Raw genomic sequence first — 55,569 nt, 5'->3', positions numbered from 1 at the left:
ACATCAGCACGAAAAAGGCTAAGGGAGTCGCCGACACCGAAAAGTGGATGTGGAAGCGGCTGGAGGCAAAGCAGATCGAGATCGCCAAGGATCAGGATGCCAGAAACTGGCAACCGCAACGGCCCCTCACGCAAGCGGAATTCCACCGCGAGGTGGGCGAGATCATCCTGTGGCATCAGAAGCAACTCGAATTGCTCGGGACAGCCATGATCTTCAACGCCATCGACGCGAAGGTATCGACTGGCAAGTCCAAGCGGGCGGTTCTGATCGCGACCGGACTAGCCGTGGCGGGTATCCTCTTTCAGATCGCGGCGCTGTTCATCGAGTCGGTCGCGCCGGCCGCGACCTGATCGCGAGGTCGAGCGCCGAACCTCTCGCGTGGCGCGATAAGTTGCCTCGGCGCATTCCGATCAGCGCCGGTCGCTGGCGGATCGCGGCCGGTAGCGCCCGGTAATTCCCGGTCATCGGGGCCGGTTTTTGGCGCGCAGGGCGGGCCGAAAAAGCGCACCCCCCCAAAATTCTTCTGTGCGGAATCTAACGTTTCCTTTGGGCGGCTGGTGTCCCCCGAATAGGCATTTTTTCCAGATAGCCCCCCCGGCTTCGATCCGATCCCCCAGGCGGCGACCTCGGGCAAGGCGCATGGTTTGCAGCCACCAAGCCCGCGCTCCGTCCGTTTGAATGCTTAGAACGGGTTGACGTAGTTCACAATTGCAGTCTGGCGAAGGACGACTTTTCGGATCACGTGGCTGGCTTTCACGTGCTCGGTGTAGATAGCCGCTAGGCCGGCGCTACCCGCAGGGAGGGTGGCTGCTATGCCGGCATCATCGAGCTTCAAGCGCACCACGAACGGTGCGGCGGCGACATTTCCCGGCGACACTGCCGTGCCGCCGACCTGTGTCTGTCCACTAGCCAATGCCTGAATTACCGTTTCGACTTTTCCCGCAAAGACCTGTCCCGGAAAGATCTTGAAGGTAACCTCGACCGGCTGTCCGGGTTCTATATAGCGCGCGTAGATCTGTGCGATCTCGGTACCGACGATGGTGTCGGCTGTGTCGATAAAGGCCATGACAGGACTTTGCGCCGTTACGCGCGCACCCTGTCGCAGCGCAAGGTTGGTCACGTAGCCATCGGCCGGTGCGCGGACCTCGGTGTTGGTCAAGTTATACTGCGCACCTTTTAGCTCTGCCCTTAACTGGTCAACCTCGGCTTGGCGCTGCTCGACATCGAACTCGCGACCGGTGCCGGTGCTGGCCAGCTTCTCCATCTGCGACAGCCGCAGCTCTGCCAGCTTCAATTGCGCATCAACGGCAGCAACCTGCGCCTCGTAGGTCGTCGGGTCGATCCGGAATAGCAGGTCGCCCTTTTTGATCGGCGTGTTTGCCGCGACTGGCACCTCCAGAACCTCGCCGGAGACTGCCGGAATAATTTGCACCGAATTTCGAATGACCGCCGTTGGACCAGAGGGCGCACCCCAACCCATGGGAATAAACAAACCCACGAGCAGGAGGAGCGCCACAACGACCGGCGATAACTTCCAGAAGGTGTTAAGCGGGATGAAGCGCAGCCAGACGAACAGGGCGAGCAGCGCGATATAGCTGTTGAGGAGAACAACGATCATTCCGGTCGCTCCCTCTTCGCCGGAAAGTCAACGTAGGCCCAGATCAAGACGAGCGGCCAGAGCACGAAGCCGAAGATCAAGGTTGCCCAGCCGCCGACCGTGACCGCCTCGGCCCAAGGGTGCCCTCGCTTCCGCGCGATATGTCCGGGCATCATGCCTAGCGCCACGAAGATCGCCACGGCTGTGGCGATCAAGACGATCAAGACGATCCATGCGAAAATGTCGATGAAGGACATTGGACGTGCCTCCAGATATTACTTCATCTCCTCGAAGTCGCCCGGCTTCCACGATCCATCAAACGCGCTCTGCTCTGGACCGTAGATGCGGAAATAGGTGAACCAGCCCTTGCCGGGGATCGTCTTGATCCAATGACTTTCCGATCCAGCCGGAGCGGAGGGACCAAAAAAGAGGTCAGCGGTTGATCCGCCAACATCTTTCAATTCGAATAGGGAGCGCAGGGCGGCGTGCCCTTGGCCGGAGTCGATCTCGGATCGGGTTTCCGCGTCGTAGACGGTGACCGACCAGAAAAGTTTTGCCGGGACCGGCTGCGGCACCGACAGCTTGTAGCTCTTGGCGCCGTCGAGATAAGCGCCTGTCTGATCGCGCGTGCCGAGCCAATAGAGCGACCCAGCGCCGGGTGAACGGCGAAACATCGCCGGCGATTCGACCTGAGCCTGATAGAACCATTTTTCGCGGGCGGTCAGGTCTTTGTAGGTCGGCGCATCGAACGTGCCATTTTCGGGACGCAGGGTCGCCCATTCCCACTGTCGATCTGGCCAAGCCATCCGATCCGCACGCCGATCAGCGAAGGACTGGACCCGCATTTGTCCATTAGCCAGAATAGGCGCCTTCTCCAGAATCCGTGTCATCCGTTCGTCGGGGGCGAATGGCTGACCTTTGATGATCCCGAGCGCCGCCAACTCGCGCGCCAGGGTTTCTTCCGATGCAGCGCAACAAGCCATTTCAAAGGCTTGGCAAGGATGGGCGGCGCCGAAAGAAACAAAATCGCAAAAAAGACTGAGAAACGATCCCCCTTCTCAGTGGTCGTCGCCTGCGGCCCTGCCGATCGTGTCGGCCATGACGGCGCCGCGTTCGCCGAGAGGCTGCGGTGCGCCCGTGGTGGAATCGCGCGCCGTCTGGTGTTCCATCTCGGCGTTGAGTTCGGCCCCGACCAACAGGATGACGACGGAAATCCATGTCCACATCATGAAACCGATGACCGCGCCCAGAGAACCGTAGGTGGCGTTATAGTTGGCGAAGTTCTGCAGGTAGAGGGAAAAGCCCCACGAGGCCACCAGCCAGACCACGGTGGCGATTGCCGCACCCGACGTGATCCACCGCCATTTGGCGCGCTCCCGGCTTGGCCCATACCTGAAGATGAGGCATATGCCGGCGCCGACCACAACCAGCAGGATCGGCCAGCGAAGCGCGCTGATCAGCAACTCGGTCCAATGGTCCAGCATCAGGAAGGCGAGGACCGCCGGCACGACGCCGACCGAGAAGATCAGCGCGATGCCGACGAACATCGCGCCGGCGGTGAACGTCAGCGAGATGAGATTGACGACGATGAACGAGCGCTTTTCACGCTCGCCATAGGCGACGTTCAGACCTTCGAACAGGCTTTTGATGCCGTTGTTGGCGCTCCAGATCGACACCGCCAGGCCGGCGACGAAACCCCAGCTCAGGGCCTCCTCGTTCTGCGCGGTCAGCGCCTTCAACTGATCGCGGATAAGCTCATAGCCGCCTGCAGGCAGCACGCCGCCCAGAAAGGCGATGTGATCGGCGATGGTTTTGGGGTCCGCCACGAAGCCATAGAGCGAGACGAAGGCGGTGAGTGCGGGAAAGAGGGCGAGCAGGAGGTAGAAGGTCGCTCCGGCCGCAATCAGGAAGATGCGGTCCTCCGATATCTCTGCGAACACCCGCCATGCGATGTCGCGCCATCCGCGCGCCGGGATTTCCAGCGGAGTCTCCGCGAGCCGACCTCGCCCCGGCTGGTGGGCCTCGATCTGCTGTTCCCGCCTGTCTTGGGCGCGCGGGTTATCGGCCATCCATCGCCTCTTTCTTTGCCGATGCGTTCGGGGCATGAGCTGCCATAGGCTTCGATCATTGCCTCACGGGCACTAGGGCTTCTGGGCACAACGTCGGACCAGCCGAGATCGATCCGTCGCCGGACTAGCGAAAATGCTTGGACAGCTTCAGGCCCTGCGCCTGGTAATTGGAGCCGAGGTCGGTGCCGTACAGCGCCCGCGGCGCGGCCAGCATGTGTTCGTAGATCAGCCGCCCGACCACCTGGCCGTGTTCGAGGATGAACGGAACTTCGTGGCTGCGCACTTCCAGCACGGCGCGGCTGCCCGTACCGCCGGCCGCGGAATGGCCGAAACCCGGATCGAAGAACCCTGCATAGTGGACGCGGAATTCGCCGACCAGCGGATCGAATGGCGTCATCTCGGCGGCGTAGAGCGGCGGGACGTGGACGGCCTCGCGGCTGACGAGGATGTAGAACTCGTCGGGATCGAGCACCAGTTCGCCGGGCTCGCCGCGACGGTAGAGCGGTTCCCAGAAATCGAACACGTCGTGGGCGGCGCGCTTGTCGACGTCGACGATGCCGGTGTGGTGTTTTCCGCGATAGCCGACCAGCCCGTTTGCGTCGCCCATCAGGTCGATCGACAGCGCGATGCCGCTGCCGGAAATGTTCGGCTCCTCCGAGGCGACCAGCGTCTCCGTATCGTGAAGCGCCTGCAGCGCGAACTCGCCGATGACGCCATTGCCGCTGCGGAAACGGATTTGCGAAAGCCGCGAGCCGGTGCGCACGACCACAGGGAACGTTCGCGGGCTGACTTCGAGGTAGAGCGGCCCCTCGTAGCCGGCGGGGATCTTGTCGAACTCCTGGCCGCGGTCGGTCATGACGCGGGTAAAAATGTCGAGCCGGCCCGTCGAACTCTTCGGATTGGCGGACGCGGCGACTTCGGCCGGAAGCTTCAGGCTTTCGAGAAGCGGCACGATATAGACACAGCCGGTCTCCAGCACAGCGCCGTGGGTGAGGTCGATCTCGTGCAGCCTCAGCCGGTCGAGCTTTTCGGAGACCAGATTTTTGCTGCCGGGCAGGAAGCTGGCGCGCACGCGGAATGCCTTGTCGCCGAGGCGCAGGTCGAGGCTGGCGGGCTGGATCTGGTCGCCGTCGAGCGGGCGCGCGGCGGCCAGCGCGCCGGACTGGAACAGGTCTGCGATCTGGTGATCCGGTAGGATGCCTTCGTTACGCACGCACGAACCCCGACTGAACAGCATTGCTTTAGCCAACCACATGATTGACGCAAGCGCACGACAGGTCTAATGGAAACTTATCCCGTGGTGATTTGGCCGGTCGGCTTGCAGCCACGTTAAACAAGTCGCTAAAGGACCGTTGGCTTGCCAAGGCCATATGGACCGGTTGCGACTTTCGCGGCCGGTTTTTTTGTTTTGGGGGTTACCCATGGCGCACGACCATCAACGCAACTGGAAGCCGGCGACCAGCCTCGTCCATGGAGGCACGCTACGCTCTGATCATGGCGAGACGTCGGAGGCGATCTATCTGACGCAGGGCTATGTCTACGAGACGGCCGAGGCGGCGGAAGCCCGCTTCAAGGGCGAGTCCCCCGGCTTCATCTATTCGCGCTACGCCAACCCCACCGTCGACATGTTCGAGAAGCGCATGTGCGCCCTGGAAGGCGCCGAGGACGCGCGGGCGACCGCCTCCGGCATGGCGGCGGTCACTTCGGCGATCCTGTGCGGCCTGCGCGCCGGCGACCATATCGTGGCGGCGCGCGCCCTGTTCGGCTCCTGCCGCTGGGTGGTCGAGACGCTGGCGCCGCGATACGGCATCGCGGCGACGCTGGTCGACGGCACGGACATCGCCAATTGGGAAAAGGCTGTACGGCCGAACACAAAACTGTTCTTCCTGGAAAGCCCGACCAATCCCACTCTGGAAGTGATCGACATCGCCGCGGTGGCAAAACTCGCCAATTCGATCGGCGCGCGGCTGGTGGTGGACAACGTCTTCGCCACGCCGCTGCAGCAGAAGCCCTTGCAACTCGGCGCCCATGTCGTCGTCTATTCGGCGACGAAACATATAGACGGGCAGGGCCGCTGTCTCGGCGGCGTCATCCTCTCCAACAAGAAGTGGATCGACGAGAATTTGCACGACTATTTCCGGCATACCGGCCCCAGCCTGTCGCCGTTCAATGCCTGGACGCTGCTGAAGGGACTTGAGACGCTGCCTATCCGCGTGCGCCAGCAGACCGAGAGCGCAGGGAAGATCGCCGATTTCCTGGCCGATCAGTCCGCAGTCGCCCGCGTCATCTATCCCGGCCGCGCCGATCATCCCCAGGCGGGCGTGGTGGCGAGGCAGATGAGCGGCGGCTCGACGCTGATCTGCCTCGAGCTCAAGGGCGGCAAGAAGGCAGCCTTCGCCTTCTCGAACGCGCTGGAGATCATCCTGATCTCCAACAATCTGGGCGACGCGAAAAGCCTGATCACCCATCCGGCCACGACCACGCACAAGAACCTGACCGACGAGGCACGCGCCGAACTGGGCATCGGGCCGGGCACAGTGCGGCTTTCGGTCGGGCTGGAGGATACGGGCGACCTGATCGAGGACATCGAGCGGGCGCTGAAGGCGGTCGCCTGACGCCAACTCGTGCCGGTGCAACGCATGGTTGGCATCGGCGGCCCTTGGGGCTAGGGTCAGTTTCGGAACCCAGCCCTTCCGACGGAGCGTCGCCTTGCGTGCCCTTCTGCCGATCCTGATCGTTGCTTTCGCCGCGCCCGCCGCCGCCCAGACCGTGGATGGTCCGGGCGCGGCGCAGTTGGGCGAGACATTGTCGCGTTATGTCGGCAAGACAGCCTTCGACAAGGGCATCGTAAAAGTTTCGGCAGACGGCGACGCCTACCGGATCGACTTTGATTTCAACCGTATCGCTAGCCTGTTTCCGCCGCAGGACATCGTCAACTATGAAGTGAAGCCTTACGGGCTGCGGGCAAAACCGCTGGCTGACGGGACATGGCAGATCGACGGCGCGCTGTCTCCCGAGGGCTGGGTCGAGATCAGCCAGCCGCCGGTGAAGCAGCGTTTCCAGTTGACGGTCAGCGACGGCAAGATGAGCGGCGTCTTCGATCCCGCGCTTGGCGCGTTCTCCAGCGCCACCGGTTCGCATTCCGGCCTCAAGCTGGTGACGGAAGCTCCGACCGGCCGCAGCGAAGCCAACTACGGCGCGGGCACCGTCACGGTGACCGGGACGAAGTCGGCAAATGGCGGCGTCGATTTCGCCTCGAAACAGGTCATGGCCGACTTCGTCCAGAGCCAGAACGTCGTCGACCCCGGCAGCAACACCAACTTCCCGATGGAAATGAAGGCCGCGTCCCTGTCGGTGGATGCAAACGGCACAGGTTATAAGTGGGGAAGCCTGCTCGACATTCTCGCCTTCGCGGTTGCCAACAATGACGAGGCAAAGGTCAAAGCCAATCAGGCCGAACTGAAATCGCTAATCCTGGCGGCGTTGCCGCTGTGGGAGCATATCGATGGAACCTATGGATTTTCCGATCTGTCGGTGACGACGCCGGTCGGCATCTTTCGGACCGGACAGGCCGGCGTTTCGGTGGCCATGGACGGCATCCGCCAGGACGGCCGGCTGGACTACGGCATAAAGCTGTCGGAGCTGGAAGTGGCCTCATTGTTTTTGCCCGCCTGGGCGCCGGCGTTGATCCCGACCGAGGTCGACCTGAATTTAAGCGGCACGAACCTGAATCTTGAAGAGCCGGCGCGAAAGATGATCGAGAACTTCGATCTCAGCCTGGATCCGCCCGTGCCGGTCGCGGTCACCGACGCGATCGAGGCGGAATTCATGGCCAATCCGCCCAGGATCGTGCTGGCGAAAAGCAAAGTCGCGAACGCCGACACCGAATTCGCCGTCGAGGGCGAGATGGTGTTTCCGGATGGCAAGCCGGTGATGAATGCGACAATCGAGGCTGCGGGTTTCGACAAGGCCGTGGCCGCGCTGCAGTCCGCCGCACCGACCGATCAGCAGGTCGCGGAACTGCTGCCGGCGCTCGCGATGGTCAAGGGTTTCGGCAAGGCGCTTCCAGACGGGCGCCTGCAATGGGCGGTCAATGTCAGGGCCGATGGCTCGGTCTTCGTCAATGACACGATGGTCAAACCGGCCGATCCGGTGCCGATGCCCGAGCCGTTGCAGACGCCGCAATGAAGGCGCCTTCCATGCCTGGCGGCAGGCCATCCGCCAGGACCGTCAAGGCGGGAGCCGGCATGTACAAAGCCATCACCCACGGCATCGAGGTCAGCGTCGAGCCGTTCTATCTCGCGGAGCGCTCCGACCCGGCCGAAAACCGCTATGTCTGGGGTTATCGCGTCACCATCGACAACCAGTCCGACGAGCATGTGAAACTTTTGTCGCGGTACTGGCACATCACCGACGGAAAAGGCCGCGTCGAGGAGGTGCGGGGACCGGGCGTGGTCGGCGAGCAGCCGGACCTCGATCCCGGCGACAGCTATCAGTACATGTCGGGCTGCCCGCTGCCGACGCCGTCCGGCATCATGGTCGGCCGCTATACGATGCAGAATGCCAGCGGTGACACCTTTGACGTCGACATACCGGCGTTCTCGCTGGATCTGCCGGACGGCCAGCGCACGGTGAATTGAGGGCGTAGTCCAAGGTCACCGTCGAACCCGCCTCGCGCCGATTGCGGCCCGCCTGCCGGCCGATCGTGCGCCTGCGGCAACTCTGAATATTTATCCAGTCGCCGGCAACTCAGTCATCGACTGCGCAAGAATATTGCCGTAGCGTAAGGGGCGATACTTCATACCTTTCATGCTTAAAGCTGCTTAAGTCAGGTAGGAGGAACCTATGCACGCAAAGATTTCAATCGGAATGACGATCGCGGTTCTAGCCGCGACGGCTGCGTTTGCACAGACGGCCACGAAATACGGCGAGGAAGCCGGGTGGGAAATCCTCGTCAAGGACGACATGGGACCAGGTTGCCTCGTCACCAAGTCAAACCCGGATGGCGCTACGCAGGTTCAGATGGGCATCGACGCACGCCAGGCCCCAAAGGGGTATATGGCGATCTATACCAAGTCGGATGCCAAGGTCAAAGCAGGGGATAAGCTGACGGTTACGTTCGAAGTCGACGGGCAGGAATTCAGCGGGCAGGCGACCGGCCAGCAGATCGGGGAGTATCGCGGAGCCTATGTCTGGGTGAACAATCCCGACTTCATCTACGACCTCGCCAAGAAGAAGTCGCTCAGGATCACGGTTCCGGGACGCGACCCGCTCGTCATGAACCTCACCGGCACTGACGCAGCCTTCAAGAAGCTGCGTGAGTGCCAGGCGGCTCAGTCGTAGCAGGCGGAATGGCATCAGTGGCGCACAGGACCCTCAAGCCTGAGTGAGGAACTCCTCAGGCTTGAACGCATAGGCCTTCGAGCAGAACTCGCAGTTCACGCGAATGATGCCGTCTTCCGTCGAATCCGTGATTTCCTCGGCAGTGAAACCGTCGAGGATGCCGCGAATGCGCTCCTCCGAGCAGGAGCAGCGGTCCTCGACCGGCGTGGCGTCGAAGACGCGCACGCCGTGCTCGTTGAACAGCCGGTAGAGCAGCCGCTCGGAGCCGACCTTCGGGTCCAGCAGTTCCTCATGCTCCACCGTCGCGACCAGCGCCAGCAGCTCCTGCCAGGCCGCGTCGGCCACTTCCTGCGGTGCGGCGAGCGGATCGTCGCCGCCAGGGAGGTCGGGCACGCGAGTGCGCTCCGTCGCCTTGGGCAGGAACTGCGCCATAAGCCCGCCGGCGCGCCAGTGCTCGTGGCTACCGCCGTTTCCCGGCAGCACGATCTTGCCCACCGACAGTTTCACGTCCGTCGGGATTTGCTCCGACTGGCGGAAATAGGTCTTCGCCGCTTCCTGCAGGTCGGTGCCGTCAAGCGGCACGATGCCCTGGTAGCGCTGCGTGTGCTCGCCCTGATCGATCGTCAGCGCCAGCACGCCATTGCCGAGCAGTTGGCCGGGCGCCGCCTCGCCGGCCGCAACCGCCTCGGCCAGCCGCTCTGCGTCGAAGCGCGCATAGGCACGCAGCGAGCGCGGCGTCGAGAAATCGGCCACCACCATGTCGACCGGCCCGTCGGTGCGGGTCTGTAGGATGAATTTCCCTTCGAACTTCAGCGACGTGCCGAGCAACACGGTGACCAGGCACGCCTCCGCCACCAGCCGCGCCACCGGCTCGGGATAGGCATGGCGGGCAAGAATCTGGTCGAGCATCGGCCCGAGTTGAACGATGCGCCCGCGCACATCCAGAGCGGCGACCTCGAAGGGCACCACGTCGTCGTCTCCGGCAAAGCCGATATCGCCAAGCCTGCGCTGCGTCTCGCTCATCGCACCAATCCTTCCGCCCCGCTTGCGGATGATTACCGCAGCGGATGTCCTAAATCACGCGTTCAGGGTGATGCGGCGGAAAATAGGGGCGAGGTGTCCCGTGTTCAAGCGCCCAGGCACCAGGCGAGCACGGCCTTCTGGGCGTGCAGCCGGTTCTCGGCCTCGTCGAACACCACCGAATGCGGCCCGTCTATGACCTCGTTGGTGACTTCCTCGCCGCGGTGCGCCGGCAGGCAGTGCATGAACAGCGCGTCCCGGTTCGCACACTTCATCAGCCGTTCGTTGACCTGGTAGGGCAGGAAAACATTGTGGCCGCGCGCGCGATGTTCCTGGCCCATCGACACCCAGCAATCAGTCACGATGCAGTCGGCGCCCTCGACCGCTTCCTCGGCATTCCTTATGAAGCTGACGCTGCCGCCATTGGCCTTGGCCCAGTCGACATATTTCTGCTGTGGTTCGCTGCCTTCGGGCACTGCGACGTTAACCTGGAAGGAAAACCGCGCCGAGGCCTCCAGCAGCGAATGCAGCACATTGTTGCCGTCGCCGACCCACGCGAAGGTCTTGCCGGCGACCGGACCGCGATGTTCCTCGAAGGTCATGATATCGGCCATGAGCTGGCAGGGATGCGTGTCGTCGGTGAGCCCGTTGATCACCGGCACGGTGGCGCTTTCGGTGAGTTCGATCAGCCGATCATGCGAGGTGGTGCGGATCATGATCGCGTCGACATAGCGCGACAGCACCTTTGCCGTGTCGGCGATGGTCTCGCTGCGGCCGAGCTGCATCTCGGTGCCGGTCAGCATGATCGTCTCGCCGCCGAGTTGCCGCATGCCGACGTCGAAGGAAACGCGGGTGCGCGTCGACGGCTTGTCGAAGATCATCGCAAGCACCTTGCCGTCCAGCGGCCGCGAGCGTTTGCCGGCCTTTATGTCGGCCTTGCGTGCGCCGGCATCGGTCAGCATGGCGCGCAGTTCGGCGGCCGGGACGGAAGACAGGTCGGTGAAATGCCTTGTGCCGTTCTGCATACCGCGGCGTCCTACTCCGCCGCGGCCGGCGTCGAAAGCCGCGAAGCCGCGGCGCGGAGGCGGCCGAGCGCATCGCGGATTTCCTCGTCGCTGACGGTAAGCGGCGGCAGCAACCGCACGACATTGTCGCCGGCGGTGACCGACAGCATCTTCTCGTCCCGCAAGGCTGCCTGCATTTTCGTATTCTGGACACGGCACTTGAAACCGAGCAGCAGGCCAGACCCGCGCACGTCCTCGATCACCCCGGGAAACTGGTCGGCGACGCTGGCTAGGCCCTGCTTCAGCAGCAGCGCCTTGCGCTTGACCTCGTCGAGGAAACCGTCCGCCAGAATGACGTCGAGCACAGCATTGCCGACAGCCATTGCCAGCGGGTTGCCGCCGAAGGTGGTCCCGTGCACGCCGGGAGTCATGCCTACGGCCGCTTCGTCGGTAGCCAGACAGGCGCCCACGGGGAAACCGCCACCGATGCCCTTGGCGATCGCCATCAGATCGGGCGCGACGCCGGACCACTCATAGGCGAAGAGTTTGCCGGTACGGCCGACGCCGCACTGGACCTCGTCGAAGATCAAAAGCAGGCCGTGTTCCTCGCAAAGTTCGCGCAGCCGGCGGAGGAAAGGCGCGGGCACCTCGCGGATGCCGCCTTCGCCCTGCAACGGCTCGATCAGGATCGCGGCCGTTTCCGGCGTAATCGCCTTCTCGACAGCTTCGATGTCGCCAAACGGCACTTGGTCGAAGCCATCGACCTTGGGGCCGAAGCCTTCCAGATATTTCGCCTGTCCGCCGGCCGCGATCGTTGCCAGCGTGCGTCCGTGGAACGCGCCTTCGAAGGTAATGGTGCGGAAGCGCTCGGGATGGCCCGAAACGTACTGATAGCGGCGTGCCGTCTTGATCGCGCATTCCAGCGCTTCGGCGCCCGAATTGGTGAAGAACACCTTGTCGGCGAAGGAATTGGCGACGAGCCGCTCGGCCAGCCGGCTCTGTCCCGGGATCTCGTAGAGATTGGAGACGTGCCAGAGTTTTCCGGCCTGTTCGGTCAGGGCGGAGACCAGCGCGGGATGGCTGTGGCCGAGCGAATTCACGGCAATGCCGCCGGCGAAATCGAGGTATCGCTCGCCTTTGCCGTCTATCAGCCAGGATCCTTCGCCACGCTCGAACGCCAGTGGCGCGCGGGAAAAGGTCTCGTAAAGCGCCGATCCGCTCATTACATGCGTCCCCGGAACCCAAGAAATCAAAAAGCCGCCCAAGCGGCGGCTCTTTCAGGGGCATATTGAGTTTTTCGGCCGCGAAGTCAACGAAAACGTCGTTGTGCCAGCGGCAAGCAAGCCAATCCCGGGCATACGCTATTGCAGCCTGCAAATCATCTGCTTGTCCGGCTTGCTTCCTGAGCGGAGGCAAGTTGGGGAAAACCCAATTTTCCGATTCGTGTTGCAAACGGGACTCTTGTCACGGAGTCAGCCGATACGGTACGAAGGGATCACGAGATAGCTAGATATCGTGCGGCGGCACTCAGTTCACCTGTATATGTGGTGTCAGCCCGGTTTTGTGTAACCGGGAGGGTGAAAGGATTCATACGTCCCGCACGCGGCGTCAGGAGACCGACCCATGCTGTGGACAGATGAACGTGTTGAAACCTTGCGTAGGCTTTGGTCGGAGGGACTCAGCGCCAGCCAGATTGCCGCCCAACTGGGCGGTGTCAGCCGCAACGCGGTGATCGGCAAGGTTCATCGCCTGAAGCTCTCCGGCCGCGGTCGTGCCAATCCGGCGCCCGCACGCCAAAAGAAGCCCGCCCAGCCCGTCGCCGCCAAGCCGGCGCCACGTCCTGTGCCGGCAGGGCGCACGGTGACGCCTTCGATCGGTGCGACGGCCTTGCAGACCCAGTTCGATGCGGTGCCGGTCATACGGACGACAGAGCGGACGGACGACAACGTGGTGGTGCCGATCTCGCGTCACCTGCAACTCATCCAGCTCAACGAGCGGACCTGCAAATGGCCGATCGGAGACCCGCTGGCGGAGGGATTTCATTTCTGCGGCAACGACTGCGCGGAAAATGGACCGTATTGCCGCTATCATGCGCGGATCGCCTTCCAGCCGGCTTCGGAGCGCCGGCGCGTCAGGTAGCTTTCGTAGCGCCGTTCAACACGCACCGGTTCGCCGGGCTACACACCCGGCTGTCGCCTATCGCTTCGGAAAAGACAGCGTCTCGCCGTCCGCCGGGATGACTAGCCGCGCGGCTGGAATGCCAATATCGTCGGCGGCCCGGCGAAGCTCCTGCCGCGACACCGTCGCATGATCAAGTGCCTCCATGTGGGTCGCCACGACGATCGACGTTGGCGCGGCCTCGCACACCGCGATGGTTTGCGACGCATTCATGACGATCAGGTCGCCATCCCAGCGCGCGCCGCACGAATGCGTGACGATAATGTCGCGGCGCGTCTCGGCGATCGTCTCCGCGACCGGTGGGTAGAACACGGTGTCGCCCGCCCAGTAGATGCTCGGCTCACCTTCCGCCTCCAGGCTGAAACCCATCACCGAGCCCATCTTCTCGACCACCGGCCCGAGGCCGTGGCTGCCTTCGCGCCGCGTCAGCAAAATGCCGTTCCAGTCGATGCTGTCAGTCAGCGGCGTCACGTCGGTGAATCCGAGGTCGCGGATGATCGTCTCGTCACCGGGCTGGCAGATCAGCGGCAGCGTCTTCGGCACGCTTAGCCGGGCGACCGTATCGAAATGGTCCTGGTGCAGATGCGACACGATGACCAGTTCGACGCCTTGCAGGATCGTTTCGACACTATCCGGAAGCTCGACCATGGGGTTCGGCGAGCGGCCGGTGAAGGAAGGCCGGCTATGCCTTGGTCCGAAATCCGGATCGATCAGCACGGTCCTGCCTGCATAATTGAGCTTGAGGGTCGCGTTACGCAGGAGTTGGAGAAGCATGTGGGTCCCCGGACGGAATTCTGGATGACGCTGTCAGGCGAGGGGGCCGGTGAAATGATGACGGACCAGCCGCAGCGGCGAAACCGCAGGATACCGTGGCCGCTTATCGGCTGCGTAGGGCCTCTGCGGCCGTCTTCTTGTTGCAGCGCGGCCAGGCCGCGCACGGACGCTGTGGCCGGAGAAGCCTCGGTCAGGTGCCTGCAACAGGAACCAATTTGACTTCCGGGCTCTTGTCTTCCTTGGGCCGGTTCGGCGGCATCTGCTCGCCGGTGACGATGTAATAAATCGCCTCCGCGATGTTGGTCGCATGGTCGCCGATGCGCTCGATATTCTTGGCGCAGAACAGCAGATGCGTGCAGGGCGTGATGTTGCGAGGATCTTCCATCATGTAGGTGAGCAGTTCGCGGAAGAGCGAGGTGTACATGGCGTCGATCTGGTCGTCGCGGTCGCGCATGGCGGCAAGCCGCTCGACCGAGCGCGAGGCGTAGACGTCGAGCACGTCCTTGAGTTGGGTGAGTGCGAGGTCGACCAGTGCCTGCAGGCCGCGAAACGGGCTGGCGGGATCGAGCCCGTCGCCGACTGCGACTGCGCGCTTGGCGACATTCTTACCGAGGTCGCCGACGCGCTCCAGGTCGGCCGAGATGCGAATGGCGCCGATGATCTCGCGCAGGTCGCCGGCCAACGGCTGGCGCCGGGCGATCATGGAAATGGTTCTGTCGTCGATCTCGCGCTGCGTCTCGTCGAGCACGGTGTCGTCGGCGATCACCTTGCGGGCAAGCGCCAGATCGGCGTGGATCAGCGCCGAGACGGCCTGATCGACCATGCGCTCGGCGTGGCCGCCCATCGCCGCGATCTTGCGGGTCAGGTATTTCAGTTCGTCGTCATAAGCGCTGACAATGTGGTGCGAAGGCATGGCGGTCATGATCTTGCGACTTTTCGGGCGCGTCAAACTAGTTTGGCCCGAATCAATAGACCAGCCATGTTACAGATTGAAGAAATCTGGCTACTTCACGGGCAGATGCACGGTAAATGCCGCCCCTTCGCCCAATTTCGAGGTGATCGCCAGCCTGCCTTTGTGCCTGGTGATGATGTGCTTGACGATGGAGAGGCCGAGCCCGGTGCCCTTGTGCAAGCGGCTGTTCTCGACGTCGGCGCGATAGAAACGCTCGGTGATGCGCGGAATATGCTCCTCGGCGATTCCGGGACCGAAATCGCGCACCTCGACGGCGACCTCGCCCTGAACTGGCCGCGTCGCCGAGACCACCACACGGCCGCCGGACTGGCCATATTTGCACGCGTTTTCAACGAGATTTTCGAAGACCTGGAAAAGCTCGTCGCGATCGCCCGGAACTTCGATCCGCTCGCCGCCCATACGGTTGTCGATGACCACGCCGCTCTCGGCGGCGAGCGGTTTCAGCGAATCCACCACGCTCTCGATGACCCGCCCGAGATCGACCTTGGCGCCGCCGACGGTCATCGCCTTCATCTCCAGCCGCGACAGCGACAGCAGATCGTCGATTAGCCGCGCCATGCGTGAAGTCTGGCTCTGCATAATCTGCAAAAATTGTTCGCGCGCCGCTGCGTCGTTCTTCGCCGGACCGCGCAGCGTCTCGACGAAACCGGCGATCGAGGCCAGCGGGGTGCGCAATTCGTGGCTGGCATTGGCTATGAAGTCGGCGCGCATGCGGTCGATGCGGCGCGACTCGCTCTGGTCCTTGACCACCATGACGAACAGGCCTGTGCCGTGGCCGACCGCCGTCGCGGTCACACGCAGAACGCGCTCGATGGGAACGCGCTCGGTGTATTCCACGGTCTTCGACGGAAAGCGTCCCGAGAGCATGCTTTCGAGAAGTTCCTGCATTTCCGGGGCCCGGAATTTCAACGGCATCGATATGCCGGCCTGGATATCACCGAACGCCGATGCCGCCGCGCTGTTGGAAAGCGTAACGACCCCCCTTGTGTCGAAGACGATGAGCGGGTCGGCAACGGCGGCGGCCAGGCTCTCGGCCGAAAGGTCTTCGGAAAGGGCAGGTCGGCTCGATGCAGGGATGCTCGCCGGGCGTTCCGGAAATATCCTGCGCGGCGACAACGCGGCCACGGCCAGCAGCGCCAGCACGGTGAGGGATACAGCGAGCGTCGATCCTCCCCCGCTTGCGTGCAAGCCAAGCAAGGCGGCGACGGCCGCCGCGAACAGCCAGCGCGCCTGCCACAGGCGGCCCCAGGCGAGCCGTGCCAGGCGCCGGCCATTGGTTGCTTGGGTGGTGTCCGTCATAGGTTCGGCCCACCGGACCTGCCAAACTCCCCCGTGGATTGCTTCTGGACCGGCGTCATGTCACCCAATAGCATGAATCGAAATGCGAAAGTGTCCGGCATGAAAAACCACAAGAGTAAAGCTGAGATGACGGCGGGCGGAATCAAGATCGATGTCGGCGGCACGGAACGCGTTTTTGACATCGACAACCCTGAGCTGCCGGAGTGGGTCGACAAGCACAAGCTGACCTCCGGCGGCTATCCCTACGACAAAAAGATGGATCAGGACGAATACGCGGAGACGATCGAGCGCCTGCAGATCGAACTGGTCAAGCTGCTGGCGTGGATGCAGTCCTCCGGCGAACGGGTGCTCTGCGTCTTCGAAGGCCGTGACGCCGCCGGCAAGGGCGGTACGATCGAGGTCCTGCGCCAATACATGAACCCGCGCACCGCCCGCAACGTGGCACTGACCAAGCCGACCGAGACCGAGCGCGGTCAATGGTACTATCAGCGCTACATCGCGCATTACCCGACGGCGGGAGAATTCGTGACCTTCGACCGCTCCTGGTACAACCGCGGCGGTGTCGAGCCGGTGATGGGCTTCTGCACGCCCGAACAGCATACGCGGTTCCTCGAGGAAACCCCGCAATACGAACTGGCGATCGTTCGGGAGGGCATCCGCTTCTTCAAGTTCTGGCTCGATCTGGGCCAGGAGATGCAGCTCAAACGTTTCCACGACCGCTTCCACAGCCCGCTGACCAATTGGAAGTTTTCCGACATGGACAGGGCCGGGCTGACGAAATGGGCCGAATATGGCGCGGCCCGCGACACGATGATCGAGGCGACGCATACCGACCATGCGCCGTGGGTGATCGTGCGTTCCAACGACAAGCGCCGGGAGCGCATCGAGGTCATGCGCCGCATCCTGAAGTCCATCCCCTACGCCAAGCGCGACGAGGCGGCGATCGGCAAGCCGGACAAGAAGATCATCGGCACGGGACCAGGGTTTATTCGGGATGATTGAGGTGTTTGCATCCAACCTAAACTGAGACCGTCACGGCGGATCTTTCCGGACGCTCCGGAAGTGCGGCGTCTTTTCCCAGTGGTGGGGACGCCGCCACAGATGCAGCAGCGAACGCCAGGCGGCGAGCGACATCATCATCCAGTAGAGAGGTGTGAACGTCACGACGCGCCAGAATTCCTTCCGGTCGCGTTTGCGAAGGCTGTACCAGCCGAGCAGGAAAAAGGAGAGGTAGCCGCAAACGATGTTCAGCACGTCGATGACCAACAGCGTGACTTTCCAGCCGAACGCAGGCTGGCCCAGTGCGATCTGCAGGCCCAGATAGAAGCCGAAGGCGATAAGCAGCGGGTGGAGCAGCGCCGAAATCACCAGGCCCGCATAAAGGATCTGCACCAGGAAAAAGGATCGTGCGCCGACGTCGCGCAACAACGCTGCCGGATCGCGCATATGGACGAGCCAGGTCTGGCACCAGCCCTTGAACCAGCGGGTGCGCTGCGGCAGCCAGATCGACAGCCTTTCCGGTGCGTCCTCCAGTGTCGGCAGGCTGATCGTCTCGGTGCGATAGCCGAAGCGCACAAGGCGCAGCCCGAGATCCGCATCCTCGGTGACATTGTAGGGGTCCCAACCCCCGACCTCGTCCAACGCGGCGACGCGAAAATGGTTGGAGGTGCCGCCCAGCGGCAACACCACGCGCCGGCTCGACAGCCATGGCAGCAGGCCCCGGAACAAGGCGGAATATTCGAAGGCGAAGAGCAGCGGTATCAGGCCGCGATTCCCGTTGGATATCTCCAAGGGGGCCTGGACGCAGGCGAGGGCCTCGCCGCCACGCTCGAAGCTGTGCCACGCCTCCAGCAGTTGCAGCGGATGCGGCCGGTCCTCGGCATCGTAGAGGACGACATAGTCGCCCTTGATCAGCGGCACGGCAAAACTCAACGCTTTGGGCTTGGTGCGAGGCAGGCTGGGAGGCACCTTGATCACCTCCACGTGGTACGGCAGCCTATGCGCGGCGATGGCGTCAAGCGTCTTGCGGTCGTCGGCCTCGCAGACCAGCTTGATCTCGATCTTGCTTCGCGGCCAGATCAGACGATCGAGCGCCGCCAGAAGTTGCGGTACGACTTCGGCCTCGCGGTGGAGTGCGACAAGCACCGAATAGAACGGCAGGTCTACCGCCGGCGTTCGCTCCAGACCGGCAGGCGGGACTGGTTGTGCACTCCTTGTCGCGGCGAAACGCAGCCCGATACAGCCAAGGAAGAACAGCGAAAAGAAGATGTGTATTGCCAGGAACGTCGCCGAGATGGCGAAGGTGAAGGCCAACGCGAGAAGCACCAGGATGGCCCCGAGGATCACGCCCTGCCATGCATTGGCGACGATGCGGGCCGAATAGTCGGGCATGCGCTCGTAAAGACCGCTGCGCGCTTCGGTGGCCAGTGATTTGCGGGAGTTTTCGAGCACGGCACGGCGTAGCGCCTGCGGCGTGGTGATACGCAGCATTGGCATCAGCTTCTTCTTGCGGTGCAGCAAGGTCTTGAGAGTGCGAAGGCTCATCCCGGAGGGGACAATCAGCGGATGTGCCCGGCCGTCCCGTTCGACGATCTTGGCATGCAGGTGTCTGCTGCGTGTGCGCAGGAAAAGCGCGCAATCCTCCGGCCGCATGACAAGGCGGTCAGCGTCGACCTCGTCAACGAAACCCACGCCGAATTCGGTTGCAATGGCCGAGAAAAGTTCGCGTTCGCTAACGAGGTTCGAGGCCAGCAGCTCCGATTGGAAGTCGGTACCGTTGCGGGCGGCGCGCGCCGCAAGCTTGATCACCACGTCCGAGGCGATGCGCAGCCTGGCGAGGATCGGACGCCAGGTGTCGAATTCTGATAAGAAGAACTCGATCAAGGCACGGGCGGCGGGAGGTTGCGCGGATGGGTCCGGCAACCGGACGAGGCCGGTAACCGAGGTCGATGAAAGGTATGGCTGCTCGGACCCGGCATCCAGAATCGCCATTCACACCGTCCCGCCGGTGTAGGAGTCTGTGTCCGACAACGGGGATGCCGACGCCGAGCGGTATGCAAAGACGCTATGTTGTATTGGCCACGAATGAGCCGTTTGAGATATACGACGAATCCAACAAACTGCGGCGCGCGCCAACGCACGCCCGCCATACACGGACACTACTACCGATATTCGCATGACAAGGCCCCCAATTGCCAATTTAGTCATATAAATACTGATCAGGCAATACGCACCGTTCCATACGGCGACAAATTTTTTGCCATGTTCTGGTCAAAACTGAATTAGGTGGGAGAGACGCAATGGTCGCAATGTATTCATTCCACTCTGTTCAGCCCGAATCCCAGCGGTATTTCAAACATATGACCATGACTGGTATGCTGCCGAGGGCATGGGGCACGGTCGCAAAGTATGTACCAGCCCTATCCGGAATGATGCTTTCGGCATTCCTGTTTTCAATGGCGGGCACGCAGCCGTCACGGTCCGACGGAGTGCGGCTGCCGGTCCTGTGGGACAGCGGTGAGCGCCTGGTGAAACCCGATCTGTCGGGGCTGACGCGCTTGCGCTTCCTGACGACCACCGATTTCCCACCATTCAACTATCTGGACGGAGAGGGCAGACTATCCGGCCTGCATGTCGATCTCGCTCGCGCAATCTGCGCCGAACTGACGATTGTCGAGAGATGCCAAATACAGGCGCTCCCGTGGGGTGAACTTGAAGCAGCACTTGCGAAGGGCGATGGGGAAGCGATCATCGCCGGCATCGCAGTCACCGCCGGAAACAGGGCGAAGTTCACGTTTTCCAGGCCGTATCTGCGTTTTCCGGCCCGCTTCGTGGCCGCGAAGGCCAATGATATAGCCGAGCCCCTTGCCAAAACGCTGGCCGGCAAGCGTATCGGCGTCGTTGCCGGATCCGCGCATGAGCAATTGCTGCGTAACTATTTCGCAGATGTGCAGGCGGTCGGCTACGAGCGGCAGGAGCCGTTGCTGTCCGACCTCAAGGCGGGCAAGATCGACGCCGCCTTCGGCGACGGCATGCGTTTCGGCCTCTGGCTGGCCGGCCCCGATGCCGCCGATTGCTGCCGCTTCGTGGGCGCCGCCTATTTCGCGCCAGAGTACCTCGGGACGGGGCTATCGATCGCGGTGACGCCCGGCAACGAAAATCTGGCAACGGCTTTCGACGCCGCGCTACAGCAGATTTCGGCGAAAGGCATCTTCACTGACCTCTATCTGCGCTATTTTCCGGTGAGTTTTTACTGACCGGCCGCCGGCAGCCGCGGGGTCTTGCAGCTCGACCGGGCCGTCTGTCGGAATGGTGTCTCAGGTAAGCGTCCGGTGCCGTGCCTTCGTTGCCCGTTCGATCGCAGCGACAGTCGCCTCGTCGACGCTCAGGTGCCGCCTCAGAAGCTGCAGCACCCGCCGCTCCTCCATGCGCATTTCGAGATCGGCACTGGCGACTTCGAAGGCGGCGGCATAGGCGGTATCATGGAGATGGGCGGGGATAGCGGATCGCGCCAGGGTCAGGACGCCTTCGAGGCCCGCTTCTTGCGCAAGCAGCCTCTGGCAGTCCTGCGCCACGTCGATCAACTGATGCTCGTCGAAATCCTCGAAGATCGGCCAGGAGCGGATGACCGCGCCGATGCGCGCCAGCTCGACATCGGTCATGTCGCGATCCGACGCGGAGGTAATCACCATCAGGTAGATCAGGGCTTCGTGGGTGGTCGGCCTGCTCATCATGTCTCTCCGCTCGAACGCGGCGGAAAGTAGGCATCCCGGCAGACCGCCACAAGCGAAATTTCCGGCGCGGCCTTTCCCTTCGGCACCTTGGCCGACTGGTCGTTGAGGGTCGTGAAGGACTGCGACCAGCCTGTCCCATCGGGAGATGGCGTGTTGACCTGGCATTGCGCCGATCGGGACATGTCGAACTGGATCGTGTTGAGGTCGACGTCGATGAAGGGGATGCCCGGCAAACATGATGACGACGATGGCGACGAAGGCGCGGCTCTCGATGCGTATCGAGGACAGCGCACCCTTGTTGCCCTCATCCGCACCCTCGCTCCGCGCTTTCAGCAGTCCTGGATAACGATCACCAGAAACGCGAGCGCGAACATACCCGAGGCAACCAGCACAGCCCAGACGCCATTGTGTACGGCCCACGCCACGAGCGTCAGGTAATAGTCCAGATAATCCGAGGCATAGAGCGTCATGTGATCCCCGGTGCCTTAACCTGCGCTGAGCAGCAGGCTGGCCACAAACGCGATGAATGCCGCCACGACCGCGATCGCGATCCGCATCAGGCGCCGATGCACGGAGCGACCCGGCTCCCGCGCCGTGATCCTGCGCCGCATCCACACCCACCCGGCCAGGGTTCCGGCGTAGAGGACGATGCGCGATGCCAGGAACCGGGCCGAATGCTCGGCGAGCCCGCTGGCGAAGGCGTGTCGCTCATCAGCGCAAACGAGCGGCCGACGGGAACTGAGAGGCGGCCGCCGTCGCAATGGCTTGCATGTTTCAGCTCACGCGCTACCGGCAAAGCGTGCAATTTCCGTAGCTTCTGTAGGCGTTTTCCCAGCCTCAGCTATTCGTATGCCCGGCATCCTCCACGAGACCATCGTGTGTCGGCTTTTCCGCGGTTTTGTACCGTCCTGTCAGTTTCATGACGAAGACATAGAAAATCGGCACGAAGAAGATCGCCAGAATCGTCGCCGAAATCATGCCGCCCATGACGCCCGTGCCGATCGCGCGCTGGCTGGCGGAGCCGGCGCCGCTTGCGATGACGAGCGGCACGACGCCCAGCGTGAAAGCCAGCGAGGTCATGAGGATCGGGCGGAAGCGAAGGTGCGCCGCCTCGACCGCGGCCTCGTGGATGGATTTGCCTGAGGCGCGCAGATCTTTGGCGAACTCGATGATCAGGATGGCGTTCTTGGCGGAAAGTCCGATGATCGTGATCAGGCCGACCTTAAAATACACGTCGTTCGGCATATCGCGCAGCATGACCGCGGCGAGCGAGCCGAGGATGCCGAGCGGGATCACTAGCACGACCGACAGCGGAATGGCCCAGCTTTCGTAAAGAGCCGCAAGGCACAGGAAGACCAGAAGGCACGACAGGCCGAGCAGCATCGGGACCTGGGCGCCGGACTGGATCTCCTGAAGCGACTGCCCCGTCCATTCGTAGCCGAAGCCGCCTGGAAGCAAAGCGGCGATGCGCTCGACCTCGGCGAGCGCGTCGCCCGAGGAATGGCCGGGAGCCGCCTGACCGCTGATGCGGATCGCGGGGAAGCCATTGTATCCGACGAGCTGCGTTGCCCCTTTCGACCAGTCGAAGCTGGCGAAGGCGGAAATGGGGACCATGCCGCCCTCGTTGTTGCGAACACTCATGTTCATGACGTCGAAGACGCTGCCGCGCTTGTCCGGTTCAGCCTGCACCGTCACCCTTTGCATGCGGCCAGCGTTCGGGAAATCGTTCACATAGGCCGAGCCGAGGCTTGTGCTGATGGTCTGGTTGATCTCGGCGAAGGTGACGCCGAAGGCATTCGCCTTCTCGCGATCAATCGTCAGGATCATCTGCGGGGCGTCGGCGAGGCCCTCCTCACGGACGCCCGCTAGGATCGGGCTGTTGCGTGCTTCCGACAGGAACTGGTCACGCGCTGCCGACAAGGCGGTGAAGCCGCGCTGTCCCCGGTCCTGGAGACGGAAGGAAAAGCCCGTGGTGGTTCCGAGGCCGGAGATTGCCGGCGGCGATGTCGCGAAGGCGACGGCGTCCTTGATGGTCTGGAAAGCGCCATTCAACCTCTGCGCCACCATCGAAGCGGCCTGATCGGCCAGCCGCTCGTCCCAATCCTTGAGCGTCATGAAGACGAGGGCTGCGTTCTCGCCGGCCCCGGCGAAGCTGAAGCCGTTGATCGCGACGACCCGCGTGACGGCCGATTCCTCGAGGATAATCTTCTCCATGGCGGCGATCGACTCGAGCGTCCTGGCCGCGGTGGCGTCGGCCGGGCCCTGAACCTGGGCCATCAGCGTGCCCTGGTCCTCGACCGGCAGGAAGTCGGTCGGAAGCCGCAGGAACATGTATCCCATCACACCGGCGATCACGAGATAGACGAACATCACCCGTCCGCTCTTGTGGATCAGCCTGCCCACCCAGTTGCTGTAACCCTGAGAGGACCGGTCGAAGGACCGGTTGAACCATCCGAAGAAGCCCTTGCGGGCATGGGTATGACCTTTGGCGACCGGTTTCAGGAAGGTGGCGCAAAGGGCTGGTGTCAACGAAAGCGCCAGAAAGGCCGAAAACAGGATGGAGGCGACCATCGTCAGAGAGAACTGCTTGTAGATGACGCCGACCGCGCCGGGAAAGAACGCCATCGGGACGAAGACCGAGGTCAGCACCAGCGTGATGCCGATCACCGCGCCGGTGATCTGGCCCATTGCCTTCCTGGTCGCTTCGCGTGGTGGTAGGCCTTCCTCCATCATGATGCGCTCGACGTTCTCGACGACGACGATCGCGTCGTCGACCAGAATGCCGATCGCCAGCACCATGCCGAACATGGTGAGCACGTTGAGGGAGAAGCCAAGCACCAGCATCACAGCGCAGGCGCCGAGAAGCGCTATTGGCACCACGATGGTCGGAATGACGGTATAGCGAAGGTTCTGCAGGAACAGGAACATGACCGCGAAGACCAGGACGATGGCCTCAAGCAGCGTATGCAGAACCTTTTCGATGGAAATTGAGACGAAAGGCGTCGTATCGTAGGGGATCGACCATTCGATGTCCCGCGGGAAGGACGGCGCGAGTTCTGCCATGCGGTCGCGGATGGCGGTCGCGGCCGCCAGCGCGTTCCCACCGGGTGCAAGTTCTATCGCCGCGCCAGCCGCCGGCATGCTGTTGATCCGCGTCGACGTGCCATAGCTTTCGGCCCCCACTTCTATCCGCGCGACATCGCGAAGCCGCACGGCGGAGCCGTCCGCCTGCGCGCGCAGCACGATCGCTCCGAATTCGTCGGGAGAGGTGAGCTGCCCCTTGATGAGCAAGGAGCCCGTCGTGCGGCGATCGGCGCTGACGGGGGCCGCGCCGATGCGGCCCGCTGCCACCTGCGCATTCTGTGAGCGAATCGCCTCGGTGACGTCGCCGGGCGACAGGCTGAAGCCTAGAAGCTTGTCCGGATCCACCCAGACGCGCATCGCCCGCTCACTGCCGAACAACTGGACGTTTCCGACGCCCGGGACGCGGCGCAACTCGCTGGCGACGTTCCGGCTCATGAAGTCGCCCAGCGAAAGCCCGTCCGTTTCGCCGCTTCTGGAGGTTAGCGCGACCAGAAGGAGCGTGCCGGAACTTGCGGCGTCGACGCTGATACCTTGCTGCACGATCGAGGATGGAAGCCGAGCCTCCACGCGCCTCACACGGTTCTGGACTTCCACGGCAGCCGTATCCGGATTGGTGCCGGGCTCGAACGTGACCGTGATGCCCACCGAGCCCGACGCATCGGAAGTCGACTCGTAATAGAGCAACCCCGGGATCCCGTTGAGTTCCTCCTCGATGAGCTGCGTCACGCCCTCGAACGTGTCTTCGGGAGAGGCGCCCGGATAGACAGCCGAAATCCTGATCTGCGGCGGCGCGACGTTGGGATATTGCGAAACCGGCAGCACGGTGAGTGAGATCGCGCCCGCCAGCATGATCGCGATCGCGAGAACCCAGGCGAAGACCGGCCTGTCGATGAAGAAGGACGCCATCGCGGATCAGTCCCCCTGTGCCGTGGCAAGCGACGGATTGGTCCAGGATTCGGCGGCCACCTTCGCCCCGGGAGCGATCCTCTGGAAACCTTCCACGACGACGCGATCACCCGCACTTATGCCGCTCATCACGACCCAGCGGCCGTCGAGGAGCCAGCCGAGCGAAACGTTGCGGAGCTCGACCGTATCGTCGCCGCCAACGACATACAGCTGCGGCCGGCCGGAGGTATCGCGCAAAACGGCCTGTTCCGGCACCGCCAGCGCTCCGTCCAGAGACGCCTGCTCGATGCGCGCCCTGACATACATGCCGGGCAGCAGGTTCATCTCGGGATTGGGAAACTCTCCGCGCAGGATCACCTGGCCGGTTGCGGCATTCACTGACGCTTCGGTGAACAGCAGGCGTCCGTCGTGAGGATAGGGCCGACTGCCAGCCGACGAGAGTTTCAGGAGGGCTGCTCCCGAAGCATCGGCCTCGAGCGATCCGTCGGTTACCGCGTTCTTGAGAGCGATCAGATTGTCGGCCGGTTGTGTGAAGTCGGCATAGACCGGGTCGATCTGCTGGATGATGGTCATGACGTCCGAGGTCGGGCCGACCAACGCGCCTTCAGTGACGAGCGCGCGCCCGATACTGCCGGAGATCGGCGCACGAATCTCGGTATATTGGAGGTCGAGCTCAGCTGACCTCAGATCCGCCCTGGCCCGTTCGACATCGGCGTTGCTCTGGGACAGCGCCGCAATGGCTGTGTCGGTATTCTCCGCACTTGTGACCCCCCGCTGAAGCAACTGGCTTTGCCTGTCTGCCCGTTGCTGCGCGAGGTTCTGAGCGGCAATGGCGGAATCGAGCGTCGCCTTGGCCGAAGCGACGCGCGCCTGAAACGGCTCGGGATCGATGACGTAGAGAAGGTCGCCTTCCTGCACCGTCGATCCCTGCTCGAACACACGCCTGAGAACGATGCCGGTGACCCGGGGGCGGACATCGGCGGTGATCATCGGCGCGACCCGGCCCGGCAGTTCGGCGACCACGGGCAGCTTCTCGGGCTTTATCTCCACGACGGCGACCTTGCTCTGTGGCGCCTGTGGCGCTGTCTGGGTCGCTTCCTGCCCGCACGCGGCAAGCGCGAGCGCTGCGCTGACGGCCAAGAGATGAAAGGGTCTGGTCAAAGTCATAGGTCATTCCGTGATTTGCGCCACGCCGGTTTGGGTGGCCGGCAGGAGGGAAAGCTGAAGCCTAGCGCGAGAGCAGGATCGGCAGGGGAGGGGTGGCCAGGAGCGTTTTGGTCGCACTTCCGAAGACGAACTCCGATATCCTGGCCTGACCGTAGGCGCCGACGACGATAAGGTCGGCGTCTAGCGCCGCCGCTCGTGACAGAATGAGGCTTCCCGCATCATGTCCCTCCAGCCGCTCAAGGGTTACGGCAACGCCGTGGCGGGCGAGATGCCAGGAAATGTCGGTCCCTGGGGCCGCGCCGTGCAGGCGCAGGATCTTCGGCTCCGGAACGACGATAAGATGGACGTCGTCGGCCGCGGCGAGAAACGGCATTGCGTCCCGGATCGCGCGTGCGGCTTCCCTGCTTGCGTTCCATCCTACGACGATCCTGCGGATTGGCCACTCGACGGGCCAGTCCCCGGGTACGAGGATCCAGGGTGTTCCCGACGCGAAGGTGAGGTCTTCGGAGAGGCTCAGCGCCGTTGTCGGTGCTTCCGGCCGACAAGAAGCGCCGAGCACGGCCAGGGCTGAATGCCTGGCGTGCAGCATCAGCGCCTCGCCGATCTCCCCGCCGCAGACACGCAATTCGACCGTAATCCCGAACTCTGCCTCTGTCTCGGCCAGCAGATTGCGAATGATGTCGACGCTTTCATTCTTGCGCTGGTCGCAGCCCTCAAGCATGGCGGTAGTGGCGTCGCCGCGGGCAAAGCCATCATGGCGATCGAGCGTCATGTTTTGTGGGGCAAGCGCGACCACGACATGGGCACCCCAGCCTTGAGCCAGCACAGCCGCATAGCGGATACGCGGCGCAGAGGTGCTGCTGTCCACGCTGTCCAGATAAACGACGCTGTCTTTTGGAACCTGCATTGGTTCTGTTTTCTTCTGTCCAGGGTGTGTTCGGAGGAAAGGTCTTGCCAAACAACCGGCGCTCGGCTTGCGAGACGGTTTTCATCCGCCATGGAGGACCTTCCTCAGCCGTCAGCTATAGGCGAGATGCACTGCCGGCGCGGGCCGTTGTTGGGTTGGAATGTGTTGTCGGAGGCACGATAGGAACCGATACCGGTCGTAACACCATAGCCATTCGCAGAGGACGGACGATCGTAGGAGCCGGCAGCGAGAGCATCAGGATCGGAGCACAGAATCCGATTGTCGCCTTGAACATTCGTCGCCTCTTCTACGATATATCAACAGCTGTTGACATATCGCCTCAAGATCATCCTGTCCATAGGTCGGATCAGCATCGAATCCGTGCTCGCGCTGCCAGGGGGGCAGGATGCCTAGGAAGTGTGGACTCTTGGGATTGAACGAAGCCGCTACCGCAGCGCGAGGAGCGAGCTTTGCGTGAGGCGTCTCCTGTCTGAGAAGATCGTCGGTGTTGCATCCACTCTTCAGACGGGAGATCACCCGTAAGCACAGGCTTTAAGTCAACTTCTGTTGACTTTCAAGTGAGCTTTACGCATTGATCCATCGAAAAGCAGGAGAAGAAGCATGCGGCGCAAGAGTGTCGTGCGAGGAGAGGGGGCGACCCGTCGGGAAATATTGACGGCTGCGATCGAGCGCTTCGCCTTGGCCTCCTATGACGACGTCGGCCTGCGGGACATTGCAACGGACGTGGATGTAGATGTTGCCTACGTCCATCGCAGCTTCGGATCGAAGGAGCAGCTGTTCCGGGAAGTGCTCGATACGCAGCGTGTGGATATCGGCCTCTCGGCGATCGGCGAGAAAGCGCTTGCGGGGCGTCTCGCCGAAATTCTGTTTGAGCGGGCGCATGCAAGGACCTCTCACGAGCACGATCCGCTTACGATCCTCGTGCGTTCCCTTGCGAGTCCGACTGCCGGGCGCCTCGTCGGCGAGCGGTTGCAGGACGAATATATCGAACCGATCCAGCAGAAGATCGGCGAGCGGACGCCGCTTCGGGCCTCGATGACCATGTCGCTGCTGATCGGGTTCAGCATTTTGCGGCATCATCTTCAGCTTCCGGCAGTTACGGAGATCGATCCTGCTCAGGCCGAGGCTCTGATCGCCAGCGCGATTGATGAAATCATGAAGTTCGGGAAAGTCGAAAACCCTGACCAGGCCTGACCCGATCGCTCCCGCACGATGGCGCGCGCGCTCCTTTACCGCGCAGCGTCTCCCCTGGGAGGGCCAACTAGCCGCTGACGCCAACATCGATGGCGTGCCAGTGCTTTTTGCCTGGCCGTCCCAGGCAGAGCTGTCCGGCTATGTCGCCGACAGGGAGGCAGTCACATACTCACGCGACAATCTGGTTGCCTTGCTCTCACGGCTCGCCAGGGAACGTAGCCCAGAGGAGATCACAGTGTTCGCGCACAGCATGGGCGGCTGGCTGGTGATCGAGGCCCTGCGCCGATTGAAGTTGCAGGGGCATGACGACGTGGTGTCGCGCATCAAGGTCGTGCTCGCCGCTCCGGATATAGACGAGAACGTGTTCCAGTCACAACTCACGGTTATCGGTCGGATGCGCAGGCCGATCACGATCTTCGTCTCGACAGACGACGTTGCGCTACGCTCTCCAGGATTATTGCGGGCGACAGTCACCGCATTGGTTCGCTCGACGTCAGCGATCCATTGGTCGCAGCGGCCGCCGCAGAGAAGGGGGGCAGATCATCGACGTCTCCGATGTCCATTCCGACAGGGCTGGACATGACCGTTATGCAATCTTGGCGACGGTTCTAATCAGAATAGAAAAGGAAGGTCCGGGCAGACAACCAACATTGAGAGAGGCCTGTGCATTCGTGTTCAGGAAGGCGCGAGCGACGATCGCCCGTCCGTTCCGACTTGCGGCCGGCGGCAACCAATGACGCGAAAGTCCTTCTCTCGAAGGGGGTTCTGAAAATGTCTCTTGTAGCCGCGGGGTTTTTGGAAACAAAACTTAACAAGACGGAATACTGCTTTACTCAGAAGCGACTATCCAGGGAGACCAAATCGCGACGAAACAGGAATATCGCAATGGGTACGGATCCTGCGAAAATTGAGTGCGGGCAGATTCTGCTCTGCATCCCGAATGGGCTGGCATTGATCGTACTGAATGGTGTGTTGACTGGCGGTGGCCTGTCGGTAACCAGCACACGCAATTTGCGAGAACTCCGGGATGCAATGCGCCTTGGCGGGCATTGTGCGATCGTGACCGTAGCCGAGTTGACGGGACCGATCCGCGAAATTTCCGAGCTTCCCCTTGTCGATATTCATTCGTTTGCCCGTGAATGGAACAGGCCCGGCTCTCTTCCGTGTCCTGAGCTTTTTGACACGGACAGGTTTCTGAGGCGCGTTCGAGTTTTCGCGCACAAACACAATCCATTGTTCGCGGGGGTACTTTAGTCGGCGTAGCGGATGGCGCGCTTCGTTTGGGCGCGCAGATGACGGCGTGACAGGCTCTGGAACTCGCAAATCAGAGAGTTGGTGAACAAGAAATGCAGGCCGCAATCGCAACACATCGGACAGCGTTATCAGCGCCGCGCCATATTCTGATCGTCGAGGATGACCGCGATATCGCGAACATGCTCATCGAACTGCTTTCGGAAGGAGGTTTCCAGGCCTCCGCCGTCATGTCCGGTGCGGAGATGGACCGTGCCTTGCGCCGCCGCAGCTTCGATCTGGTTGTGCTGGACGCCATGCTGCCGGGCGAAGACGGCTTCAACATCTGCCGGCGCTTAAGAGCGTCGACATTCACGCCGATCCTGATGCTGACGGCTCTCGGTGAGGATATCGATCGGATTCTGGGACTGGAACTCGGTGCCGATGACTATGTCACCAAGCCGTTCAATTCCCGCGAACTTCTTGCCCGCATCAAAAGTTTGCTGCGCAGGGCGTCCTATGGCGGAAAGGTTGATGAGCGTCCGTCGATCATGGCCTTCGCCGGCTGGCGGATCGATCCCTTGAGCCGCCAGTTGTATGACCCGGACGGCGTGGAGATCTCGATGACGACAGCCGAGTTCGACATTCTGCTCGCGTTCTGTGCCAATCCGGGGAAAGTAATGACGCGGGAGCAACTGCTTTCCTTGACCCATGCCGGGATTGCGGGACCGGTCGAACGTAGCATAGACGTCCATGTCAGTCGCGTGCGCCAGAAGATAGAGACAAATGTGCGGGAACCGTCCCTTATCAAGACGGTTCGCCTTGGCGGTTATCTGTTCACTCCCGCAGTCGAGAACGTCTGATGATGCGGCGCCTTGTCCTCGCGTCGATGCGCCGGCAGATATTTTTGCTCACCATTCTGCCGACTTTCCTGCTCGCGGGCGTCGCCGCCATTCGTGCGCCTCTCAGGGAAATCCACCACGAACGACTGGAATGGGCGGGGTTCACGGCGGGACGTATCACGGCAATCACAGAGCAACTCCAGTCGTCCTCCTCGCCCGAGCGGGAAGAGGCCATTCTCATGGCCGCGTCCCGCAACAATCTCCGGCTGGAACCAACGGTTGCCATACGGGGTGACGCGTTTGACCTCCGCGCGCCCGTTAGCCCCGATATCAAACGACAACGCCTCGTGGAGAAATTGACGGCCATGACTTTCGCTCCGACGGGGAGCGGGCGTTTCGAACAGGTTCCGACAGTGACATTTCGCCTGGACGACGCGCGTTCCTTCGCCTTTCATCCAGTCATTCCGGCATTTTCTTCTGTTGCCGAAAGCCTCTTCAGAAGCCTCACCATCATATCGTCGGTGGTCATGCCTGTGCTGTTGCTATCCTGGTATCTCAGCTACCGTCTGACGCTGCCGCTTGTGGAGTTCACTGCTGCGGCGAGGCGGATCAGTCGGGATAAGGACTCCGAGGAGCAGTTTTCGACCGAGGGGGCAGCGGAAATTCGTAGCCTCGGAGATTCACTGAATGTCATGAGGAGCAGGATCAATCGGATGATCAAGGAACGGACCAGTCTACTGAGGTCCCTTGGCCATGATCTTCGTACGCCTCTGACAAGGCTGCAAATGCGCGCCGAGCGATGCAGGGAACCGGAGTTGCAGCGGCTGATGTTGCAGGACATCACGACGCTCTCGTCGATGATCGATGAGAGCATGCGCTATCTGAGCGACAAATCGGCTGGTTCTGAACAATTGCGCAAGGTCGATCTTGCCAGCCTGTTACAGACGATCACTTCCGACTATGCCGACATGAACATTCCGGTTTCCTTTTCCGGTCCGCGACGACTGGTTTGCCAATGCCTGCCCCGTGCGCTGACAAGAGCGCTGTCCAATCTGGTCGACAATGCATCCAGCCAGGGGACCGAGGTCGTGCTACGGCTGAGCCAGGACCAGGACGGCAACGTAATCATCGATGTGCAGGATGACGGCCCCGGCATGTCCGAAGAGACCAAGAAGAGGGCGCTTGAGCCGTTCTTCAAGGGCGATACTGCTCGTACGCTTGGGCCGGGCACCCGCGGCGTCGGTCTCGGTCTTCCGATAGCAAGCGGAATCGCGAAAGCGCATGGCGGCACGCTGAGTCTTCTCGACCGGGAGCCGCACGGGCTTGTCGCCCGAATACTCCTGCCCGCCGAGCGAGCCCGGTTCGTGGCGGCTGCCGCTGTAACCGGCAATATTTCTTAACATCAATTCAGCCACCGCAACATTGCGCCCTCTAGTCTGGCCTGGCTCCGGTCCAACGGAGCCAAACCTAACTTGCCAGAAGCCGGAGAATCCGCCCTTGTCGGTGTGCACCAAGTCCCTCCCCATCTTTTTCTGTTTCCTCGGTCTTGCGGGGTGCCAGACGATTGAACCCGTTCGCTATACGGGATTGACGTCCTCATCATCATTGAAGCCCAACGCCGGCAGCAATGCCCGGCGTATGCCCTATAGCTACAAGGCGGATGTCGACTGGGCAGCCTATACCAGCGCCATTGTAGAGCCGGTGACGATCTACCGCGGTCCGGATCATCAGTTCGGCAAGCTCTTGGAAGCGGATAGGAAAACGCTCGCCGGCTATATGCAGACCCGCTTCAGGGAGAGCCTCGGACGAAAGTTCCGGCTGACGGATCGAGCAGCGCCCAACACGCTTCGCATAAAACCTGTCCTGACAGGTGCGACAACCAACACGCCCGTACTGAGCACGTTCTCCCGCTTCGACGTGGCCGGAGCCGTCTACAACGGTGTTCAAAGCGCGCGCGGAGGTGAAGGATCATTCACGGGGGCGGTCATGTATGCCGTCGAGATTTACGACGCCTCGACCGACCGGCTGCTGCACGCCTTCGTCGCCAAGCAGTACCCCAATGCATACGACATTTCCGCGAGCACTGGAGCCCTGGCGGCAGCGAAGGCGGGTATCGACAAGGGGGCCGAGGAACTCCTCACCCAGTTGCGATGACAATCCAACGGCGATTGGCCGAAGGAAGGGATCAGCCCCCACAAGTCGCCGCTGCGGTATATGTTGCCATCCAGTTCGTAGTCCGGACGCCTTCCCAAGAGCGACATGACGCTGTCAGGCAGGTCGTGCCGATAGTATCCAGCAGGAGAAAGACATGATTTCATCAATGAAACCAGCCGAAAAAAAGCCGATGCACCCGGGGAGAATTGCCCTGGAACTGGGCGCCGTTGTGTTGAGTGTATCGCTGATCTACCTCGCGACAGACGGCGGCAGCCCCGATGTCGACACGCCACGCACAAGCTTCATAGGTCCCGCTGCAGACTTGGCCGATGTTGAGACGGCGAATATCCGGCCAGCCGATCTCCCGAAGAAAGCAGAGCCAATTGAGCCAAAAGCCGAAAGGCAATTTATGCATGTAAAACTGCCGTCTCCCACGCAACTTCCCGGCACTCCTGACAAGCCAAAGAAATTTGCATCCAGATCGCATGGCGACGTCCAAAGGTTCGACGATTGTCTGCCCGCATGCGATACCCGCGATCCTCTGGTGGTCGGCGCGTTGCGAACTGTAGAGCTGTTACCTGTCGAGGGCCGGCAGCCTGAGATTGCGCCGGACCCGGCGCCCGATGCGTTCCCGCCAGCCAACCGTGTAATGCGGAGCGGCCGTGCGCTTGTCGAGCGCGTTGTAGAGTTGCCCGGAGATACGCTGGCCTCGGGAAAGCATGCTTTTCGCTGGGCTGTTGACGCTCTGCCTTGATGTCCAAACCCTGGGCGTATCCGTAGAATGCCGTGGAGTGTCGGAGGATGCAGGTTTCGTTCGAGGATTGGACAACAAAGGATATTCGGTCGACGGCAAGAGCGTCTACATGGCTGGGGCCGGCGGAGCCGGAGCCTCAATCGCAGTCAGTCTGCTCGACGCTGGCGTGAACAAAATTGCAATTTACGACCCTAAGCATGACGCATCGACTAATTTGATCAATATTTTGGGTGAGCACTATCCAGGAAGAGTCGTGGAGGGGCCTCATCCTGTCGCTGAATATGATTTGATAGTGAACGCAACATCACTCGGTCCGAGGCCGGGCGATCCTATTCTATTGATCTGTCTGACGTGAGGCCAGGCACGCTATTGGCGGACGTTATCACCAAGCCTGCTGGAACACCTTTTATGGAGGATGCCATGAGGAGAGGTGTGAGATTCACGTTGGCGTCGAGATGTTGAATGGGCAGATTCAGCTTCTCTTTGATTTCCTGCAGGGCCGATCGATGACGGATATTGAAGCGGGAAATGAACCAACGTCGCCACGAAAATAGCAAGTTAGCGAGATCGAGTTGGGCTTGCCGTAGCCACTCGGCCGCCCATGATACGATACCCGCTTCAATGTACGGGCTGGAGGCACAGCAGGATAGTGTTTGTGGTCAGCTAGCTCATCTCTATCGCGATAGCCGTCGCCTCTCCACCTCCTATACACAGCGACGCAATTCCCCTCTTCAAGCCTCGTGACCGCAAGGCAGATAACAACGTCACGATCACGCGTGTTCCCGAGCATCCGAGGGGGTGACCCAGGGCACATGCGCCACCGTTCACGTTCACCTTGTCGTGGGGTAGACTGAGATCGCGCATCGCGGCCATGGGAACCACCGCAAAGGCCTCGTTGATCTCGAACAGATCGACGTCCTCCACCTCCCAATCCAAACGCTGCATAAGCTTTTTGACGGCGTGGATCGGTGCGGTCGAGAACTGTGACGGCTCATGTGCGAAGCTGGCATGGCCACGGATTGAGGCAACTGATTCGAGACCGTGGAGATCGGCGGATGAGCGGCGCGAAACGACTATTGCCGCCGCTCCATCGGAAATCGAAGCTGAACTGGCGGCTGTAACCGTGCCGTTTTCACGAAACGCCGGGCGCAGCGTCGGTATACGCTCCGGGCGAGCCTTTCCCGGCTGTTCATCGATTGCCAGATCTCCGACAGGCACGATTTCGTGCCCGAAGGCACCGTCGCTAATGGCGCGGGTGGCCCTGGCGAGGCTCTCGATCGCATAGGCATCCTGTTCTGGGCGCGTGAATTGATATGCCTGCGCGGTGTCCTCGGCAAAAGTTCCCATCGATCGCCCGCGATCATAAGCGTCTTCCAGACCATCGAGGAACATATGGTCGATCACGCGGCCATGACCCATGCGGGCACCGTCCCGATGCTTGTCGAGCAGATAAGGCGCATTCGACATGCTCTCCATTCCCCCGGCGACAACGAAGGCGGCGGTGCCGGAAGATACCTCATCGTAGGCCATCATGGCTGTCTTCATGCCGGAGCCGCAGACCTTGTTGACGGTCGAACAAGGGACGGCACGCGGAAGACCCGCCGCGTGGGCAGCCTGTCTCGCGGGAGCCTGACCCAGTCCTGCCGGGAGCACGCAGCCTATCAGGACATCGTCAACGAGATCGGGAGACAAGCGCGCGCGCTCAAGCGCGGCTTTTATGGCGATGCCGCCCAGATCCGTGGCTGAATGCGACTTCAGTCCACCATGGAATGCGCCAAGTGGCGTGCGTGCGCCGGACAGGATTACCACGGGGTCACTAAGGTCACTCATGCTGCCATTGCCTTCTGCTCATACCTGATGGATTTCGACGTCGCGTCTCACCCACCATTCCGTCGGGACAGGAAACTGCCGACACCCTGCTGGAACTCGTCCGAATGCCAATGCGCCTCCAGCGTCACGATCTCTTCCTCGAGGGCAGCGCTCATTGGCTGTTCGCCAACGGTTGCAAGGAGGCGCTTTGCACGCCTCATCGTCTGCCGATCCCCACGGCAAAATGTGGATGCAAGATCGGAGGCCGAGGCAAGGAGCTTGGCATCGTCCACTACCTTGTGCACGAGCCCCCAGTCCAATGCCTGTCTGGCGTCGATGGCCTCGGCGCTGAGGATCATCCACTTGCCGCGCTGCCAGCCGATGGCGCGCGGAAGCCGCACGGTGGAGCCGCCACCTGGAAGAAGGCCTTTCGAAAGATGGGCGTCTCCGAAGGTGGCGGTGTTACCCGCCAGTATGACGTCGCAGGCAAGCGCAATCTCCAGGCCGCCGGCCCGCGCTGCGCCATGGACGGCTGCCAGGACGACCAGATGCGAGCGTTCCAGCCTGTGCGCCGCCTCGCGGAACAGCGACAGTAGGTTACGTACTCCGTCCGAGCCGCCGGACAGCAGTTCCGTAAGGTCAGCGCCGGCGCAGAAATTCGTGCCCTCACCGGAAATGACGGCTACTTCGGCTATCCCTTCCTTCTCCGCCAGATCGATCGCTTCGATCAGCAGGGAAAGAGTTTCAGAATTGAGCGCGTTCGCTTTCTGCGGACGGGAGAACGTGATCCACACGATCTTCCCCTGCCGCTCAGCTATGGCGTTCAATCGCACCCTATTGTCGGAGATACTGTTCTCCACCGCGTCAGCCTTGCCTATCGACGCCACATCTCCGTTCATCACAGTTTCCGATCAAGCTGGGAGGCGCGCGCCGCCGTCCAGGCGGAGCAGCGAGCCGTTGAGATAAGGGTTTTCGATAACGACCTTCACCAGCGAAGCGAACTCCTCGGGATGGCCCATTCTGCTGGGATAAAGGAGTGCTCGCTTGAGCGCTTCGGTTCCCTTCTCGCTGATCTGCTCGAAAAGTTCGGTCTTGAATAATCCCGGCGCTATCGCGACGCAGCGAACGGAATGCTCCGCAAGGTCTCTGGCAACAGGCAGGGTGAGGCCGACAATCCCGGCTTTGCTTGCGGCATAGGCCGCCTGTCCCTTCTGTCCGTCCTCAGCGGCGATCGAGGCGGTGTTGACGATCACACCTCGTTCTCCGGTTTCGGGATCGGGCTCGTTACCGATCATACGGGCTGCGGCAAGACGCATGACATTGAACGTACCCGACAGGTTGATGTCGAGAACACGCCGCCACAGTTCAAAGTCGTGCGCTGCGCCCCGCGAAACGATCTTTGCCGAAGACGAGATCCCGGCGCAATTGATTGCCGCCCGAATGAAGCCGAACCGGCCAATTGCCGTTTCAAGCCCCGCCTCGACCTGATCTGGATCGGTCACATTCGCGACCGCAATCGCTGTCGTTTCGACGCCGAGTTCTGACTGGACTTCGTGCAGTTTCTGCTGGTTGAGATCCATCAACAGCAGGTTTGCGCCTGCCTTGTGCAACGTCCTCGCCGTCGCTCGCCCGAGCCCTGAGCCGGCGCCGGTGACAACACAAAGCATGCCCTCAACCTGCATTGATCGCCTCCTTTCCAGGCAAAGTGACAAGCGTTCCTTCACGCAGTTCCTTGCGGACCACGAAACGCTGGATTTTTCCGGAGGGAGTTTTTGGCAGTGCCCCTGTGAAATGGACCCGGCGAGGATAGGCGTGGGCGGCGAACTTCGTCTTGACCCATGATTGAAGCTCCTTCACGAGAGCCTGGGAGGGATCGGAACCTGGATGCAGCACGATCACGGCCTCCAGTACCTCGCCACGAACCGTGTCTGGAACGGCAACCACCGCAACCTCGGCGACAGCCGGATGCGTGACCAGGACGGATTCGACCTCGAACGGCCCGATACGGTAGCCGGCCATGATGATGATATCGTCGTCGCGTGCGCTGAAGTAGATGTAGCCGTCCTCGTCCATTCGGGCGGTGTCTCCCGACAGATACCAACGGCCGGCGCCAGCGAACTTCTCGCGCGATTTGCCAGGTTCATCGATATAGCCCACGAACCAGGCGAAGGGGCTATCGGCCAGTTCGAACGCCAGGCGCCCGACGGACCCGACTGGCGCGATTTCGTCCGTGTCGATGTGCAGGATCAGTGGACTCCAGCCCGGCATGACATGGCCCATTGACCCTGTCTTCAAGGGTTTGCGCAGCGCTGGGTGATGATGGTTGTTCACCAGCATTCCGGCTTCCGTCTGTCCAAAATGATCGTGCACAAGGGTTCCTAGTGCCTCACCAGCCCACTCGTTGACCTCCGGCGTTAGCGGCTCGCCTGCACTGCTCGCGCAACGCAGAGACAGGTTCGGCTTGCCGTCACAGGCGAGGAGAGACCTGTAGACAGTAGGCGCGGCGGTCAGGTTCGTGACGCCGAACCTCGAAAGCACGCCATAGGTTAGGTCCGGTGAGAATCCGGCAGTCAGCATGATGGAAGGCACGCCGGTGGACAGCGTCACAAGAATCCCGAAGTAAAGACCATATGCCCATCCCGGGTCGGCCGCGTTCCAGAACACATCATCCGGGCGCACGTCCAGCGCGAACTCACCATAGGCCTGGAAGCTGGCCAGCGCCTTTGCGGGCACTGCCACGCCCTTGGGATTACCGGTGGTTCCGGAGGTATAAATCTGGATAAAAGGGGAGGAGCCGCCGATCGCGACGCTGCCGAACCCAGGCTTTCCCTCCGAAAGCAACGTGTCGAATGACAGTTCTCCTTCGTCCCGGGTTCCCGTCGTCAGGATCTTCCAAGACGGATGGAAATCCTTCTCCACGCTGAAATCCAGCTTCTTCTTCTGGGCCTCGTCGCAGATGACGAGTTTCGCGCCGGAGGCTTCGAGGCGCAACAGGATTGCGGGCGGCGCGAAGGCGGTGAAGAGGGGGACATGAACCGCGCCCATGCGCCAGATCGCGAGGATCGCTACCAGGTATGCGCGGCTCTTGCCCATCAGCGTCGCGATGCGGTCGCCCTGTTTGAAGCCTTGCCTGGTCAACGCGTCGGCAAGCCTCTCGGACTCTTCCCGCAAAGCGCCATAGGTGAGCGCGGTCGACGACAGGTCGTCAGCGACGATCGTGTACGCGATCGCCGCCGGTTCATGACGATCGCACAGATGTTTCGCGACGTCGAACTTCGCGTGGTCGTAGAGCGCGATAAGCTCCGCAACCCGAGCGCCGGGATCCAATTGGCTGGTCATCTCTTTCCTCCCTGGCAGCGACGATCCTGCGACCGCCATCACTGAACATGTGTTCAGGAAGGCTATGGCTCGACTGAACACTTGTCAAGCGCGCTTGCCCTCCGGTCGTCAGAACCGGTTTCCAAATGCACTTGACAAGTGTTCAGGGCCTCAATAGCGTTCGCTGAACATCTGTTCAGGAATGAGGAGGCCAAGTGGTTTGGCAACCTGGACCGATCTTATCTCGCCGGCTTGGCGGTGGCTCACAAAGGGAGGATTCGTGCAATGCACTACCAGGGCATGACCATTTTCGCGTCCGTTCTCGCGGGATTGACGCTCGCGTCGCCGGCGCTCAGCAGTGAACGGGCGATCAAGGTCGCCGGCTTCGGAGCGAAATCAGGCGTTGTTCGCATCTTCGGCGTCAATAGCGAAGCGGCCCTGAAGGCCGCGGCCGAGGAAATCAATGCCAGCGGCGGCGTCAAGCTCGGCGACGGCACTGTCGGCAAGTTTGAGATCACCTACTATGACGACCGGTGCAATGCCGAGGAAGGTATATCGGTCGTCCGCAGAATTGCGACAACCGACGCCATCATCGGTGTCGGCCCGAGTTGTTCGGGTGTGGCGGAATCGCTGTTCGGCATTCTCCAGAAGAAGGTCGGCGATGCGAGCGACACCGGCCTGCAATTCCCTATCCTGACCGACGTCGCCGCCAAGATTGGCCTGGCCAGCATTTCCGACTGGTCGTTCCGCAATGTGCCGAACGAACTCGCGATGTATGATTCGCTTTTTGGTTGGGTGAAGCAACAATATCCCGACCTCAAGACGGTCTATGGCGGGGTCGAGAGTGATTTCGCCCACTCCAACTCCACTTTCGGAATCATGAAGGCGCAGGCCGAAGCTCACGGCTTCGAACTGATGGGCCAGGGCGACTGGCTCCTGAACGACACGACATTCTCTAACCAGGTGCGTGAGATGCGCCGCGCGCAACCGGATATCGTGGCGATCTCGGCCCATTCGTTCACCACCTGCGGAGCGCTGCGCGAAATGGAGCGGCAGGGCGTAAAGCCCAAGCTCCTGATCGGCCTTACCAGCGCTTCGACCATCGAGACGATCCAGGGGTGCGCCCCGCAGGCGGAAGGCATGCTTATCCCCACAGGCTTTGCGCCGATCAACGATGAGGCCCGAAAGGCCGCGGAGCAGATCGCCGCGCAGGGCGGAAGCGCCGACATCCATAGCGCCGCCGCCTATGAGATCCTGTTCATTCTGAAGGACGTCATCGAGACGCAAGGGGTGATGGCACAGGCCGATACCGTTACCACGGATCGCGAAAAGATGCGCGAAGGCCTCGCCAATGTGAAGGAAACGACCGGTCTGCTGGGTCCGGTCACCCGCACGGATGACCGTGAGGCGATCAAGCCTTTTGTCTTCGTGCAGGTAAAGAACGGAAACTGGGAAATGGCCCACGACCCGAGCGCGCAATAAGCGCGGTCGCTCGACCCAACTTCATCCAGGGAGTGAGACGTGGACCCCTTCTTTGTTATCGATTCGTTCCAGTCGCTGGCGGACGGCGTGCTCTACGGCGCGACCTATGCCCTGATCGGCCTGGGGTTCACGCTCATCTTCGGAGTGATGCACAAGATCAACCTGTCCTACGCTGCGGCCTCGATCGGCGGCGCCTACGCCTCCGTCATGGTGCTGCAATCTGTGTCGGCGCCTGTCTTCGTAGTCTTCCTTCTGGCCGCGCTGGCAGGCGGGCTGATCGGGCTGCTCGTCTATTTCGCGTGCTTCCATTTCATCTCCCCGATGCACCCCCTCGCCATGCTCATGGCGACTCTCGGCATGTTGCTATTCATCGACGAGGTGATCGTCCATTCGACGAATGGCATTCCGCTGTCGTTTCCGGCACTTACCAATGAGTCGATCCTGATCGGAGAGTTCTATTTCCGCGGCGACCTGATCGCCGTGTTCCTGACCGCCTGCGCCTGCATGGCGGGACTGCTTTGGCTTCTGCACCGCACGAAACTCGGCCTTGCGACAAGAGCTGTTGCGCAGCAGCCGACGGCGGCACGTCTCTGCGGCATTAAGGTTACGACCGTCAACGCCCAGCTCTTCATCATCACCGGGCTTCTCGGCGGTATTGCCGGCGCGATGATCGGCGCGGCCGTCGGTGTGCTTTCGCCGCTTCTGGCGTTGCCGCTGACAGTGAAGGGTCTGATCGTCACGGTCATTGGCGGATTGGGCAGCGTACCGGGCGCGATCATCGCGGGGCTGGTCGTTGGCGGTCTCGAAAACCTATTCCAGTTCCTTCGCGGAGTGGGGGAGCGGGATATCTATGTGATGTTCCTGCTGTTCATCTTCCTCATTCTTCGCCCGAACGGCCTGTTCGGCTCGTTCTCGGCACGAGACTGAGGGCGACACGATGGATTTCTATTACGGCCTCATCCAGGTCATCGGCATCCATACCCTTCTTGGTCTGTCGGCCTACTGGATTCTTTTGACCGGGCAGGTCAGTCTCGCTCAGGCGGCCTTCTTCGGTATTGGCGCCTATGTCGCCGGCATGCTGACGACGCTTTGGGGCTGGCCCCTCATCCCGGCCCTGCTTGCAGCCGCACTTGTCTCGGGCTTCATCGCGTTACTCGTCGGCTTCCCAGCACTGAGGGTCAAGGGGCTGATGCTCGTCGTTGCCACGATCGCGTTCAGCGAGATGGTCCGGCTTTTCTTCTTCAATCTCAGCTTCCGCGTCAATGTCGGCGACATCCAGCTCGGACCCTCGGGCGGTGAAGGTTTCAGGCAGATCCGGTACTTCCCGGTCAACGGCTGGAGTGTTTTCGATGTGATGACCTTCATATGGGTTTTCGTGCTGCTGGCGCTCGCCTTGCTGTGGTGACTGGACCGGTCCCGGATCGGAGCCGTGCTTCGCGCGGTCGGTGAGGACGAGCTTGCAGCGCAGGCTACGGGCATCAACGTAACCGCGGTCAAGGTTCTGGCCATGACCGTCGGCGGCGTCATTGCGGGACTCGGCGGGGGGCTTTTCGCGCACTACACCACCCATATCGAACACACACAGTTCGGAATCGTGCTCGCGGCCTTTGCCCTCTCCTATCCGATCCTCGGGGGGCTGTCCGGCGTCTTCGGGACTGTGCTCGCGGTCATCTTCGTCCAGGGCTTCCTCGTGGAAGGCTTGCGCTTCATGGGTGATTGGCGAAGCCTCGTCTTTGGCCTGTTCATCGTCCTCGTCATGAACCTGCGGCCAGAAGGATTGCTGAATGGCCGATTCATCCAGGCGCGACGTGCCGCCAAGACCAGGAATGGGGAGGGCGAGAATGCTCAAGGTCAGCTCGCTCAGTAAGAATTTTGGAGGCATCAAGGCGCTCGACAACCTGACGCTCGAAGTCGAGGACGGCGAGATTCATGGCCTCATCGGCCCAAACGGCTCTGGCAAGAGCACGACGGTGAACCTTATATCCGGGCTATACGCGCCATCGTCCGGTACGGTCGAGTTCCTCGGATCCGACATCACCGCGCTTCCCCTGCATCGCCGTACCGGCGTTGGGATCAGCAGGACGTTCCAGAACATCCGTCTGTTCGGCAAGCTGAGCGTCTGGAAGAATCTTTGGGTTGCCCAGCAGGGGGAAGCTGGCGCGGGTATGGGCGGTTTCCTGCGCCGGTGGGCCGGCGGGGAAGGCAAGGCGCGCGAGACCATCGACGAAATCCTCGAGTTCTCGTCTCTCCAGCACAAGCGCGACGTCGCTGCCGCCAATCTGTCGTTCGGCGAGCAGCGCCGGCTCGAACTGGCGCGGGCAATCGCAGCGAAGCCGCGGCTGATCCTCATGGACGAGCCTGCCGCCGGCATGAACCAGGAGGAAATCGCCGACCTCGAGGCGAGGATCCGCGACCTGAAGCGTCGTGGCGCGACGGTCCTTCTGATCGAACATCATATGGATCTGGTCATGTCCGTCAGCGACCGGATTACCGTGCTGAACTTCGGCCGCAAGATCGCGGAGGGGACGGCTGAGGCCGTGCAGTCCGATCCGGCCGTTCAGGAAGCTTATCTTGGAGTCGCAGCATGACCGCGCTTCTCACCGTATCGGACGTCGTGACTTCCTACGGGAAGATCATGGCGCTGAGGGGCGTTTCGCTTCGCGCCCAGAAGGGGCAGGTCACCTGCCTGCTCGGTCCGAACGGTGCTGGAAAGACAACTCTGATGATGACGATCTCCGGTCTGATCAAGCCGCAGGCAGGCAGCATCCGATTCCTCGACAGGAACATCGCCGGCGCTTCCGCAAGCTCGATCGTGAAAGCGGGCATGGCGCTCGTTCCGGAAAACCGGCTGGTGTTCAGGGACATGAGCGTCATGGAGAACATGGACGCGGGCGCGATCACGCGCAGGGATCGCGATAAGGTGGCCGAAGACCGCGAAAGGCTCCTGCAGCGGTTCCCGCGCTTGCGGGAGCGTTCGAAACAGCAGGCCGGAACGCTGTCGGGCGGCGAACAGCAGATGCTCGCCATCGCGCGGGCGCTGATGTCGAATCCCACCCTGCTGATGATGGACGAACCGTCTGTCGGGCTTGCCCCGCTGGTCGTACAGGAAATCTTTGAAGTGATCGCAGAATTGAAGAAGGACGGTGTGTCGATCTTCCTCGTGGAGCAGAACGTCCACATGGCGCTGAAGGTCGCGGATCACTTTTACCTGATGGATCACGGCCGCATCGCCTTCGATGGCGCACCCGACGCCATCGCAGAGGACGAGGTGATCAGCCGGGCCTATCTCGGAGAGCGCCGCGAGGCGCATTAGCGGAATGCTGGTCGACCTGGTCCAGAACACGATCGAGGGTCTGGCCAACGGCTCCGCCTATGCGCTGATTGCGCTGGGCTTCACGCTGATCTTCGGCGTCGTGGGAAGGCTCAACCTTGCCTACGGCGCCACGATCATGATCGGCCTCTATGCCGGCATCTTCGTCCATGCCGAGTGGCAGGCGGGCTGGATGGTGGTCGCCGCCACCACCCTTCTCGGCTCTGTCGCCGCCGGCATCTATGTCGAACGACTATGCTTCGCGCCGATGCGTCAAGGGGCCGCGATCACCGCCATGGTCGCGAGCTTCGCGATCTGGATGCAACTCGAGGAAGTGGCCACGCTCGGCCTGCCCAGGCATTCCTATCCGTTCCCGCCCCTTGTCACAGGCCCTGCGATCGAGATCGGACCGTTCCTGCTCCGCCGCGAGCATCTATTCATGCTCGTCGTCGCGCTCGTCGTCATGGTGGCGCTGGAATGGCTAGTAAGGGCGAGCCGCTTCGGTCTCGCGCTGCGGGCAATTGCGGAAAATCCGCGCGCGGCGCGTTTCGTGGGACACAATGTCGAACGCTCGTTGTTCCTCGCCTTCATGCTCGCTTCAGCCGTCGGCGGTGTCGCCGGATGGCTGATCGCGTCCACCGACCAGCAGGTCACGGCGATGTTCGGCATGTGGGCCACCTTCAAGGGCCTTGTGGCAGCCATGCTGGGTGGACTCGGCTCGCTCTCGGGGGCGGTTATCGGCGGACTCCTCTTGGGTGTGGTCGAGGCATATGCACTTTGGACCTTTGGGCCACAGGTTCGCGACCTGTCAGCCTACCTGATTCTCTTCCTCCTCCTAGTCCTGCGGCCGGGCGGGTTGCTCGGCCAGGTGCATGCCCTGCGGGACGCCGACACGCGAAGGAGGCTATGATGGACTCCTTCACCATCGGCGTCGTCTCCAACATCGGGATGATGTCGCTGCTGGCGCTCTCTGCCTATCTGCTGCTGCTTGTCGGCGAGGTTTCGTTCGGCCAGCAGGCATTCTTCGGTATTGGCGCCTACGCGGCAGGCATCGCCACCGTACTTTGGGGCTGGCCCTTGATGGCGGCTCTCCTCTTCGCCGCCTTCTGCGGCTCGGCCACCCAGCTCGGCGTCGCGCTCCCAACCCTGCGTCTGCGCGGGTTCTACTTCTCGGTCGCGACGCTCGCCTTCGCGGAAGCCGTTCGCATCGTGTTCGAGCTGTTCCGCTATCGCCGTGAGGTAGATGGCGGGCTTGCCGGCCCCGACGGCGAGCACGGTTTCCGGGATATCCGTTACATCTACGACAACGGGATCGGAACGCAGGACTTCTTGGTGTTGATCTGGACGCTGCTCGTCCTCGCTCTGATCGCCTTCATCGTCCTCGAGCGCAGCCGCATCGGCCCGCGGCTGCGGATGATCGGCGAGGACGATGTCATGGCCGCCCTCAACGGCATCGACGTGGTCCGCTGCAAGTTGGCAGCATCGGCCGGAGCCGGGGCGCTGGCCGGCCTCGCCGGCGGCTTCTACGCGCATTCCGTCACATATATCGAGCCGGGCGTGTTCAACGTCATGCTTGGCGTCCATACGCTTGCCTATGGCCTCATCGGCGGGCTCGGAACGGCGTTCGGACCGCTGCTAGGCGTGCTGATCGATATAGGCTTCCTGGAATCCTTCCGCGGTCTGTCGCAGTACCGCATGATCGTCTTCGGCGGTCTGGTGGTCCTGCTCCTGATCCTGCGACCGCGCGGACTGCTCGACGAGATTGCGGTCAACCGGCTGGCCGGACTTTTCCGGAGGGCGCAGTGATGCTCTCTCTCGACCGCGCCACGTTGCGCTTCGGCGGCGTCACCGTGCTCGACGCCATCGACCTGCATGTCGGTCACGGAGAGGTGCTCGGCCTCCTAGGGCCGAACGGCTCCGGAAAAACGAGCCTGATCAACGTCGTGACAGGGATCTATCCGCTTAGCGAAGGGCGCGTCCTGATCGACGGCGAGGATGCGACCTTCCTGCCGCTGCACGAGATCGTGGCGCGTGGGGTGGCTCGCACCGTGCAGGCAACGCGGCTCTTCGACAGGCTCACGGTCCTCGAAAACGTCCGGCCGGCGCAGGGCTGCCCGCGCGTTGCGGTCGAAGCGCTGCTCGAGAAAGTCGGGCTCGCCGACCGGAGGCACGCCATGGCCTCGACGCTGGGCTTCGCGGACCGGCGGCGGCTGGACCTCGCACGCGCGTTGGCCTTGCAACCCAAGCTGCTGTTGCTGGACGAGCCCGCGAGCGCGCTGACCGCTGCTGAGACGAATGCAATGGCAGAACTGCTTGCGCGTATCGCTTTGCCGGGACGCGCCGTCATCGTGGTCGAGCACAAGATCGACCTGATCGCAACACTCTGCCCGCGCGCCGCCGTCCTGCATATGGGTCGCAAGGTAGCTGAAGGATTGCCGGCAGAGATCCGTGACGACGATTTTTTGCGCGAAGTCTACTTCGGCGATCGGGAGACCGCCGATGCTTGAGGTGCGCGATGTTACGGTACGCCAAGGCGCGATAGCTGCCGTCCGCGGCGCGTCGCTCGATGTCGGGGCGGGCACGATCGTCGCCCTGATCGGCGCCAACGGTGCGGGAAAATCCTCTTTGCTCGAAGCGATCTCCGGGATGAAGCGGCCTATCGAGGGGCGCATAAACTTTCACGGCGAACGCATCGACAAGATGCCGTCGCATGAGGTGCTGGCGCGAGGCATGGCTCATGTGCCTGAGAATCGTCTGATCTTCACGCGATTGACAGTTGGTGAAAACCTGGCTGTAGCCGCGACCGCGCATATGAGCTCGGCGCTCGCGAGGAGAAGGCGCGAGGCCGTTCTGGAACGATTTCCGGAACTCGCTTTGCGGCTCGATGAACCCGCATCCGTCCTGTCCGGAGGGCAGCAGCAGCTTCTCGCTGTGGCGCGCGGACTCATGACCAAACCGAAGCTGCTAATCCTGGACGAACCCACGCTCGGGCTTTCTCCGATTGCCACAGCGTCGATGTTTTCTCTGATCGCGGACCTTCGAGTGGACGGCTCGGCGATCCTGCTGGTCGATCAAAATATCAATCGCACGCTCGCCATCGCCGATACGGCTTACCTGATCGACAACGGCGAAATCGCGCTATCCGGGCCGGCAAGAGCCTTGCCTGACAATCCCAGGCTTGCCGAGGCCCTCCTCGGGACTGCCCGAAACAGTTAATGGAGGAGAATATCATGAAATGTAAGACGGCTTTCGCGATCTCCATGCTGGCGCTGGCCGTCGTGCCCGCCGCATCGCACTCCAGGCTTGAGGCTGCCCTTGCCTGCACTGCGACACAGGACTATCTCCACTATGAGTGCACGGTGCGTATTGCCGACACCGCTTCGAACGAGGCGGTTGAAGGACTGACTGTCGAGGTCAAGGCCGACATGCCGTCGATGCCCATGGCCCACAACATCCCCCCGGTCACGGCCCAGCCGACCGGTGAGCCGGGCGTCTATGCCTTCCCGATCAACCTGGATATGTTCGGTAACTGGGCCTTTTCGATGCAGTTGTCGGGCACACGCGAAGACATGATCGTGGAAGTGCTGGGCCTTCGGGCCGGCGAGGCTCAAGCCGGGCAGGCCTTGACGGAGAAGTCGGGCGATCGCTCGGACGAACCCGGGTCCGATCGCGAGGGCCATCACAAGTCGCATTGACTTGAGCCTGGGCCATTCTCGCTGGGGCGCATAGGGATGCTGGGAGTATCGTGTCAGGGCGATGGACGGCTGAACAGGCGGACAGTACTGTCTAGCCGGAAGGTCAAACAGGAATGATTGCATGCAGAACGCGCTCACGCTCGAAACGAAATGGTTCTCGGAGCATGAGATCAAGATCATCCGAGGCACTTACGCCGCGATGGCAAGGATCGGGACACAGCAATTGTCCTTGCGTCGTATCGCCAAGGAGCTGGATGTCAGCCCGGCCCTGCTGGCCTACCATTTCGGCACAAGAGACGAGCTTCTTATCGCCACCATGCATTGGGCGCTTGCCGGAACGGTCCGCCGCATCAAACGCCATGTCGACGGTATCACCGACCCGCTGGCAGCCCTTTCGGCGCTGATGGATGCCGTCTTCGTAAACCCGCAGAAGAACCGTGACTTCCATCTCATCTACATGGACCTCGTCCAGTATTCGGTCAGGCAGGAGTCCTACCAGCACCTTGCGGATTTGCTGCGCGAGCATATCGACGGGTCTTACGCTGCGGTCATTTGCCAAGGCGTCGATGTCGGCGTGTTCGAGGTCGACGATGTCGATCTGGCGGCGCGGCGAGCTCGCTCCCTCGTCGAAGGCGGTTTCTTCCAATGGCTGCAGGACGACGATTGGCAGCGCACGCACCGTATGCTCCGGGACGACTGCCACCTGTCCCTTTTACGGCTATTTGAGACGAGGTCCCGAGAGGTAAAACCGGCGTTCGAGACTGTGAAAACTCAAAAAAGTCAAGCGGAGTGACTGGAGGAATGTCTATCCGACGAGCCAACTCAAAGCTGCCAGGCTCGATCCAGCCCGCGTTGTCGGTGCTGATCGTCACCCACCAGCATAAGCCGGTGGGTGAATGCTCCACTGCCTGAAGGCGGCGGCTCGGGCTACGACTCTAAGGCGGATTGGTCCACCTGAAGCGCAGAGGGTGCCCCAGTGATGATAGCGTGTTTACGGCCGCCGCTTACCGCAAGGTTCGTAGACACTCTTCAACATCATGGCATCGGGCGGTGCGGCACCCCTCAAATCTCAGGTAATCAACTCACCACAAAAAAGAAATCATATTTCTGCTAATTGTTCCATTCTCTAGCTCAACAAATAAATCGTTGATATCGCTCAGTTTTATAAAGTGGACTATGGAGTCAAGGTCAAGACTGACTTCTGTATTATACTCGATCATTATCACGAAGCTATCGATTGAGTTCTCAGATCTGCAGTGCATGCCTTTGAGGAGTTGTTCGCGGCGGACGATAGTTGCAGTCGGACTTTCAATATTAATATTGTCCTTAGGCATCCCGATCGTAATCGCAATCCCATCACGGGCATGAATGTCTGCAGACAATTTGATGGTTTTTGGGATGCCGACTGCTTCGAAGGCGTGATCAACTCCTTCAGGTGCAATCCGTTCCAACGCCCCCATGGGATCCTGCTTTTGGGCATTGATAGAGTAGGTAGCACCCAAACGTGTGGCAAGATCCAGCGATTCCTCGGTCGTATCGATCGCGATGATCTGCCCAGATCGACGGATTCGGGCACCTTGAACCGCGCTTAGCCCGAACCCTCCGCAACGCCAGAAACATTTCTTAACGCAACAAAAAACTGCGCAACCTGGAAAGGAGCGATTGTGCATCCGTCGCAGCTGGCCCGATGCACAAAGCGCACCGGTCTGCTGCCCTTTTTGTCAATGTTGGGACATCCAGATGCGTCAGAAACTGATCGCCTTCATCGCCACGGCCGCGTTCGCGGCCTCGCCTGCTTTCGCCGCCGACGCTATCGTGGTCGAGCCAACCTATGAACCTCAGGCAATCTACAGTGCCTACGATTGGACCGGCGTCTATATCGGCGTGCAGGGAGGCTATGCCTGGACAACGCTGACTGCGCCGGGCGGCCGGGAGGAAGACCGGGATGGAGGATCCGCAGGTTTGCACGGTGGCTACAACTTCCAGCATGGAAATTTTGTCTTCGGCATCGAGAATGACATTAACTACAATTGGGGTGACGATGCCGACAATGGTCAGGTTGGCTTGGAGCTGGACGGTTCCCTGAGGGGCCGGCTCGGTTACGCCTTGGATCGCACTCTCTTCTACGGAACCGCCGGCATAGCCGCAGCACAGGCCGAGCTTGAGCTTGGCAGAGTTAAGGAAGACGACCTCTTGATCGGCTGGACCGCCGGCGCAGGCGTGGAGCACGCCTTCACCGATAACATCACTGTACGTGCCGAGTACCGCTACACCGATTTTGGCAGTGCCGATTTCGGCCCGATTCTGGGCGAGCACGATGTCAGCCGGAACAAGGTCGGTTTTGGCGCGAGCTACAAGTTCTGAGTCCAGTAGTGGCTCGCTCGATCGCACGCCGCGGCTGCCGGAGGACGATTTGCGGATCCAACATCCGGAAAGAGAGAGACTGCCGGTTACCGCCGGCAGTCCGAACCGGCGGATCAGGAAGACCTTGGGGTCAGGACCTATGCTGCTTGCCTGCGGTTCCGAGAGGAACCGACTGCTGGAATGGCGTCTTTTGTCGTCTCCCTTGATGGCCGGTAAGCGGATCGACAGCCAACTCGCTTCGCAGTGGCATTTGAGCGCGCAGGAAAGCGTCGAGCCAACCGTGGCTCGTTGCCGGCGCATCTGCCTCGCATCGAAACGATCATCGACATCGACGATCACGTCTGTCAGTGCTGTTGCAATGGACTGCACCGGATCGGCGAGGATGTGAGCGAGCGGCTCGACATCGTTCCCGCGCAACTGCGGGTGATCGTTGTGCGCCGGCCTAAATACGCCTGTCGCGCCTGCGAGGGTGTTGTCGCGCCGGCTCCCGGCCGGCATCGCAGGCGGCCTGCCGACCGATGCGACGGTTGCCCAAGGGCTGGTCTCCAAATATGCCGATTACCTGCCGCTCTATCGCCAGGCGCAGATCTACGCCCGGCAGGGCATCAATCTCGATCGCTCCACGCTCGCAGACTGGGTCGGCCGTGCCGCCTGGCATCTGCGTCCGGTGCACGCCCGGCTGCTGGAGAAACTGAAGGCCTCGCCCAAGCTCTTTGCCGACGAGACCACCGCCCCGGTGCTCGACCCCGGCCGCGGCAAGATCAAGACCGGGCAGCTATGGGCCTACGCCCGCGATGACCGGCCATGGCAGGGAGCCGACCCGCCGGGCGTTGCCTATGTCTATGCGCCGGACCGGAAGGCTGAGCGACCGATTGCCCATCTTGTGGGCTTCACCGGTATCCTCCAGGTCGACGGTTATGGCGGCTATCGCGTGCTCGCCGACAAGAGCGGCGTCATGCTCGCGTTCTGCTGGGCGCACGTGCGCCGGCGCTTCTACGAACTCGCTACGGCCGGTCCCGCGCAGATCGCGAGCGAGATGCTCCGGCGGATTGCGGAACTCTACAGAATAGAGGACGACATCTGAGGACGGACGGCCGATCAGCGGCGTGCCACGCGCGTCGGGAAAAAGAGCCGGCCGATCATCGCCGACCTCGAACCCTGGCTGCACGAGAAACTCGGGCTGATCAGCCAAAAGACAAAGCTCGCCGAAGCCATCCGCTACACGCTCTCGCGCTGGGAAGGTCTCACGCGCTTCCTCGACGACGGCCGCATCAAGATCGACTCCAATACCGTCGACGCTCGATCCACCCGGTCACGCTCAATCGCAAGAACGCACTCTTCGCCGGTTCGGATGGCGGCGCCGAGCATTGGGCGGTCGTCGCCTCGCTGATCGAAACCTGCAAACTCAACGGCGTCGAGCCACTTGGCTACCTCGCCGACGTTCTCACCAGGATCGTCAGCGGCCACCCCAACAGCCAGATCGACGATCTCCTGCCCTGGGCCTACATTCAGGCGCCCGAGCTCAGGGCCGTGGCCTGAGAACAGCGCTCTGATGTCCGCTGTCAAGGTTTGGAGCGCGAGACTGTCCGATCCGGGGGAACGGCTGCTCATTCGGATAATCGCACCTGGGTGGAAGCGGAACTGAAGGACGTCGGTGATCAAGCTCTGATGCGCGGGTTGGCTACCGCATTCCCGATTGTGCGTCCGGGGCTGTTCCTATCTTACTGCGGGCGTCGGCGAGGTTGCCGGCCACAAAGCGTCTGACGGGCGTTCCCCTGCCATGGTCCCGCCTCCGCCCATGTGCGAAAGATGTATATCGCCGCGGCGGCGGCCGATCAGGCTGGTTGCGCCTCCCTTGCAACGGCCCACATGAAGCCGGCCAGCTCACGGGCGATCGCTGTGCGGACCACATTTGTCTTCTTGCCTCGTCCGCTCAACATTCGATAGCGGGCCGTCAGCCGGGTCTGCGCCTTCCAGGCAATCTCTCGCACCTTTGGCGATGCTTGTTCCAGACGGTAGAGCTCTTTCGCACCGACCCTCGGCGGATGCCTGTAGGTCCAGCGCTCTCGACCAGCATGTGGCGAACCCGGCCGTTCCCCGCCTTGGTGATGCCGCCCCGTTTGACTGCCGATTTCGGTGGCGAATGTTACGGCAACGATCAGTTCTACGCCGCACAATGTCTGCAGCGCGCGCACGACCGGCGCCAGCGACCAGGCAGGAACGAACTCCTCGATCACATGCGCCAGCCGCTCGACCCGCTCTTTCGAGATGCGGACCGCTTCGACCATTTCCTGGAGCGCGATCTGGTGCGCGGGGTGATCGAACGGTTGCTCTTGCAACCAGGGCAGATAGCGCATCGTCCAGCCCTTTTTGCGAGGATAGATACGTCCGTGATTGAGCATGAAGGCGCTCACATGCTGCCAGTGGGCGCGAAGTGTCTCGACCGCGGCCGCCCGACAGCGGACGAGATCCCGCATGGCTTCGTGACCTTCATCGGGAACCCATACCGCCGTCAGTTCGCCGGCGCGCAGCAGGCGTGCCAACCACCATGCATTCATGGCCGAGTGATCGGATCAGCCGATACAGACCATAGCCGGTCGGGCCGGCCTCGTAGCAGAAATGGATACGATAGAACTTGCCGGCGATCCGCTGGATAACTCGGCGCATGCTCGTATTCGATGCGTCGACCTCGCCGAAGAAGCGAACTTCTCCCTTCCGGCCGGAACCGGCAATCGCGATTGCGTTCCTCAGCTTCGCGACATCGATTCCGACAAATGCCTCACTATAATCTGCCACGGCTCGTCCTCCTGTGATGAGGATCGGCTCGGCCCGTCCGAGCAACCCTCGGACGCGCAGTCTAGGGCGAGCCACCTCACCTACAGAGGCGGACATACGGTCTTACGCTATACCAACGACGGCCGGCTCGAGATGACCAACAACGCCGCCGAACGCGCCATCCACCCACACGCCGTCGGGCGCAAGAACTGGCTCTTCGCAGGCTCCGACACCGGCGGCGAGCGCGCGGCGCTCATGTACACCATCATCGAGACCGCCAAGCTCACCGGCGTAAACGTCGAGGCCTACCTCGCCGATGTCATCGAGCGCATCGGCGACCATCCGGCCCGCCGCATCGACAAGCTGCTGCCCTGGAATTGGAAGGCCGCCATCTGAGCAAGGGCCGTCATCCGACGCATACCAAACACTGGGTTACGCCGCAAAACCAGAAAGCCCTCCGCGCCACTCCAAAGTACGCGCCCGGTGATGGCCGCCTTCCGGGGTGGGGTTCGGATCGGATAGGGGTCGGTCTCTGGACGCTGAAGATAGTGTCCGCGAGCGGAGCTTAATGGACACGATCGCGACGGATGGAGTGGCTGGCCAGGATACTCGTGGCGAGACAACGCGGGCTCGCCGGCGCAAGTCATATACGCTCGAAGAGAAGCAGCGGCTGGTGGCTGAGAGCTGTGAGCCCGGGGCGTCGGTGTCGCTGGTGGCGCGGCGGCACGACATCAATGCGAACCTGTTGTTCACGTGGCGCCGGCAGATGCGCCCGCCGGCGTCGGTGGCTTCGCCGCTGGAGTTGATCCCGGTCGAGGTCATCAGCAGCGTGCCGGCTGCTGCACCAACCGCGGCGGGTGGGGCGGAACAGCGCGGTGTGATCGAAATCGTCCTAGTCGGCGGCGTGCGCGTGCGGGTGGATGCCGCGGTCAGCGAGGCAGCGCTGCGGCGGGTGCTGTCGGCTCTGAAGGCGGCGGCATGATCGCGCCCGGGTCTGGGGTGAGGGTCTATCTGGCAACGCAGCCATGCGACATGCGCAAAGGGATGGATGGCTTGGCCGCCCAGGTCCAGAACGTGCTGGCCACCGATCCCTTCTCCGGGGCGCTGTTTGTGTTCCGGGGCAAGCGCGGCGACATGTTGAAGATCCTGGCTTGGGACGGAAGCGGGCTGTGCCTGTTCGCCAAGCGCTTGGAGCAAGGAAAGTTCGTCTGGCCGCCGATCGTGGCGGGTCGGCTTCAGCTGACACCGGCCCAGTTGGCCTTGCTCGTTGAAGGAATTGATTGGCGGCGGACGGTCGCACCGGAACCGGTCACGCGCCCCGAAGCCATCTAAATAAGTTCCTGATTCCAAGGATTTATTCTCGCTCGCGAGTCATGACTTTGCTATAAGCCGGCATGTCTCTCGCCACAGCGGAATTGCCGTCGGATCCGGACGCGCTGCGCGCGTTCGCAGCGGCTTTGCAGGCCGAGCTCTACGCCAAGACGCTGTATATCGAGAAGCTGAAAGCCCAGTTGGCGACGCTGCGGCGCGCGCGCTTCGGCCAGTCGTCCGAGAAGCTCGATCGCCAGATCGATCTGCTCGAGCTAATCATCGGCGATCTGGAGGAGGCCGAGGCCGCTAGCGAAGCCCGTCAGGATGCGACTGCGGCGATGCCGGGCGCAATGCCGGCGCCGACCAGGCCGCAGCGCGTGGGCAATCGCCGGCCGCTGCCCGATCACCTGCCGCGTGAGGTCATCACACACGCCGGGGTCTGTGCCTGCCCGGCCTGCGGTTCCGAGCGGCTGCGCAGGATCGGCGACGATGAACGCGAGGTGCTGGAATATGTGCCGTCACACTTCAAGGTCGTCGTGCATGTGCGGCCGAAGCTGAGCTGCCGGGACCGCGAGGCCATCACCCAGCCGTCGATGCCGAGCCTGCCGATCGAGCGCGGCAGACCCGGCCACGGGCTAATCGCCCATGTGCTGGTCTCCAAATATTGCGACCACCTGCCCTTGAACTGACAGTCCGGCATTTACGCCCGCGAGGGCGTCGACCTGGATCGATCGACCCTGGCCGACTGGATCGGACGGGCCGCCTGGCTGGTGGCGCCGGTGGCCGAGCGCATCGGCGACTACGTTCGCGCCGGCCCGGCCATCCATGCCGACGACACGCCGATCCCGGTTCAGGATCCCGGACGCGGGCGCACCAAGAGCGGCCGGCTATGGGTCGTTGTGCGCGACGAAGGCACCTGGGGCTCGCCCAATCCGCCGGCGGCTTTCTATCGCTACTCGCCTGACCGCAAGGGCGAGCACGCCCAAGTCCTGCTGGCGCCGGCATCCGGCTTCCTGCGTGCCGACGCCTATGCCGGCTTCGACAAGCTCTACGAACCGGATCCGATCACCGGTCGCCCGCGCCTGGAGCCGGTCGCGTGTTGGGCCCATGCCAGGCGCGAACTGTTCGACGAGCACGCCAAGACCAAATCGCCGATCGCGCGTCAGGCACTGGACAAGATCGGCGCGATCTTCGCCGTCGAGCGCGAGATCAACGGCCGCAGCGCCGCGGTTCGACTGGCTGTGCGTCAGGCTCAATGCGTGCCACTGCTGGCCGACCTCTGGGCAGGATCAGCCGCAAAGGCGACCTCGCCAAGGCCATCCGCTACAGCCTCAACCGCTGGGAGGCGCTCTGCCGCTTCACCGAAGATGGCCGTCTCGATATGACCAACAATGCCGCCGAACGGGCGATCCGCCCCCTGACGCTAGGACGACGCAACTGGACCTGCCTCGGCTCGGATTCCGGCGGCGAGCGCGCCGCGGTCGTCTACACCCTGATCCAGACCTGTAAGCTGAACGGCATCAATCCGGAGGCCTATCTCGCCGACCTGATCGGCCGCGTCAGCGACCATCCGGCCAATCGCATCGACGAACTTCTCCCCTGGAACTGGCGCACCCGATCCGACACCAGACTGGCGGCCTAACACCATGGCTGCGATCACCCGGGTCTACACCCTCCCACTCGCCGCCGAAATGCTCGGCGAGGATGCCGACCTACTGTGGGAGGTCTATGTCGACATGGAACCCGAGGACGGTTGCCTCTGGGTCTACGGACCCGGCGATCAGCAGATCCCCCCTTCACAGACTTCGGCCCCGAAAGCCTGACCGACTTCATCCGCGAGCACAAAGCCAATCGCGGCAGCGGTCAAAACTATGGCCGGTAACAGCCCCGGGTCATGACCGGGCGCTTACTCCGTCGACCGTGAAGAATGAAGCGGATCAGGCTGGGCGAGTTTTTGTCTGGCAGTTGATGGCTGCGATGAGCAGGCACAAAAGGTTCCCGAACCACCTGAGCAGGAGCGAGAAGTTGTAGCCTGCGGCGGCGAGGATGGCGTTGATGGCGTCGTCGTGCTGGCCGGCGAGATGGTTGCGGTCCATGCGGTGCTCGTTCTTGATGTGGCCGATCACCGGCTCGACCGCGGATCGCCGCCGCATCAGGCGCTTGATGGTCGATGTGACACGCCGTTTCTGGCCGGCGGTGAAGACCCTGAACTTGTGGGTGTCGGGTGCGTTGTGGCCGCGATATCCGGCATCGGCG

At 62.0% G+C, this 55,569-nt stretch carries 56 protein-coding genes, 6 pseudogenes and 1 riboswitch (1 of these 63 only partly in view); of the genes and pseudogenes, 36 read left to right on the top strand and 26 right to left on the bottom strand.

The window, feature by feature from the left end; all coding sequences use genetic code 11:
- On the top strand, positions 1–350 hold the 3' portion of the coding sequence (locus tag ABMA59_RS10425) for a hypothetical protein (protein WP_349005280.1). Its footprint begins 151 nt before the window's first position; only the last 350 of its 501 coding nucleotides appear in the window; its start codon lies off the left edge, out of view; the stop codon is at positions 348–350.
- A gap of 332 nt (positions 351–682) precedes the next feature.
- On the opposite strand, the gene ABMA59_RS10420 is transcribed toward ABMA59_RS10425, so the two are convergent.
- The 5 genes from ABMA59_RS10420 to ABMA59_RS10400 all read right to left on the bottom strand — a co-directional run bounded on the left by ABMA59_RS10420 (position 683) and on the right by ABMA59_RS10400 (position 4,903).
- Positions 683–1,618: an HlyD family secretion protein gene (locus ABMA59_RS10420; protein WP_349005279.1), complete on the bottom strand. Its 936-nt coding sequence runs from the start codon at positions 1,616–1,618 to the stop codon at positions 683–685.
- Entirely contained in the window at positions 1,615–1,854 is a 240-nt protein-coding gene (locus tag ABMA59_RS10415; RefSeq protein ID WP_349005278.1) for a DUF3302 domain-containing protein, read from the bottom strand. The genes ABMA59_RS10420 and ABMA59_RS10415 overlap by 4 nt, the downstream gene beginning before the upstream one ends.
- Positions 1,855–1,872: 18 nt before the next feature.
- Entirely contained in the window at positions 1,873–2,538 is a 666-nt protein-coding gene (locus tag ABMA59_RS10410; protein WP_349005277.1) for a DUF1214 domain-containing protein, read from the bottom strand.
- A gap of 117 nt (positions 2,539–2,655) precedes the next feature.
- Positions 2,656–3,666, bottom strand: a complete 1,011-nt coding sequence (locus tag ABMA59_RS10405) for a YihY/virulence factor BrkB family protein (protein ID WP_349005276.1) — start codon at positions 3,664–3,666, stop codon at positions 2,656–2,658.
- 124 nt (positions 3,667–3,790) lie between these two features.
- On the bottom strand, positions 3,791–4,903 hold the full coding sequence (locus tag ABMA59_RS10400; RefSeq protein WP_349005275.1) for a 2'-deoxycytidine 5'-triphosphate deaminase: 1,113 nt from the start codon (positions 4,901–4,903) through the stop codon (positions 3,791–3,793).
- 50 nt (positions 4,904–4,953) lie between these two features.
- Positions 4,954–5,031, top strand: a riboswitch (SAM riboswitch).
- A gap of 56 nt (positions 5,032–5,087) precedes the next feature.
- On the opposite strand from ABMA59_RS10400, the gene ABMA59_RS10395 reads away from it, so the two are divergent.
- The 4 genes from ABMA59_RS10395 (at position 5,088) to ABMA59_RS10380 (ending at position 9,009) form a co-directional block, all read left to right on the top strand.
- Positions 5,088–6,281, top strand: a complete 1,194-nt coding sequence (locus tag ABMA59_RS10395) for an O-succinylhomoserine sulfhydrylase (RefSeq protein ID WP_349005274.1) — start codon at positions 5,088–5,090, stop codon at positions 6,279–6,281.
- Positions 6,282–6,375: 94 nt separating this feature from the next.
- On the top strand, positions 6,376–7,854 hold the full coding sequence (locus ABMA59_RS10390; protein WP_349005273.1) for a hypothetical protein: 1,479 nt from the start codon (positions 6,376–6,378) through the stop codon (positions 7,852–7,854).
- A 59-nt stretch (positions 7,855–7,913) separates the two neighbouring features.
- Positions 7,914–8,306, top strand: a complete 393-nt coding sequence (gene apaG / locus ABMA59_RS10385; protein ID WP_349005272.1) for a Co2+/Mg2+ efflux protein ApaG — start codon at positions 7,914–7,916, stop codon at positions 8,304–8,306.
- A gap of 205 nt (positions 8,307–8,511) precedes the next feature.
- Positions 8,512–9,009, top strand: coding sequence for a hypothetical protein (locus ABMA59_RS10380; RefSeq protein ID WP_349005271.1), 498 nt, complete (start codon positions 8,512–8,514; stop codon positions 9,007–9,009).
- 33 nt (positions 9,010–9,042) lie between these two features.
- On the opposite strand, the gene ABMA59_RS10375 is transcribed toward ABMA59_RS10380, so the two are convergent.
- From ABMA59_RS10375 to ABMA59_RS10365, 3 genes are all read right to left on the bottom strand, one after another.
- The gene (locus tag ABMA59_RS10375) at positions 9,043–10,032 is read right to left on the bottom strand and encodes an Hsp33 family molecular chaperone (protein WP_349005270.1); all 990 of its coding nucleotides are present in this window, start codon (positions 10,030–10,032) and stop codon (positions 9,043–9,045) included.
- Positions 10,033–10,136: 104 nt separating this feature from the next.
- On the bottom strand, positions 10,137–11,054 hold the full coding sequence (argF, locus tag ABMA59_RS10370; RefSeq protein WP_349005269.1) for an ornithine carbamoyltransferase: 918 nt from the start codon (positions 11,052–11,054) through the stop codon (positions 10,137–10,139).
- Between the two features lie 11 nt (positions 11,055–11,065).
- Positions 11,066–12,256 (bottom strand): aspartate aminotransferase family protein, encoded by a 1,191-nt coding sequence (locus ABMA59_RS10365; protein WP_349005268.1) that lies wholly within the window; start codon positions 12,254–12,256, stop codon positions 11,066–11,068.
- Between the two features lie 400 nt (positions 12,257–12,656).
- On the opposite strand from ABMA59_RS10365, the gene ABMA59_RS10360 reads away from it, so the two are divergent.
- The gene (locus ABMA59_RS10360) at positions 12,657–13,172 is read left to right on the top strand and encodes a GcrA family cell cycle regulator (RefSeq protein ID WP_349005267.1); all 516 of its coding nucleotides are present in this window, start codon (positions 12,657–12,659) and stop codon (positions 13,170–13,172) included.
- Positions 13,173–13,229: 57 nt separating this feature from the next.
- On the opposite strand, the gene ABMA59_RS10355 is transcribed toward ABMA59_RS10360, so the two are convergent.
- The 3 genes from ABMA59_RS10355 to ABMA59_RS10345 all read right to left on the bottom strand — a co-directional run bounded on the left by ABMA59_RS10355 (position 13,230) and on the right by ABMA59_RS10345 (position 16,257).
- Entirely contained in the window at positions 13,230–13,985 is a 756-nt protein-coding gene (locus ABMA59_RS10355; RefSeq protein ID WP_349005266.1) for an MBL fold metallo-hydrolase, read from the bottom strand.
- Between the two features lie 190 nt (positions 13,986–14,175).
- Complete coding sequence (gene phoU, locus ABMA59_RS10350; protein WP_349005554.1) at positions 14,176–14,898, bottom strand: phosphate signaling complex protein PhoU; 723 nt, start codon at positions 14,896–14,898, stop codon at positions 14,176–14,178.
- A 90-nt stretch (positions 14,899–14,988) separates the two neighbouring features.
- Positions 14,989–16,257, bottom strand: coding sequence for an ATP-binding protein (locus tag ABMA59_RS10345; protein WP_349005265.1), 1,269 nt, complete (start codon positions 16,255–16,257; stop codon positions 14,989–14,991).
- A gap of 72 nt (positions 16,258–16,329) precedes the next feature.
- Here ABMA59_RS10345 and ppk2 point away from each other — a divergent pair, with 72 nt between their 5' ends.
- A complete protein-coding gene (gene ppk2, locus ABMA59_RS10340) occupies positions 16,330–17,259 on the top strand; it encodes a polyphosphate kinase 2 (protein WP_425475902.1) in 930 nt (309 codons plus the stop codon).
- Between the two features lie 30 nt (positions 17,260–17,289).
- Here ppk2 and ABMA59_RS10335 read toward each other — a convergent pair whose 3' ends face one another.
- Positions 17,290–19,248: a glycosyltransferase family 2 protein gene (locus tag ABMA59_RS10335; RefSeq protein ID WP_349005263.1), complete on the bottom strand. Its 1,959-nt coding sequence runs from the start codon at positions 19,246–19,248 to the stop codon at positions 17,290–17,292.
- A 464-nt stretch (positions 19,249–19,712) separates the two neighbouring features.
- Here ABMA59_RS10335 and ABMA59_RS10330 point away from each other — a divergent pair, with 464 nt between their 5' ends.
- Positions 19,713–20,513, top strand: a complete 801-nt coding sequence (locus ABMA59_RS10330) for a transporter substrate-binding domain-containing protein (RefSeq protein WP_349005553.1) — start codon at positions 19,713–19,715, stop codon at positions 20,511–20,513.
- Positions 20,514–20,573: 60 nt separating this feature from the next.
- On the opposite strand, the gene ABMA59_RS10325 is transcribed toward ABMA59_RS10330, so the two are convergent.
- From ABMA59_RS10325 to ABMA59_RS10300, 7 genes and pseudogenes are all read right to left on the bottom strand, one after another.
- Positions 20,574–20,987: a tellurite resistance TerB family protein gene (locus tag ABMA59_RS10325; RefSeq protein ID WP_349005262.1), complete on the bottom strand. Its 414-nt coding sequence runs from the start codon at positions 20,985–20,987 to the stop codon at positions 20,574–20,576.
- Positions 20,987–21,223 carry a hypothetical protein gene (locus ABMA59_RS37170; protein WP_425475894.1) on the bottom strand — a complete coding sequence of 79 codons (237 nt, stop codon included), beginning with the start codon at positions 21,221–21,223 and terminating at the stop codon, positions 20,987–20,989. The genes ABMA59_RS10325 and ABMA59_RS37170 overlap by 1 nt, the downstream gene beginning before the upstream one ends.
- A gap of 96 nt (positions 21,224–21,319) precedes the next feature.
- A complete protein-coding gene (locus ABMA59_RS37165) occupies positions 21,320–21,460 on the bottom strand; it encodes a hypothetical protein (RefSeq protein WP_425475893.1) in 141 nt (46 codons plus the stop codon).
- A 367-nt stretch (positions 21,461–21,827) separates the two neighbouring features.
- Positions 21,828–24,980: a multidrug efflux RND transporter permease subunit gene (locus ABMA59_RS10315; RefSeq protein ID WP_349005261.1), complete on the bottom strand. Its 3,153-nt coding sequence runs from the start codon at positions 24,978–24,980 to the stop codon at positions 21,828–21,830.
- A 6-nt stretch (positions 24,981–24,986) separates the two neighbouring features.
- Positions 24,987–26,147 carry an efflux RND transporter periplasmic adaptor subunit gene (locus tag ABMA59_RS10310; protein ID WP_349005260.1) on the bottom strand — a complete coding sequence of 387 codons (1,161 nt, stop codon included), beginning with the start codon at positions 26,145–26,147 and terminating at the stop codon, positions 24,987–24,989.
- A 61-nt stretch (positions 26,148–26,208) separates the two neighbouring features.
- Positions 26,209–27,054, bottom strand: coding sequence for a universal stress protein (locus ABMA59_RS10305; RefSeq protein WP_349005259.1), 846 nt, complete (start codon positions 27,052–27,054; stop codon positions 26,209–26,211).
- Positions 27,055–27,158: 104 nt separating this feature from the next.
- A pseudogene (locus ABMA59_RS10300) lies at positions 27,159–27,261 on the bottom strand (BA14K family protein); the annotation flags it as partial.
- Positions 27,262–27,675: 414 nt separating this feature from the next.
- Between ABMA59_RS10300 and ABMA59_RS10295 the strand changes: the two are divergent.
- The 8 genes from ABMA59_RS10295 (at position 27,676) to ABMA59_RS10260 (ending at position 33,604) form a co-directional block, all read left to right on the top strand.
- Positions 27,676–28,269 carry a TetR/AcrR family transcriptional regulator gene (locus ABMA59_RS10295; protein WP_349005258.1) on the top strand — a complete coding sequence of 198 codons (594 nt, stop codon included), beginning with the start codon at positions 27,676–27,678 and terminating at the stop codon, positions 28,267–28,269.
- A complete protein-coding gene (locus tag ABMA59_RS10290) occupies positions 28,256–28,852 on the top strand; it encodes an alpha/beta hydrolase (protein WP_349005551.1) in 597 nt (198 codons plus the stop codon). The genes ABMA59_RS10295 and ABMA59_RS10290 overlap by 14 nt, the downstream gene beginning before the upstream one ends.
- A 302-nt stretch (positions 28,853–29,154) precedes the next feature.
- Positions 29,155–29,523 (top strand): hypothetical protein, encoded by a 369-nt coding sequence (locus ABMA59_RS10285; protein ID WP_349005257.1) that lies wholly within the window; start codon positions 29,155–29,157, stop codon positions 29,521–29,523.
- 92 nt (positions 29,524–29,615) lie between these two features.
- Positions 29,616–30,362, top strand: a complete 747-nt coding sequence (locus tag ABMA59_RS10280; protein WP_349005256.1) for a response regulator — start codon at positions 29,616–29,618, stop codon at positions 30,360–30,362.
- A complete protein-coding gene (locus ABMA59_RS10275; protein WP_349005255.1) occupies positions 30,362–31,741 on the top strand; it encodes a sensor histidine kinase in 1,380 nt (459 codons plus the stop codon). Before ABMA59_RS10280 ends, ABMA59_RS10275 begins: the two co-directional genes overlap by 1 nt.
- A 103-nt stretch (positions 31,742–31,844) precedes the next feature.
- Entirely contained in the window at positions 31,845–32,495 is a 651-nt protein-coding gene (locus tag ABMA59_RS10270; protein ID WP_349005550.1) for a DUF3313 domain-containing protein, read from the top strand.
- A gap of 154 nt (positions 32,496–32,649) precedes the next feature.
- Positions 32,650–33,249, top strand: a complete 600-nt coding sequence (locus ABMA59_RS10265; RefSeq protein ID WP_349005254.1) for a hypothetical protein — start codon at positions 32,650–32,652, stop codon at positions 33,247–33,249.
- A gap of 37 nt (positions 33,250–33,286) precedes the next feature.
- Positions 33,287–33,604, top strand: coding sequence for a Rossmann-fold NAD(P)-binding domain-containing protein (locus ABMA59_RS10260; protein WP_349005253.1), 318 nt, complete (start codon positions 33,287–33,289; stop codon positions 33,602–33,604).
- A gap of 308 nt (positions 33,605–33,912) precedes the next feature.
- Here ABMA59_RS10260 and ABMA59_RS10255 read toward each other — a convergent pair whose 3' ends face one another.
- Genes ABMA59_RS10255 through ABMA59_RS10240 form a run of 4 tightly spaced genes read right to left on the bottom strand, consistent with a single transcriptional unit; the run spans position 33,913 to position 38,436 of the window.
- Complete coding sequence (locus ABMA59_RS10255; RefSeq protein ID WP_349005252.1) at positions 33,913–35,079, bottom strand: acetyl-CoA C-acyltransferase; 1,167 nt, start codon at positions 35,077–35,079, stop codon at positions 33,913–33,915.
- 47 nt (positions 35,080–35,126) lie between these two features.
- Entirely contained in the window at positions 35,127–35,957 is an 831-nt protein-coding gene (locus tag ABMA59_RS10250) for an enoyl-CoA hydratase/isomerase family protein (RefSeq protein ID WP_349005251.1), read from the bottom strand.
- Positions 35,958–35,969: 12 nt separating this feature from the next.
- Positions 35,970–36,782: an SDR family NAD(P)-dependent oxidoreductase gene (locus ABMA59_RS10245; RefSeq protein WP_349005250.1), complete on the bottom strand. Its 813-nt coding sequence runs from the start codon at positions 36,780–36,782 to the stop codon at positions 35,970–35,972.
- The gene (locus ABMA59_RS10240) at positions 36,730–38,436 is read right to left on the bottom strand and encodes an AMP-binding protein (RefSeq protein WP_349005249.1); all 1,707 of its coding nucleotides are present in this window, start codon (positions 38,434–38,436) and stop codon (positions 36,730–36,732) included. The genes ABMA59_RS10245 and ABMA59_RS10240 overlap by 53 nt, the downstream gene beginning before the upstream one ends.
- 225 nt (positions 38,437–38,661) lie before the next feature.
- Between ABMA59_RS10240 and ABMA59_RS10235 the strand changes: the two genes are divergently transcribed.
- From ABMA59_RS10235 to ABMA59_RS10185, 11 genes and pseudogenes are all read left to right on the top strand, one after another.
- Complete coding sequence (locus tag ABMA59_RS10235; RefSeq protein WP_349005248.1) at positions 38,662–39,858, top strand: ABC transporter substrate-binding protein; 1,197 nt, start codon at positions 38,662–38,664, stop codon at positions 39,856–39,858.
- A gap of 39 nt (positions 39,859–39,897) precedes the next feature.
- Positions 39,898–40,785: a branched-chain amino acid ABC transporter permease gene (locus tag ABMA59_RS10230; RefSeq protein WP_349005247.1), complete on the top strand. Its 888-nt coding sequence runs from the start codon at positions 39,898–39,900 to the stop codon at positions 40,783–40,785.
- A 10-nt stretch (positions 40,786–40,795) separates the two neighbouring features.
- Positions 40,796–41,725: pseudogene (locus tag ABMA59_RS10225) on the top strand (branched-chain amino acid ABC transporter permease).
- Complete coding sequence (locus ABMA59_RS10220) at positions 41,700–42,446, top strand: ABC transporter ATP-binding protein (protein ID WP_349005246.1); 747 nt, start codon at positions 41,700–41,702, stop codon at positions 42,444–42,446. The pseudogene ABMA59_RS10225 and the gene ABMA59_RS10220 overlap by 26 nt, the downstream one beginning before the upstream one ends.
- Positions 42,443–43,171 (top strand): ABC transporter ATP-binding protein, encoded by a 729-nt coding sequence (locus ABMA59_RS10215; protein WP_349005245.1) that lies wholly within the window; start codon positions 42,443–42,445, stop codon positions 43,169–43,171. The genes ABMA59_RS10220 and ABMA59_RS10215 overlap by 4 nt, the downstream gene beginning before the upstream one ends.
- Positions 43,172–43,175: 4 nt before the next feature.
- Positions 43,176–44,078, top strand: a complete 903-nt coding sequence (locus ABMA59_RS10210) for a branched-chain amino acid ABC transporter permease (protein ID WP_349005244.1) — start codon at positions 43,176–43,178, stop codon at positions 44,076–44,078.
- Positions 44,078–44,974, top strand: coding sequence for a branched-chain amino acid ABC transporter permease (locus tag ABMA59_RS10205; protein WP_349005243.1), 897 nt, complete (start codon positions 44,078–44,080; stop codon positions 44,972–44,974). Before ABMA59_RS10210 ends, ABMA59_RS10205 begins: the two co-directional genes overlap by 1 nt.
- Positions 44,974–45,675 (top strand): ABC transporter ATP-binding protein, encoded by a 702-nt coding sequence (locus ABMA59_RS10200; RefSeq protein WP_349005242.1) that lies wholly within the window; start codon positions 44,974–44,976, stop codon positions 45,673–45,675. The genes ABMA59_RS10205 and ABMA59_RS10200 overlap by 1 nt, the downstream gene beginning before the upstream one ends.
- Positions 45,668–46,384, top strand: coding sequence for an ABC transporter ATP-binding protein (locus tag ABMA59_RS10195; RefSeq protein WP_349005241.1), 717 nt, complete (start codon positions 45,668–45,670; stop codon positions 46,382–46,384). Before ABMA59_RS10200 ends, ABMA59_RS10195 begins: the two co-directional genes overlap by 8 nt.
- A gap of 14 nt (positions 46,385–46,398) precedes the next feature.
- Positions 46,399–46,863 (top strand): FixH family protein, encoded by a 465-nt coding sequence (locus tag ABMA59_RS10190; protein ID WP_349005240.1) that lies wholly within the window; start codon positions 46,399–46,401, stop codon positions 46,861–46,863.
- 121 nt (positions 46,864–46,984) lie between these two features.
- Complete coding sequence (locus ABMA59_RS10185; RefSeq protein ID WP_349005239.1) at positions 46,985–47,656, top strand: TetR/AcrR family transcriptional regulator; 672 nt, start codon at positions 46,985–46,987, stop codon at positions 47,654–47,656.
- Positions 47,657–47,945: 289 nt separating this feature from the next.
- On the opposite strand, the gene ABMA59_RS10180 is transcribed toward ABMA59_RS10185, so the two are convergent.
- Positions 47,946–48,533, bottom strand: a complete 588-nt coding sequence (locus ABMA59_RS10180) for a zinc-binding dehydrogenase (RefSeq protein ID WP_349005238.1) — start codon at positions 48,531–48,533, stop codon at positions 47,946–47,948.
- Positions 48,534–48,603: 70 nt separating this feature from the next.
- Here ABMA59_RS10180 and ABMA59_RS10175 point away from each other — a divergent pair, with 70 nt between their 5' ends.
- Together ABMA59_RS10175 and tnpC (ABMA59_RS10170) are read left to right on the top strand one after the other, a co-directional pair.
- On the top strand, positions 48,604–49,227 hold the full coding sequence (locus ABMA59_RS10175; protein WP_349005237.1) for an outer membrane protein: 624 nt from the start codon (positions 48,604–48,606) through the stop codon (positions 49,225–49,227).
- A gap of 252 nt (positions 49,228–49,479) precedes the next feature.
- A pseudogene (gene tnpC, locus ABMA59_RS10170) lies at positions 49,480–50,766 on the top strand (IS66 family transposase); the annotation flags it as partial.
- Between the two features lie 296 nt (positions 50,767–51,062).
- On the opposite strand, the pseudogene ABMA59_RS10165 reads toward tnpC (ABMA59_RS10170), so the two are convergent.
- Positions 51,063–52,023, bottom strand: a pseudogene (locus ABMA59_RS10165) (transposase).
- 105 nt (positions 52,024–52,128) lie between these two features.
- Between ABMA59_RS10165 and ABMA59_RS10160 the strand changes: the two are divergent.
- The 7 genes and pseudogenes from ABMA59_RS10160 to ABMA59_RS10130 form a co-directional block, all read left to right on the top strand.
- Positions 52,129–52,398, top strand: a pseudogene (locus ABMA59_RS10160) (transposase domain-containing protein); the annotation flags it as partial.
- A 172-nt stretch (positions 52,399–52,570) separates the two neighbouring features.
- Complete coding sequence (gene tnpA / locus ABMA59_RS10155) at positions 52,571–52,984, top strand: IS66-like element accessory protein TnpA (RefSeq protein WP_349005236.1); 414 nt, start codon at positions 52,571–52,573, stop codon at positions 52,982–52,984.
- The gene (gene tnpB / locus ABMA59_RS10150; RefSeq protein WP_127868754.1) at positions 52,981–53,334 is read left to right on the top strand and encodes an IS66 family insertion sequence element accessory protein TnpB; all 354 of its coding nucleotides are present in this window, start codon (positions 52,981–52,983) and stop codon (positions 53,332–53,334) included. Before tnpA ends, tnpB begins: the two co-directional genes overlap by 4 nt.
- Before the next feature lie 83 nt (positions 53,335–53,417).
- A complete protein-coding gene (locus tag ABMA59_RS10145; protein ID WP_349005235.1) occupies positions 53,418–54,002 on the top strand; it encodes an IS66 family transposase in 585 nt (194 codons plus the stop codon).
- A 9-nt stretch (positions 54,003–54,011) separates the two neighbouring features.
- Positions 54,012–54,724, top strand: a pseudogene (tnpC, locus tag ABMA59_RS10140) (IS66 family transposase); the annotation flags it as partial.
- Positions 54,722–54,955, top strand: coding sequence for a transposase domain-containing protein (locus ABMA59_RS37160; RefSeq protein ID WP_425475901.1), 234 nt, complete (start codon positions 54,722–54,724; stop codon positions 54,953–54,955). The pseudogene tnpC (ABMA59_RS10140) and the gene ABMA59_RS37160, both read left to right, overlap by 3 nt.
- Before the next feature lie 4 nt (positions 54,956–54,959).
- On the top strand, positions 54,960–55,136 hold the full coding sequence (locus tag ABMA59_RS10130; RefSeq protein WP_349005234.1) for a hypothetical protein: 177 nt from the start codon (positions 54,960–54,962) through the stop codon (positions 55,134–55,136).
- Between the two features lie 114 nt (positions 55,137–55,250).
- On the opposite strand, the gene ABMA59_RS10125 is transcribed toward ABMA59_RS10130, so the two are convergent.
- The coding region (locus ABMA59_RS10125) for a transposase (RefSeq protein WP_349005233.1) at positions 55,251–55,569 on the bottom strand (319 nt) is incomplete at its 5' end.

Origin of the sequence: Mesorhizobium yinganensis (assembly GCF_040081985.1) — a bacterium.
GTDB classification, from domain to species: Bacteria; Pseudomonadota; Alphaproteobacteria; order Rhizobiales; family Rhizobiaceae; genus Kumtagia; species Kumtagia yinganensis.
This window is presented reverse-complemented; position numbering and strand designations above follow the sequence as displayed.

Bases quoted from the DNA above. Each gene is read 5' to 3' on its own strand.
- ABMA59_RS10420 (WP_349005279.1), bottom strand. From the start codon at position 1,618: ATGATCGTTGTTCTCCTCAACAGCTATATCGCGCTGCTCGCCCTGTTC.
- ABMA59_RS10415 (WP_349005278.1), bottom strand. From the start codon at position 1,854: ATGTCCTTCATCGACATTTTCGCATGGATCGTCTTGATCGTCTTGATC.
- ABMA59_RS10405 (WP_349005276.1), bottom strand. From the start codon at position 3,666: ATGGCCGATAACCCGCGCGCCCAAGACAGGCGGGAACAGCAGATCGAG.
- ABMA59_RS10400 (WP_349005275.1), bottom strand. From the start codon at position 4,903: ATGCTGTTCAGTCGGGGTTCGTGCGTGCGTAACGAAGGCATCCTACCG.
- ABMA59_RS10395 (WP_349005274.1), top strand. From the start codon at position 5,088: ATGGCGCACGACCATCAACGCAACTGGAAGCCGGCGACCAGCCTCGTC.
- apaG (WP_349005272.1), top strand. From the start codon at position 7,914: ATGTACAAAGCCATCACCCACGGCATCGAGGTCAGCGTCGAGCCGTTC.
- ABMA59_RS10380 (WP_349005271.1), top strand. From the start codon at position 8,512: ATGCACGCAAAGATTTCAATCGGAATGACGATCGCGGTTCTAGCCGCG.
- ABMA59_RS10375 (WP_349005270.1), bottom strand. From the start codon at position 10,032: ATGAGCGAGACGCAGCGCAGGCTTGGCGATATCGGCTTTGCCGGAGAC.
- argF (WP_349005269.1), bottom strand. From the start codon at position 11,054: ATGCAGAACGGCACAAGGCATTTCACCGACCTGTCTTCCGTCCCGGCC.
- ABMA59_RS10365 (WP_349005268.1), bottom strand. From the start codon at position 12,256: ATGAGCGGATCGGCGCTTTACGAGACCTTTTCCCGCGCGCCACTGGCG.
- ABMA59_RS10360 (WP_349005267.1), top strand. From the start codon at position 12,657: ATGCTGTGGACAGATGAACGTGTTGAAACCTTGCGTAGGCTTTGGTCG.
- ABMA59_RS10355 (WP_349005266.1), bottom strand. From the start codon at position 13,985: ATGCTTCTCCAACTCCTGCGTAACGCGACCCTCAAGCTCAATTATGCA.
- phoU (WP_349005554.1), bottom strand. From the start codon at position 14,898: ATGCCTTCGCACCACATTGTCAGCGCTTATGACGACGAACTGAAATAC.
- ABMA59_RS10345 (WP_349005265.1), bottom strand. From the start codon at position 16,257: ATGACGGACACCACCCAAGCAACCAATGGCCGGCGCCTGGCACGGCTC.
- ppk2 (WP_425475902.1), top strand. From the start codon at position 16,330: ATGAATCGAAATGCGAAAGTGTCCGGCATGAAAAACCACAAGAGTAAA.
- ABMA59_RS10335 (WP_349005263.1), bottom strand. From the start codon at position 19,248: ATGGCGATTCTGGATGCCGGGTCCGAGCAGCCATACCTTTCATCGACC.
- ABMA59_RS10330 (WP_349005553.1), top strand. From the start codon at position 19,713: ATGGCGGGCACGCAGCCGTCACGGTCCGACGGAGTGCGGCTGCCGGTC.
- ABMA59_RS10325 (WP_349005262.1), bottom strand. From the start codon at position 20,987: ATGAGCAGGCCGACCACCCACGAAGCCCTGATCTACCTGATGGTGATT.
- ABMA59_RS37165 (WP_425475893.1), bottom strand. From the start codon at position 21,460: ATGACGCTCTATGCCTCGGATTATCTGGACTATTACCTGACGCTCGTG.
- ABMA59_RS10315 (WP_349005261.1), bottom strand. From the start codon at position 24,980: ATGGCGTCCTTCTTCATCGACAGGCCGGTCTTCGCCTGGGTTCTCGCG.
- ABMA59_RS10310 (WP_349005260.1), bottom strand. From the start codon at position 26,147: ATGACTTTGACCAGACCCTTTCATCTCTTGGCCGTCAGCGCAGCGCTC.
- ABMA59_RS10305 (WP_349005259.1), bottom strand. From the start codon at position 27,054: ATGCAGGTTCCAAAAGACAGCGTCGTTTATCTGGACAGCGTGGACAGC.
- ABMA59_RS10295 (WP_349005258.1), top strand. From the start codon at position 27,676: ATGCGGCGCAAGAGTGTCGTGCGAGGAGAGGGGGCGACCCGTCGGGAA.
- ABMA59_RS10285 (WP_349005257.1), top strand. From the start codon at position 29,155: ATGGGTACGGATCCTGCGAAAATTGAGTGCGGGCAGATTCTGCTCTGC.
- ABMA59_RS10280 (WP_349005256.1), top strand. From the start codon at position 29,616: ATGCAGGCCGCAATCGCAACACATCGGACAGCGTTATCAGCGCCGCGC.
- ABMA59_RS10275 (WP_349005255.1), top strand. From the start codon at position 30,362: ATGATGCGGCGCCTTGTCCTCGCGTCGATGCGCCGGCAGATATTTTTG.
- ABMA59_RS10265 (WP_349005254.1), top strand. From the start codon at position 32,650: ATGATTTCATCAATGAAACCAGCCGAAAAAAAGCCGATGCACCCGGGG.
- ABMA59_RS10255 (WP_349005252.1), bottom strand. From the start codon at position 35,079: ATGAGTGACCTTAGTGACCCCGTGGTAATCCTGTCCGGCGCACGCACG.
- ABMA59_RS10250 (WP_349005251.1), bottom strand. From the start codon at position 35,957: ATGAACGGAGATGTGGCGTCGATAGGCAAGGCTGACGCGGTGGAGAAC.
- ABMA59_RS10240 (WP_349005249.1), bottom strand. From the start codon at position 38,436: ATGGCGGTCGCAGGATCGTCGCTGCCAGGGAGGAAAGAGATGACCAGC.
- ABMA59_RS10235 (WP_349005248.1), top strand. From the start codon at position 38,662: ATGCACTACCAGGGCATGACCATTTTCGCGTCCGTTCTCGCGGGATTG.
- ABMA59_RS10220 (WP_349005246.1), top strand. From the start codon at position 41,700: ATGCTCAAGGTCAGCTCGCTCAGTAAGAATTTTGGAGGCATCAAGGCG.
- ABMA59_RS10215 (WP_349005245.1), top strand. From the start codon at position 42,443: ATGACCGCGCTTCTCACCGTATCGGACGTCGTGACTTCCTACGGGAAG.
- ABMA59_RS10210 (WP_349005244.1), top strand. From the start codon at position 43,176: ATGCTGGTCGACCTGGTCCAGAACACGATCGAGGGTCTGGCCAACGGC.
- ABMA59_RS10205 (WP_349005243.1), top strand. From the start codon at position 44,078: ATGGACTCCTTCACCATCGGCGTCGTCTCCAACATCGGGATGATGTCG.
- ABMA59_RS10200 (WP_349005242.1), top strand. From the start codon at position 44,974: ATGCTCTCTCTCGACCGCGCCACGTTGCGCTTCGGCGGCGTCACCGTG.
- ABMA59_RS10195 (WP_349005241.1), top strand. From the start codon at position 45,668: ATGCTTGAGGTGCGCGATGTTACGGTACGCCAAGGCGCGATAGCTGCC.
- ABMA59_RS10190 (WP_349005240.1), top strand. From the start codon at position 46,399: ATGAAATGTAAGACGGCTTTCGCGATCTCCATGCTGGCGCTGGCCGTC.
- ABMA59_RS10185 (WP_349005239.1), top strand. From the start codon at position 46,985: ATGCAGAACGCGCTCACGCTCGAAACGAAATGGTTCTCGGAGCATGAG.
- ABMA59_RS10180 (WP_349005238.1), bottom strand. From the start codon at position 48,533: ATGCACAATCGCTCCTTTCCAGGTTGCGCAGTTTTTTGTTGCGTTAAG.
- ABMA59_RS10175 (WP_349005237.1), top strand. From the start codon at position 48,604: ATGCGTCAGAAACTGATCGCCTTCATCGCCACGGCCGCGTTCGCGGCC.
- tnpA (WP_349005236.1), top strand. From the start codon at position 52,571: ATGGACACGATCGCGACGGATGGAGTGGCTGGCCAGGATACTCGTGGC.
- tnpB (WP_127868754.1), top strand. From the start codon at position 52,981: ATGATCGCGCCCGGGTCTGGGGTGAGGGTCTATCTGGCAACGCAGCCA.
- ABMA59_RS10130 (WP_349005234.1), top strand. From the start codon at position 54,960: ATGGCTGCGATCACCCGGGTCTACACCCTCCCACTCGCCGCCGAAATG.